Origin of the sequence: Undibacterium sp. Ji83W, assembly GCF_049340385.1 — a bacterium.
GTDB lineage: Bacteria > Pseudomonadota > Gammaproteobacteria > Burkholderiales > Burkholderiaceae_D > Undibacterium.
The window spans coordinates 245,360-297,322 of record NZ_JBMPOZ010000005.1 but is presented as its reverse complement, the minus strand read 5'-3'; the positions used below and the strand labels follow the sequence as shown (position 1 = coordinate 297,322).

Below are 51,963 nucleotides of genomic sequence, written 5' to 3'. Positions count from 1 at the left end.
AGATTCCGCAACCGGAGTTGCATATCCGGGGTGATCAGAATACCCGCTACGAGTTTATTGGCAAAAGTATCCTGACGGCACAACGTGCCGGTATCGCCAAGGTCGGCTTCGTGATTGAACCGCCTCCGCGGAACTAAGACAGTAGGGTGCGCCGCGCGCACCTCAAAGCAAGACCTCTCAACACAGAGACACGGAGACACAGAGAAAGGCAAGAGGAAAGTCTTGTTGCTGAAACTGATCACAGATCATTTCATTTGGTCATTACAAGCAGCATGTATTAAAAAGTTTTCTCTGTGGTTTTTCTCTGTGACTCTGTGTCTCTGTGGTGAAGATTTTTGGTCTTGAAGTTTGATTTTTTATTTACATTCCGCATCATTCGTTATGTGAATAAGTAATTCATAAAGGAAGCATTATGGGTATGCAAATGGGTTCCGGCGGTGGTTCAGCCGATCCGGAAGTGATGATAGAAATGAACATGACGCCGCTGATTGACGTCATGCTGGTATTGATCATCATGTTGATTATTACCATTCCTATTCAGAATCATGCAGTGAATCTGAATTTGCCGACAGGTCCAACGCCACCACCACTGGTCGATCCAGTCGTGATCAATGTGGATGTGGATTTTGATGGTACCGTGTCCTGGAATGGGACTGCAGTAGATCCCAAGCAACTGGAAGCAAAACTGGCGGAAGCCGCTTCAGTGGCAAACCAGCCTGAGATCCATCTGCGTCCGGTCGCTGTTGTGCCTTACAAGTCTGTGGCTGCGGTCATGGCGGCGGCACAGCGTCTGGGTGTGACCAAGATTGGTATGGTTGGGAACGAGCAGTTCTTGAAGTAATTCAGGGTATGTCAAAAAAACCGGGGAATCTTCATTCCCCGGTTTTTTTTCGACTCATACTTTTCGCATGCTACCTGGCAAATCTATCGAGGCAGAGCTTCATACAACTCCAGGGGCAAGCCATCAGGATCAGCAAAAAAGACAAAGCGCCGCCCTGTCAATTCGTCCAGCCTGATATCTTCCACTTCCAGCCCCTTTGCCTCCAGCATCGCTTTGCAGACTGACACATCATCGACCTCAAATGCCAGGTGACGCAAACCCTGCGCCTCAGGCCGGGATACCCTGAGTGGCGCATCAGGGAAGGAAAACAATTCTATTTGTGAACCGTCTGGCAAGGCCAGATCAAGCTTGTATGAAGCTCTCTCTGACCTATAGGTTTCAGCAATAACGCTTAAGCCCAGAATCCGGGTATAGAAATCCTTGGACACCTGATAATCAGCGCAAATGATGGCTACATGATGTATGCGCTTCAGCATCGATCTGTCGTTCAGTCTAAGTCAGGGTCCAAATCAGGTATTTTGCATGAATTGCAAATACAGATCACGGGCACGCGTCGCCACTGCACCTATAGGCAATTCGCGATTTTCATATTTGGTGCAAGGCGTGACCTTGGCAAAATTTCCTGTATTGAAAATCTCTTTGGCCGCCAGCAATTCTTCTGGCTTTACAGTGCGTTCAGACACTTGCTTGCCATCTTCCTTGAGCAAACCAATGACACGTGCACGCGTAATGCCGGACAAGAAACTGCCGTTTGCCACAGGCGTGACGATCTCATCCTCTGCAGTTACAAAGAAGAGATTGGCAGTGGCAAATTCAGCCACGTTGCCATGCACGTCACGGACCACGCCATTGTCAAAACCTCTTTCCTTGGCTTCGCGCAAAGCCCTGGTGGTATTTGGATACAGGCAGGAAGCCTTGGCATCAGTCGGTGCCATGGAAGGATCGGGACGACGCAGGCTGGACAGGCAGGCAGAGAAGCCGGTAAATGCTGGCATGGGCGCATCAAACAAAGTCAGCGCAAAGCCAGTAGTTGATGGTTCAGGGATTAGCAAACCGTCAGTGCCAAACACCAGCGGGCGTATATACAACTCAGCATCCGCCGGGAACAGGGCAATGCCCTCACGGCACAAGGCTTCCAACTCATCGACATTGTAAGGGCATTGCAAACCCAGGCGCTGTGCCGACTGTATGACGCGGGCCAGATGCAGGCGCAGATCCGGTGTCAGGCCACGTATGGAACGCGCACCATCAAACACTGAGGAACCTAGCCAGACAGCATTATCCATGGCGCCAAACAGTGGCGTATTGCCTTCACTCCATTGTCCCTTGAAGTAGCTACGGTACATAATATTCCTCACTCATTGATAGTAAATTGGCGACGCATCGCGAATGGTAATTTCTAATGTATCACATTCAACATTTGACCTGACGAAGCGACATCAAAGCTGAGCCTTGCCGGGTTGCACTAGTTGCGCCTGATTGACACTATGTTTGCTAGTCCTGACAACCACATATTGCTTGCGGAACTCCAGCCCGCGCTGTGGCCATTTTTCTGCATATTGTTTCAGGTGTTCAATTGCCGGAAAAAAATCTTCGCCATTGACACGGCAATCCGCAGCCAACTTGCCATCATTATCACGCGAGGCAAACAGGCGTATGCCGAGAAAATCACTGGTCTGTAATAAATCATGAAAAGCGGGCATGCTTTCTGTGAACAGGCAGCATGGGCAAAATGGATGCGCTTCTTTTTTCTTGTGTTCAGGCTGGCTGGCGAGGTGGGCGACTGGACCCAGTATCACCTGGCGAAAACTGCTGCTTTCTGCCGCCTCAGCGCTGGTATTCATTTCTATGACAGTGCAATTCAGTGGCTGCTCACGGGTAGCATCCAGCAAAGCCAATAAGTCCATCTTCACCCAGGTGCGCAAACCCTCCAGCATGGCTTCTGACTCAGTGGCCCCCATGGCATGCTGGTATTCGCTCAGGCCTTGCGGGAAGTACTCTGCATGGCTGGCATAGATGCGTGTACAGGTACGACATTTATCTTCGGCAAGCGCAACGGTTTCCACACGTTCCACAGCCAGTAACAAGCCTTCGTCCAGAGCGAGGTAATTATCTTGCCATTTCAGCTTGATTGTTTCTGCAGTCAAGACTTCAAACAAGGCCAGCGTTAATTCTGCATCAATATTCAGATGGGTAAATACCGTACTTGCAGGCTGGCTGACAGAGCCGGATACAAACTTGTCCCTGAAGTTCTTGAAAACATTACCTATGGATGTAGTGACTGACATGGAAACTGAGTGTGAAGATGAAGACAGACCTGCATTGTAGCAAGAAGACCGGCAGACCAAGCTATTTGCATGCTGCGCAAAAGTTTCAAGCCTTGATGGCATTGATCAGTTCACGTGCATAAGTTGGCAATTCATCATATTGCCGCACACAGATCAGCAGATTCCTGACGGCCCAGGTATCTGTCAGATACAGCCTGTGTATCTTCATAAGTTGCTCATAACGTAGCGCTGCTGTCTCTGGGATGATGGCGATGCCAGCCCCACTTTCCACCATGCGACAGATGCCATCAAAGCTGCGCAGGCGCAGGCGGTAATGCAAACGCTGCCCTAGCCGCGCCGCATGTTCATTCAGGTATTGTTGCAGGGCGCTGTCACCTGCCAGACCGACAAAATCATAGGTCAGGGCATCCGCAAAGGACAGGCTGCCATTGATAGTTGCCGTGATTTGCAAAGGATGCTGTGCGGCAGTCACCAGCACCAGTTGATCCTGGCGGAATGAAAACGTCTGCAAGTCTGCACTGTCTACGGTATCGGCAATGATGCCTATATCTGCCTGCTCGGCGATGATGGCTTGCACGATGTCATTGCTGAGCCTTTCTTCGACTTCAATATTGATATGTGGATGTGCCTGCATGTAAATGGCCAGCGCCTGCGGCAAAAATTCAGTCAGCGCCGAGGTATTGCACAACATGCGTATATGCCCCTTGAGACCTTTTGCATAATCACCCAGGTCACCACGCATTCTTTCCATTTGCTGCATCAACATGCGCGCATGATGCAGCAGAGTGCGGCCAGCATCAGTGACTTCAACACCGCGCCTTTGCCGCAGCAACAGGGGCACGCCCAGCAAATCTTCCATGCCGCGCAGACGTGCACTGGCCGACGCTAGCGCCAGATGGGAACGCTCAGCCCCTGCGGTGATGCTGCCCGCCTCCACTACGTGGACAAATAACTGCAAATCGACCAGGTCAAAGCGCATTAGAATAATATTTTCAAATTCTAGACTACGTAAAATACGAAGCCTGCCTGAGTATATTCCACATTTTCAGTTCTTGCTGGTAATGGCAAACTGTCTATATGGAATCCTTCATTGCGCTATTTACCCCTCATGGCAACAGCACGCAGTGGCTGGCCGTAAGCTTTATTTTTCTCCTGGCAGGCATGGTCAAGGGAGTCATAGGCCTGGGCTTGCCCACGGTGGCAATCGCCTTGTTGAGTTTGTCGATGACGACCATGCAAGCCGCTGCCTTATTGTTTTTACCTTCGCTTTTAACGAATATCTGGCAACTCACCAGCGGTGCCAGGTTACTGCCCTTATTACGCCGCCTGAGCCCTATGCTATTGGGCATCTGTCTGGGTACTTTTGTTTCGGGACTCTTATTCAGCAAGCTCAGTCCAGTCTGGTCAGGGGCGGGACTGGGCGTGGCATTGCTGCTATATGGCGTCATGGGCTTGGCGTCGGTACATTGGCAAGTGCCAGGTCATGCAGAACACAGACTCGCCCCTGTCATCGGCATTGCGACAGGCATGGTCACCGCGTCTACCGGCGTATTTGTCTTGCCGTCTGTCCCTTACCTGCAAGCACTGAATCTTGACAAGGACAAACTGGTGCAAGCCATGGGCTTGTCTTTCACGGTATCCACGCTGGCCTTGGGTATCAATCTGTATGGCAACGGTACTTTGCAATGGAATATTGCCGGTGATTCCATGCTGGCCCTGCTACCCGCGTTGGCAGGCATGCAATTGGGGCAAGTCATACGCGACAAAATGCAGCCAGCGCTGTTCAGGCGTTGTTTTTTCATAGGCCTGCTGGCTTTGGGCGTCCACTACTTATGGGGAGCAGTGAAATCATGACTGAGATCACTTCTGGCGAAGCTGTGAAAACGGCACTGCGCATCTGCAAACAAGATGAACAAAGCAACTGCACACATTTGTTGCTGTCTGCATTCCTGGATCAGCAGCATGTGGGCGCGCTGGATTGCAGCATACTTGCCGGGCAAGTATGCGTCCATGTCCTGTATGTGAAACCCAGTTACCGTGAGCTTGGTATTGCCAAGGCCCTGCTGGCGCAATTGCATGCAGAATGCCCGGGGCTTGAGGTGATTTGCGAAAAAGGGAACGAGCAGGGAATGAAGCATTAAAAAATCACTGCTTCCACCGCCATAAAGTATCGCAATAACACGCAAATAAGCAGGCAAATCATCTATGATCATGTGCATCACTTCATAAGGTGCGCACATGAATATCGAAGTACTCTTCCCTACCCTGGTTGGCATCTCCAAGGCCGATGACGACACCATTTATGCAATCAATGACGAAGTCTTGCGCCGCAAGGAAGACTTGAACCGCTTGCTGAGCCATTCATGGGGTGACAATGTGCTCAGCTCATTCGGCAATGAGAAAAATATCTTTGCGCTTGCAGGCTTACACCATTTAAGAAAATTCATAGAAGATAGTGTCTTGCTGTTTGTTCACATGACCAGGCGCGACAAGGACTGGAAAATAGATCACCAGTACACGCAAAGCTGGATCAATGTCACCAAGAAATTTGGTTACCAGGAAAGACATAATCACGACAGGAATGTTGAAGGCGTGCCTATCAGCGGCGTCTATTATTTCAGCACCAACCAGCATGATGGCGAGCTCGCCATCTTCCCTTGCGACATGCAATACAAGCAGTTTGAAAACTATGTCATCGAACCTGAAGTCGGCAAGCTGGTCTTGTTCAGGTCCGATGTATTCCATAGAGTAGGTCCCAACCTCACGGATACCGACAGGGTGTCTTTCAGCTTCAATTACCTGCTCAATAAATAAAGCATTTCTAATGTAATAAATGCTTCTCAAAGAATGCGGTAATTTTCTTGTCCACCGCAGACATTTGCGCACGGTCAAAACCGGGTGGATCGTTGAGCATGTCGCCAATCAGCCCAGTCAGGTTTGGTGGCAATGGCGACAGCAATGAACCATGACCAGCCTCGGGCAGGTCTGCAATATGCTCACAAGTCTGGCAGGCGGCCAATACCCTGCTGCTATGAAAACGCGGCACCAGCCAGCGGTCTTGCCCGGCAGTCACCAGGCCCAGTGGCACAGGTGGATTTTGCAGTGATGTCATATCAAAGTCAGCAGCGGCTGGCACGCCAGCTACAACCGCAGCAACGCGGGGGTCATGGTGCTCGCGCATGGTGGTATCACTGAAGCGGCTGCGGATGATCATCAGGGCCAGCCATTTCCTCAGACCATCAAAGAACCCGTCAGTGAGCCTGGTATTCAGGCCCACGCAGGATTGAAAGTCATTGACGAGGTCTTCTTCACAATGCTGTTTGAAACCAGCCGGTGACCAGCGCCCACCTGCCATGCTGAGCGCGGTGTGGCCGCCTGCCGACATGCCATACATGCCTACCTTGTCCAGCGTCAGCAAGGGCGCAAAGCGCGAGTCACGGCCAACAGCATCTATGGCGCGCGATACTTCAGCTGGCCGTAAAGTCCAGCTATCGGGGCCGGGATGGCTATCGTCCTTGTAGTTGTCGGCATGATGTTCAGGCATGGCAACAACAAAACCTGCCTCAACCAAGCTGCGCGCCAGGTCTGCATATACCCAGGGCGAGCCGCCGGAACCATGGGAAATAATAATCAGATGACCATTGCCACGTACAGGCTCTGACTGTTCAGCCAGCTTGAATTGAAAACGGCCACGGTGCACTTGTTGTTCGGGCGCATTGCTGGGGTAATACAGGGTGATAGTGCCGTCTGTAGCGCTTGGGGCTATCGTTGTCAGGCCAACAGATGCCTTTGCCATGCCACTGCTAAAAAACAGCAGGCATAGCAGCGCATATGTGAAACAGTTGAATAGTCGTCTAACAAGAAGTAGATACTTCGCTTTCATCATTCAGGCTCCAATCGGTTGAGTGCCGGAGGCTAGACCCCGGATGAACGGACTATGCGCAGGAAAGTGAATGATGTCTTGCCGCAGACTGCAAATTGCAGATTTCGGCTAACCGATTTCAAGAATCGGCCATATTTTCTTTGCGGTACTCAGTAGGTGTGAGCCCGGTGGCCGCCTTGAAGGCACGGTTGAATGGCCCTATGGACTGAAAGCCGGAAGTCAGCGCAATCGTCAGGACAGGCAAATCACGCTGCGCCGGGTCAGACAAAGCAGCACGTGCTTCGTCCAGACGAAAGGCATTGATGTAGGCATTGAAATTGCGGTAGCCAAGCTGCTGGTTGATAAGCTTGCGCAAACGGTATTCAGGAATTTGCATCTTGCCAGCCAGGCTGGCCAGCGTCAGGTCTTCGCTGCGGTAATGGCGCTCATCCTGCATGAGCTTTTGTAAAGCAATCACCAGTTTGTCTTCACCCGTATCAGGCGCAATGACAGGTAAAGGATGAGCTGGTAGGACGGCTTGTTCTTTTGGTGAAACCGCAGGCAGCGGGAACAAGTCCAGATGTCCCAGTTTTAACATCCTGAATGTCACAACAGCGATGATGAGCAACAACACAAGCACGTCAGCCATCGCGGTACCACCTGCGAGTCTCCCCTGTGGCGAGCTTAAACGGGCAATCAATAATAAAACGGTATAAATACTGCCAGCAATGACAATAAAAGCGCGCAGGCGGCGGCGTTGCTCAACCAGGTCGGTACGCCAGTTCTTCGCCGCAGCCAAAGCAGCCAGGATAGCAAACATCAAGGGTATTGCGCGTTGTACACCCACAGTCAGCGGCGCAATGACGGTGGCACTACCAGCCACAACAGCACAGTTCAGTGCACTCAGGGCAGCAACGGCAAACCAGACCAGCACCTGCCAGGGTCGCAATATATAATCATCATCAAACAGCGCTTGCACAAATACCCAGAACAGCACGGCATTTGCAACAGAAATGGCGACCAGAGGTGCTTGCCACAAACGCGGCACCATGGTTTCAAACCAGGGAGTAGCGCTGATCACCTGTACCGCAAGTCCAAGGCAAAGTGCAATGCCGGAACGCACCACCAGCAATTGCGGACGGTCACGGCCCAGTATGGCGGACAGCAGCAAAAGCAAAGCCAGTAGTGTGCCGCGCAAAGCTGCATCGAGCAAGACCAAGGGATCAAGAGCTGACATGCCTGTCCATCAAAGAGGAAAGGCAAAACAATAACAGCAGCCAGACGGCTTAGGCAAGCAGTGCTGCTGTCATAGCGCTTACCACCAAATTGTAATCAACTGTCCAGATGAGAAATCAGCAAGTTACTGAAGCGCGATAACTCCTTGCGCTTGACGTCGCCATGCCCTTCGGCTCCAGGTGCATCGACTGACAAACCTACTGCAATAATATCGATCAGCAATAATTGCAGGATGCGTGAAATCATGGACAAAAAGGTGGCATTATCTTCGGTATGATTCACAGCCAGACAGACTGTCGCTTTTTTGGCCAGTGGTGACTGATTGGGCGTAATCGCAATCACATCTGCCCCGGCCAGGCGGGCAGCGTCAACCGCTTTCAGCAACTCTGGCAGTTTGCCAGAGTTCGAGACAACGATGACGACATCACCGGGATTCAGCAATTCTGCCGCCATGGAAAATAAATGCGCATCACCATAGGACGCAGTAGGAATGCGGAAACGGAAGAATTTATGCTGGCCATCCAGCGCCACGGCACGTGAATTGCCCATGGCATAAAACTCGACCTTGTTCGCCTTGCGCAACAGGGCGATCGCCTGGTCTAGCGAACGTACGTCCAGCTGGTCACGGAAATTCAAGATCGCCGAGACTGTATTATCGATAACCTTGGCACTCAGGTCATGCGTGCTGTCGCTCATGCGCACCTGGCTATGGCGTACAGGTATCGTGCCGGTGAGACTGCTGGCAAACTTGAGTTTGAAATCAGCCAGGCCAAGGAAGCCCAGCGAACGGCAGAAGCGGATGACGGTAGGCTGGCTGACATCAGCCAGACGGGCAATCTCTGCGATTGCCTCATTCAATACTGTACGCGGGTTTTCCAGCACCAGGGTCGCGACACGGCGCTCTGCCGGTGTCAGCTCTGCCTGGATTTGCTGTATGCGGTCCATCAATGAACTATCGCCACTGCGGCCACGCAAGTGCTCAGACAAAATTGCCGACACGCCATAAAACGCCGGGTTGGGTGTTGTAATCACAAAGGTGGGGATCTGTGCCAGATAGCTGGTGAAACGCCCTTTGGCTTCAAAGCGTGTGCGGAAGGCAGAAGTGGCGAAATAATCGCCCATCAGCGGGACGATGCCACCACCTATATAGATACCGCCAAAAGCCCCCAGGGTCACTGCCAGATTGGCACTAAAACTGCCGAGCATGCCGCAAAAGCATTCCAGGGTTTCCAGGCAAAGTGCGTCAGCATCAGTCAGTGCACCGCGCATGATGTCTTGCGCTGGCAGGCCTTTGACCTTTTTGTTATTCCTGTCTGCCAAAGCGCGGTAAATCAATTCCAGGCCAGGGCCAGAAATCAGACGCTCGGTAGAAACATGCGACCATTCTTTCCAGGCAAATTGCAGAATGGCATATTCACGCTCATCCACCGGCGCGAAATTGACGTGGCCGCCCTCACTGCCCAGTGTGACGAAACCATCAGAAGTAGGAATCAGGCCAGACACACCCAGACCCGTACCTGGTCCCAAAACACCAATAACGGATTTAGCCACCGGCGTACCACCGCCAACCTGCATCAGGTCTTTAGCCTGTAAACCCGGCAAGGACATGGCCAGGGCGGTAAAGTCATTGACGATGAGCAGGGTGTATAAACCGAATTCACGCCGTACATCTTCTATGGAAAATGCCCAGTCGCGGTTGGTCATCCTGACCTGGTCACCGTCGATAGGGTTGGCCAGTGCAAACGCAGCATGATGTACTTTGCTGGCGGGCACAGTGGATAAATAGGCGCGCAGCAAGGCGATGATGTCGGTGTATTCGTCACACTTCAAGACCTTGACGGATTCAAACACACCTGGTGAAGACTCAAGTGTAAAGCGCGCATGGGTTGCGCCTATATCTGCCAACAAGCGCGGGCCACTGGAAAAGCCCGCCGCGTTACCATGTTCTACAAGTGCGTGTTCTGTCGTCATGCTGTCTTCATATATACGGTTTGCTGCCTATTTTCTTAGAACCTGCTTGCGATCTTACTGCGCGGGCGTGATAGTAATTAATGCGGGACTCAAGTGCTGCTCAAAATGCTCATGTACTAGAGTACATTCCGCTTTTTTGTGCTGCGTTTTTGTTACCCTCGACCCCGCTGACACCCGCTCGCTACAGATCGTAAACAGGTTCCTACAGAGAATACAATTCCGCAATTTACCACAAACACCCTGAAAATCATGCCCAAAATCAGTGATTGCCGTAGCAAGCTACCTGCATCTGGCTCTAAACGGGCATGACAATATCATTTACTTAACTTTATTGATAGTTCTGCCTTGCTGTTTTTTAGCCAGTGCACATCGATATGTAACTGTTTTTTTGCTTCATCCCAGTTGAACGGTGTCGCTTTTCCTTGCAGGCTTACTGATGCTGGTTTGCTGGCAAAATTGTGTATATGCAGTGCGATATCCCTGTCCGCAGCCTCAGCATGTACGCCTGTCTGCGCTCGCAGACTGATTTTCAACTGCGCAACATTTGCCTGGCTACTGAAGTGCATGAGGGTGTAAGCCCCCTTCTCATAAGCATTCGCGGTTTCGCCATCATCGTCATACAACTTGCCTGCCGACTTCTTGACGGCAGCATCATGGTAATAATGCAGCTCCAGTTTTTTTGCTGAATAATCGCGGGTATTCTGGACCAGCGGACTCATGGGAACAAAAGCGCCAGCACACACAAACACCGGGATATGGTCTTGCTCCACGCTTACCATGCCACTAGCACCACCTTGATATTGCTGACCAGTATAAAAATCAAACCAGGTGCTGCCTGCCGGGAAGTAGACGCTGGCTTCTTTTTCACCTGCCTTCATGACAGGATGCACGAGAAAGCTATCTCCCCATAGATAAGTGTCAGCCACGGTTTGCAGTTTCTGGTTCTGTGGTTCCGCAAAAAATAACGGGCGCATGAAAGGCAGGCCGTGCTGGTTATTCTCAAATGCCAGGGTATAGTTATACGGCAGCATGCGATAACGCAATTCTATTGCTGCTTTGGCCAGCGCCCTGGTCTTCGCTTCACGCAAGACGGGTTCGGATGCCACTTCTTCTTGCGCATGCGGGCGGAACACGGGCTGGAACACGCCATACTGCAACCAGCGCGTATACAACTCGTCATCCAGATTGGCACCAGCAAAACCACCAAGGTCAGAATGCATATAAGCCATACCCTGCATACCCATCTGCAAGGCTATCTCAGGTTGTGAACGCAATCCGCCCCAGGTGCGATTGACATCACCAGACCACGGTATCATGCCCAGCCTTTGCGAACCTGAATAACCAGAGCGCATGAGGATGAAAGGTCGCTGATTTGAGTAATCTTTCTTGTAGCCATCAGCAATCAGTTTGGCCCAGTTATGACCATAGATATTGTGTAATTCATCGGCACTGCCAGTTTTATGCTGTAAGGCCGATGGATGGACTTCCGGTTCGCCCAGATCACCCCACCAGCCAGCTACTCCCATATTCTTCAGATCTTTATAGATAGCCCAGAACCAGTCTTGCGCGGGCGGGTTGAAGATATCGATGAGGCCAGTATTTCCAAAATAAAAATCATAGGTAAATGGCTTGCCCTGCTTATCAGTTGCCAGAATATTTTTATCGACAGCCTCTTGCCATTTTTTTGAGGTCGTCAAAATGAAAGGCTCGGTAATCAGGATAGTCTTGATATCTTGCTGGGCAAAGTCAGCAATCATGCCTTTGGGATTGGGGAAGCTGTCTTTATCAAATTCCAGATTACCCATGGTGCCCTTGACGTCTTTACCGAACCAGAAAAGATCAAAGATGATGGCATCGACAGGAATTTTTTCAGTGCGGAATTTATCCAGTATGTTGCGCGCTTCTGCTTCATTATGATAACCAAAGCGGCTGGCGAAATTACCAAAGGTCCAGCGCGGCGGCAAAGGCTGACGCCCAGTCAGACTGGTATAGTTACTGACGATGTCTGCCCAACTGTCACCAGCGATGACCTGGTAAGTCTTGCGACCACTGATGGTTTCATAAGCCAGCACATTGTTTTTCTTGCTGTCCAGGTCAAGCTGGCCTATTGCCGCATTATCAAAATGCAGGCCATACATCTTCGATGAAAACACCAACGGCATGGCAAAGTTCATTTGTTCTGAACGTTCTTCATAACCATAGTGCGCCTTGTTGTACAAAGGCAGGCGATTGCCGCGACGGTTCATGCCAAGTGCACGGGCACCGCCACCGTACAAGGCTTCACTGGCATCCAGATTAAAATCCAGTACTTCTGCCTCTGCCGTTTTGCTATAGCCATTTTTTTCAGACAGCAAGGGCTTGCCTTTATAAGCATAGGCAATTTGCAGCGGTGATTTGGTGATGCTGACACTGATGTCACCCGCAATGTACTGAATGCTGTTTGCTGTTTCTTTGAAACTGGCCTTGACGCGGGCCGGTGACAAAACAACTGCATGCGAAGCCGGATTGAATTTCTCAGCAACAGGAATAAAACTGGTTTCCATGATCTTGTCGCTATATGGCTTCAAGACATAGAGGCCATCATTGGTTTTGATTTCCAGGTGGCCAGCCTGCTTGCTGACTGACACGATAGTGCGCGCAGAATTTTGTGCCTGGACTGTACTCACCAATGCAAAGACTGCCGCCGCGAAGATATTCAGTTTGACTATGCTTGTTTTTTTCATGCTGTCTCTAATTATTTTTTTGCCTGTGATACTAAGGCGCGATCAATACCGTGCTCAAGCCACTATTGAATTGCACCTTGCCATTGACGACTGTCGCTGTCTTGCCTGAGTAATAGTCACGCAGTTTTTGTCCGTCGGCAAACACGCCGCTGACGCCGATGGCAGGATTGCTGTTAGCCGGGATATCCAGTGCAATCACCACTTTATCGCTGATGCCGTTCTTGTCATAAGTACGCTTGAAGGTATAAGGCTGATCCGCCAGTTTTTCATGCTCACCCACACCTATGGCAGGGTGGGCACGCCGGAACAAACCCAGGCGGCTCCAGTGTTGCCGGACATCGGCAATACGATAGCCATCACGGCTGGCATTCTTTGCCAGCTCATCCCAGTTCATGAAAGAACGCAAAGTCGCATCACCTTGTGCACCAGCGACATTCAGCGAGCGTGCAGTTTCATCACCATAATAAATTTGCGCAGCGCCAGGGCTGAGCAAGAGTTTATTGGCAGATTCAAACGGTTTCTGGCGCAAGAGATCAAATGGCCCGCCATCATCATGCGAGCTGATGTAATTGAGTACAGAGTAAGCAGCCAATGGCCCATGCAGACGCGCGGCATAATCACTGAACAAGGCTTCATAAGTCTTATTGGCGTCCGACTTGAAACCAAAATTGATGAGGCTGTCAAAACCATTCTGGTAAAAATTGACCTTCTTACCGCCACCCATATCAAAGTCCTGACCGTGGGCCAACACGTAGTTATAGACTTCGCCTGTCATGAAGAAAGCCTGCTTGCCCAGTTTCTTTTTAGGGTTGGCTTGCTTCCAGTCTTCATACGCTGCGCTAGCGAGTCCATGCAATTCTTTCCAGACCTCTGGTTCGGTATGTTTGGCGGTATCAGCACGGAAACCATCGACACCGTATTTCTTTACCCAGTCCACATGCCATTTCATGAGGTAGTAGCGCGGGGCGCGGGCCAGGCCCGTGCGCTGGAAAAAATCATCCAGCTCCTTGACTTCTTTGTCGTAACGCCCTTCTGCCTTCCATTTCGCTACCACCACTGGCGGCAAGGTGACTGTGGCTTTGCTGTCTGTGCGTATGTCCGGCAGGTTTTTCACCAAGGTGCAACTGACAGTGGTTTCAGTATCCTTGTAAGTACAGGTGGGCGAGGTCCTGACCCATTCTTCTGGCCAGACCGGGTCTTGTTCCGTCACCGGCCCCAGGTGGTTCATGACTACATCCAGCAAGACCCGCATGCCATGTGCATGCGCGGTATCAACAAACTCACGCATGTCAGCTTCAGTACCCAGGTTGGCATCGACGCGGGTGAAGTCCTTAGCCCAGTAACCGTGAAAGCCATAAGACTTGCCCGTCCCCTCATCGGTACCGGCATGGATTTGCTCGACCGGCGGCGTGAACCAGATGACATCGACACCCAGGTCTTTGAAATAACCAGACTTGATCTTCGCCGTAATGCCAGCCAGATCGCCACCAGCATAGCCGCGCAAAGGCGCTGCGTCATTTTTACGGCCATAAGCGAGATCATTTTTATGATTGGCATTATGAAAGCGATCTGTCAGTAAAAAATAGACAGTGGCGTTTTCCCATAAAAATGGCTGGGCTGTTTTTAGCTTGGGTGCAGCCAGCGACGTGGAACTACAAGACGCAGCCAGCAGTGCTGCCAGCCCCAGTCTGATTGCTTTTGCTTGCATGATGAGACTCCGGCTGATGCTGATTGCTTAAACGGTAGCAGCATTAGCTGCCGTCTTGTCCATGCCAGATGCAACCAAGGCTCCCTCAGCAGCTTCATCCTTGACCAGCAAAGTCAGCAAGCCCGCCAATATCATGCAAGCACCACCCAGCATCAGCACCTTGACGGACTGGTTATCAAAGAAATACTTCAATATCGCACCGAGCACGACACCGGCAATGATCTGCGGTATCACCACAAAGAAATTGAACAAGCCCATGTAATAACCCATGCGGTTCGCTGGCAATGCACCCGCCAGAATTGCATATGGCATGGTCAGCACACTGGCCCATGCTATGCCCACGCCCACCATGGGCAAGAGCAGCATTTGCTTCGATGAGATCAGGAAGATACTCATGAGGCTGGCACCACCTATCACCAGGCAAAGCATGTGCACAAATTTGCGGCTGGTCATCTTCGCCAGCACAGGCAACAAGAAAGCCGCAAGTGCCGACACACCACCATACACAGCGAACATGATACCCACCCAGTTACCGCCTTCCTGGAAGGCTGCTGACTGTGCATCGCTGCTATGGAAAACAGTTTGCGCAATCGAGGGCGTGGTGTACACCCACATCGCAAACAAGGCGACCCAGGTAAAGAATTGCACCAGCGCCAGTTGCGCCATGGTCTTGGGCATTTTGGTGAAACCGCCAAGAATTTCTGATACGGCCTTGCCTATGCCCTGGTTATTCTTGCGTTCCTGCTTGAATTTTTCCAGGTCTGCCGGAGGAATTTCCTTGCTGGTGAAAACTGTCCACATGACAGACAAGGCAAATATGGCACCGCCAAAATAAAAGGAATAACGCACAGTATCAGGGATCGCACCATTCACAGGTACATTGCTGACACCCAAGTAATCAGTGAATATGGTCGGCAACAAAGAGGCAATCACGCCACCGCAACCAATAAAGAAAGTCTGCATGGCAAAGCCCGCAGTTTGTTGCGAGACATCAAGCTTGTCACCAACAAAAGCGCGGAAAGGTTCCATGGAAATATTGATGGCACTGTCCATCATCCACAACACCGCTATCGCCATCCACAAGACGCTGGAATTGGGCATGAGGAACATGGCAATCGACGCCAGTATCGCACCAATGAAAAAGAAAGGACGACGACGTCCCCAGAAAGGGTGCCAGGTATTGTCGCTCAGGTAGCCAATGACAGGCTGTACCAGCAAGCCTGTAATCGGCGCAGCCAGCCAGAACAGGGCCAGCTCATCCGGGTTCGCACCCAGGGTAGAAAATATGCGGCTGGTATTGGTATTTTGCAGTGCAAAACCAAACTGTATGCCAAAGAAACCGAAACTCATATTCCACAACTGCCAGAACGACAGCCGTGGTTTGTATGCAGATACTTGCATGGTGCTTTGTCCCCAAATTTATTATGAACTACTGTTGCAGTATTGCTTGCTGGCTGAAAACGACTTCCCAACAAAGTCACCATAGTAAGCACATCTGCATTTTGAAATACTACCACAGCAAAATGTAATCAAACTACATAAATTTTCAAGAGCAACTACAAACACCAATCATGTATGATAAAAAAGGGAATATCGTTTAAAACCTCAGCTTGAAAATAGCAATCTGTAGCAATACTACCCATCACTTCCCGCGCTTTTCCAGATTTATTCTGGCACATCTGGATGTACCAAACACTTAGAGAAAAATGCCCGCCACTTTCACAAAAGCAGCGGGCATTTTCTCTATATAAAACGGGGATTCAAAACCTCACTTGCTCCTGAAAATCAGTTCCTTCATCTTCTGCAATTTCGGATACACCACAGGCACGGTCAGCATGGTGCTGGCGATGGCCATCAATAACAAGGCAGTAAAGGTTTCGCTGGTGATGATGTTTTTATCCAGCAAAATATTGACGAAGATAATCATGATCAAAGCCTTGGTTTGCAACAGCCAGCCTATGATGGATGCCTCGCCTTTTTCCCATTTCAGTATCTTGCCAGCCACCTGTATGCCTATCAGCTTGCCAGTGACAGAGGCAACCAGCAGTACGGCAGCGGCGATGAATACCGCAGCGCCACCCACGGCCCAGTTGGTACGCAAACCCGTACTCAGGAAAAACACTGGCATGATGGCCAGCAAGACATGGTGGCGCATGAGGTCCATTTTTTCCTGGTTGAACCAGTGGGCATCCATCACAGCACCCGCCAGGAAAGCTCCCACCATATAATGCAGGCCAGCCCAGTCAGCCGCAAAAGCACAGGCTGCCAGCCAGATCAGGCCGACATACCAGCGGTCACGCTCTTCCAGCCAGACCATGAGTTTGCGGAACAACAAGGTAGCAACCGCAAACACCACTAAAAAACCGACTTGTCGCCCAACCCTGGTCCAATCCAGCAAGATCACCGCCAGCACGCCCCAGATGGCAATGTCGTCAAGACTGGCATAACGCAGTATGCGCTGGCCTATGGGCTGGCGCAGGATATCGAGTTTTTCCATCAACAAGATCAGGATGGGCAAGGCAGTTACTGCGCAAGACATACCCACACCGAGCACGAATTGCCAGCTCATGGCCTTGGTGCCCATCCAGCCATCCATACTCAGCAGACCCATACCAGCTACGCAACCAAACAATAAAGGCATGCCCAATGCCAGGCCCGCCGTGATGGTACTTTCGCGTCTGTATTCCCAGGCCTTCTTCAAGTCCAGTTCTATTCCGGCAATCATGACAAAAATCATGACGGCCCACCAGGCAATGCCGTTCAATGACTGTATCACCTGGGGATTAAAGACAAACTTGTAGTAGTCAGGATAAATCGCACCAAGGACGCCAGGCCCCAACAAAATACCAGTGATAATCTGGACTACTACCAGTGGTGCATAATAGTCTGTTTTACCTACCCGCCAGATCAGATAAGGCAGCGTGAAAATCACAAACATCGCGATCAAAAAAATCTCGGTGGTGCTCATACCAGTATGCATAATTTATATTTTTTGAGTTTGTTTTTCTATGCACCAATTCTTGCGAGTGGTGCCTCCCCCACTCAGTATTGACTCAGCTTCTGGCCTTGCAATGCTGGGCAATATAGGCAGCATGTCCTGGCATGATGGCCACGCATTTCTGCACTACCTCACGCACACTATCGAGATATTCCATGGTGTCCGTTTCGGTCTGCAAATTTACCAGAGGATTGAGGCTTTCAGGAATTAAATTTTGACCTTCAAAAACCTGCAGCCAGCCGACCTCGGCAAACAATTCATTATCAACGCGCAGCAAGCGCCCGCTGGCACGGAACAAGTCGATTTTATGTTGCAGACTATCGGGCACAGGCATGTCAGCACAGGCTTTCCAGAAGGCTGAATCATCACGCTGATTGAGTTTGTAATGCAGGATCACAAAGTCACGGATGCGCTCATATTCAAAGCGCGACTGACGATTGTATTCGGCGATATCGACAGCATTGAAACCCTGATCGGGAAAGAAATCGATCAGGCGCGCAATAGCGGATTGTATAAGGTGGATACTGGTTGATTCCAACGGCTCCAGAAAGCCGCTGGACAGACCTATCGCCACGACATTCTTGTTCCATGTCTTGTTGCGCATGCCGGTCTTGAATTTGATAACGCGTGGATCAGCCAGTGGCTTGCCATCGAGATTGGATAACAATACAGCAGCAGCTTCATCATCACTGACGTATTGACTGCAATACACATGACCATTGCCTATGCGATGTTGCAGAGGAATGCGCCATTGCCAGCCAGCGCGGTGTGCAGTGGCTCGCGTATAGGGCAAGAGTTCAGGCGCTGACTCACAAGGCACGGCTTGCGCCCGGTCGCATGGCAACCAGTGTGACCAGTCTTCATAACCCGTTTGCAAGGTTTGCTCTATCAACAAACCACGGAAGCCGGAGCAGTCGATGAATAAATCACCCGTGATGCGTTCACCATTTTCCAGAACAATGGCATCGACAAAACCATCAGCTTCGCGCTGGCTGACTGAGACTATCTTGCCTTCGGTACGCACGACGCCACGTGATTCGGCGATCTTGCGCAGGTAGCGTGCATACAGGCTGGCATCAAAATGATAGGCGTGGGCAATCTGGTTCAGCGGTGAATTAGGCACGTCGTGGCGGGCCGGCATGAATTTGTTTGCCTTACCCATCATGCGGGTAATTGAATAAGCCGCCAGTTCGTCGGCCTTGCCCAGCTTGCGCATTTTTTGCCAGTACTGGTCAAAGCGCACACTGCCAAGATCCTGGCCTATGGTGCCAAAGCCATGCATGTAACGATCGCCCTGCTTGCCCCAGTTAACAAATTCTATCGCCAGCTTGAAGGTACCTTGCGTCTCGCGCAGGAATTCATTTTCATCGATGCCGACGACCTGGTTAAATCTTTGTATCATCGGTATGGTGGCTTCACCGACACCAACAATACCAATTTCATCCGACTCCACTACACGGATCTGATATTGCCCCTGCAGCACGGTCGCCAGCGCAGTTGCCGTCATCCAGCCTGCAGTACCACCGCCAACGATCACTACATTTTTTATAGTTGTATTTTGCATGTTGTCTCCACCAAAAAAACAAGCCCCCGTGAGCTCGCGCTGACAGGGGCTATTTGCAGTTCAGCTCAGAACCTGTTTACGATCTTAGAACTTGTAGTTCAGGCCGAATAGATAAGTCCTGCCATACACAGTCTTGTCCGTGATCTTGTTTGGATCAGTATCATATTGCTGGAACGGTGCATTGTTCCAGTTATTCGCTTGCGCCAGCAATGATAAACCTTTCAGGTAACCAGTCTGGAATTCATACGACACCTGGAAATCAACGATAGTTTCACCCTTGATGAAAGTCAATTGCTGATTATCCTGGAAGTCACTGATCTGGCCCAGGAAGTCAGAACGTTTGCGTCCCGCTATCGCTATCTGGAAACCATTCTTTTCGTAGTACAAACGCAGATTGCTGACGCGTTTGGACAAACCTGGCAACGGGATGTTTGCAGCACTGATATTTTGTGTACCAAAACCAAATGCAGGCAAAGTAATCTGACTTGAAGTATCAGAGTGATTCACCATGACACCAAAGCCATCCAGCACTGGAGTGATCATGGAGAATGGAATATTCAGGGCAACTTCAAAGCCATGAATATTACCGCCTTCACCATTTTGTGGCGTCGTCAGCAAGCCAACAGTAGAACCTTGATATGGGCCACTCAGAGGCAAAGGTGTCGTTGCACTGACAAAGGGCTTAAAGTCGAAAGTACGTGGCGCACGGTAGATATAAGTATCGAGCTGTTTATAGAAACCGGCAACGCTGAAATAACCCTTCTTGCCAAAATATTTTTCATAGGACAAATCGAAAGCCTTGGCACTGAAAGGCTTGAGTTCGGCATTGCCACCGCTGCCAGTGAGGATAGGGAAAGCGCCGCCAGTCTTGACACCAAATTCCTGGCTGGCACGCAAATCATCCATGTTCGCACGTGACAAAACTTTTGCCAGACCTACACGCAAGAACTGTTCTTTACCCAGATCAAAAGAGACGTTCAGGCTAGGCAGGAAATCAGAATAAGACTTGCCACCAGAGGTAGTCTTGAATGGGCAGGTATCCACAGTGATGCCCGTGCACTTGGCCAGATCAACCTGATTACCAGTCGAGCGCTGGTTAGTATGGATGAATTGACCACCAAAGTTACCACGGTAATTCAAACCCATTACCTGACCATCCAGATCACCCATCGCGTAGGCGGTCGTTACTTTTTCATTGACGGACCAGTCTTTTGCCAGTACAGATGCATCAACCCAGCGCGCCAGTTCATAAATCGTCCCCAGAGAACCATCGGGATCAAACGACACGACTGGCAAACCAACTGTGCCCGCAGTTGCCACTGCGCTACCAGGCACAGCTGCAGATGCGTAACCGCCATTACCCTTGACAACCAGGCGCCCTTCCTGACCAGTACGGGCTTTGTCACGCTCAGTGTAGTTAAGACCAAACTGGGCAGCGACGACAGGACCAAAACTCAGGTCACGTTTGGCGGTTAAACGTATGCTATTGACCTTGTCGTTAATATCTGGCAAAGCTACGTATCCAGCTTGCGGCGTATTCGGTCCACCACCCCAGCCGTCAACGTCAGTCAACCTGGAGACATTGCGGTCGGAATAGTTCAGGCTGGTGGAGTACTTTACATCTGCAAAATTACCGCCATTAAAACCGGTATAAGAAATCGAACCCAGTGGCGATGCATCACCCGGCTGACCAGCTGTGGTTTCATAGCGTTTGCTATGCTTGACAGCTTTTGAATAAGACAGATCGGCTACTGCCGTCCACTCATCAAGTTTCATTTCATTATTCCAGCCTATAGACGTCAGCTTGTCGTCAGCGCTTTCCTTGTGATTGCGAACTACGCCTTTATAGTTACTGAAAGTACCCGCAGTCGCAACACCATTGACGATGGTTGCATTGCTGAGTACGCCATCTGGATCATAACCACCGGCTGAACCGGCAATTGCACCTTCCAGACCGGTTTTCTTCAGGCTGTTAGAACCAGCGGAATAAAATACGTCTACAGAAGATTTGAAGTTTTTATTTGGCTTGTATTGCAAAGTCAAAGAAGCGCCGTCGCGGTTACTCTTGCTGACTTCAGTGTCAGACTTGAATCCGCCCGGTGCAACAACTTTGGCGCCGTTATAATCGACTGTTGGCGCAAAGCCACCCCAGGAATCGAACTTTTGCTGGCCGCCGCCGTCTTCCTTGAACTTGGTCAAGCCCAGCGAAACACCAATAGTACGGTTGGCAAACTGGTCTACATAAGAGAAAGATGCGCGGTCGCCTGTGCCCTCTTCGGAGCCTGATTGTACGCCTGTGCGTTGTTTGCGATAACTGGCAGCCAGTACGCGCTTGCCAAAATCCAGCGGCTTGAGTGTATTCAGATCAATAGTTGCTGCCAGGCCCTGGCCCACCAGAGCGGCGTCTGGCGTTTTGTAGATCAATACAGAGCCCATGAGTTCAGCCGGGAACAGATCAAACTCCGGGCTGCGGGCATTACCTGTGGAAGCCTGTTCGCGACCATTGAGCAAAGAGCCATTGAAACTTGGCGACAAGCCACGCACGCTGACGTCTGCTGCCTTGCCTGACGAACGGCTACGTTGCGCTGTAACACCAGGCAAACGGGCGATCGATTCTGCCACGCTGGCATCGGGCAGTTTGCCGATGTCTTCAGCAGAAATTGCCTCGACGATGGAATTGGAATTTCTCTTGATCGAGATGGCTTCTTCTATACCCTTGCGGATGCCTGTCACGACCACAGTATTGTTTGCTGCTTCTTGCGCAGTAGCGATGTCGGTCATACTAAAGATCAATACCGCACATCCAGCCGCAACCGGGCTCAACTTAAAAGAAAAACGGTGCAGAGCTTCGCCCTGCCGACGCTTTTGCGTAGCTTGTTTCATGTAATGTCCCCTCACACTTTTATTTGACTTGCACTCTTTGAGTCACCAGGCAGGAACCCAACATCCCAGCCTGGCAATCAGAACCCAACGTTCCGAGATGAATTTTGTACTAAAACTAGATTCAATGTCAAACGAAGACTACAAAAAACTACAAAGAAAATACATGCACCACATAAGACCTCTATAGCAAAGGTTCCTCTATGCACTGAAATGTGTTGTGTATGCCCCACAAGCGGGCAAGAGAACAATGTAGTTAGACTACTTTATGTAATCGAACTACTTATTAAATTCAAAAGATTTAGTATGTGAAATCAGGCAAAATTGACAAAGGCTCAGGTCTGGAAGACAGGCTTAAGGCCATGCAGGATTTGTCAGGGTAACCACTGGTACCGCGTTAAAAAACGGCAGGCATGCGGCTGTTGCCGCATAGTGTGGGCGAATTTTGTGCTGATGCGGAGACAGAGATGCCTATGCCGAAGCTGTAAGCCTCAGCTTTTTACATCATTCCAGTACACCGGCTTTATACGTAAAGCTCGCCCTGGGCAACCAGGCAAACTTGTCCATGTACCAAGACAGTTTCATCTTCAGCGCTCAAGTTCACATGTAATTCGCTGGGCCTGTGTACATAAGCCCCTTGAGCGAAAATTTGCGTATCACCAGCCTGGGCGCGCTGATGTCTGACCATGTATGCGCCAGCAGGTCCTACTGCGCTGCCAGTGGCGATATCTTCAACCCTGCCTTCGTTGTCCCAGGTGCGCCCTTCACGGCGCTGCACATCAAGCACGTAGACAAATTTTGCACCCACGCTGGCCAGCAGGGCTTCAAATTTCTCATGGCAAATACGCGCCTTGTCCAGATGTTGCTGTATCGGCACGATCAGATAAGGCAGGCCCGTTGATACTACTTGCAAAGGCAAATCTGTTACCTGGTCATGGGTGTGGAGGTTCAGGGCTTTCAAGAAATTTTCAGCAATGCTTGTGCTCAAGGGTTCGCCAAAGCTGGCCTTGCCCTGATTCATTTCAGCAAAAAAATTGCCATTCTCTTGCCTGCTGCTGGCAAATACACTGCGTTCATTCAAGACAAACTCAAATTCTGCAGTCTTGCTTTCAGCTTGATAACGCTGATGCAGGCAGGCTGCTGCACCGATGATGGGGTGACCTGCGAAACCCAGTTCTTCTTCCATGGTGAAAATGTGGGTGCGCCATCTGTTTTGCCCTTCCAGCCTCTGCAGGAAGATACTTTCGAACTGGCGCATTTCCCGCGTCATGGCCTGCATCATATAGGCCGACAAGGTTTGCTCCAGCACAAAGATACTCAGGCCATTGCCCGCCAGAGTTTGTCTGGCAAAGACATCTACCATGGTAAATGGGAAAACTTGTTTTTTCATTTTTTGCTCCCTGTATGGTTTCAGCCCCGGCCAGTTTTCAGTATAGGTAAAAAACTTCTGTGCCAAGCAAAATCTCAGGCAGCTTTCTGTTGTTGGCGACGCCAGTGCCTGCCGTAAAGATGCAGACCTGCCATGGGCAACAAGAACCAGAAGATGCCATTGGCGACCACACTGGCCTGGGTAAAATTGAAATGATAGTGATAACCGGTGCCATCAACATACACCGCTACATATGGGAAACCGGCAAACCAGCCCTCGCCAGCAATATTGGGATAGGGCAGCAACATCCAGAAAGTGCCCAGCCATGACGCCAGCCCCAACACCAATCCTGCCAGCAGGCTGCCATAGCAGAGTTTTTTCCAGTTTTTGGGACCCTTGCCAGACAGCGACAGAAACAGGCTGCTGAACAGGCTATAAACTCCGGCCAGCATCAGCAAGCTGGCTGCCACAAAAATAGTGATGAGCATGATCTGTCAAACCATAAAAAAGAAAACCAAATAAGCATGATAGCACCTGCATTTTGCTTTATTTTCTCCTTTTTCAGGATTTCATGCGTCCGTTGTAAAACGGCTTTGTTTTCGGCAATTTAGTTGCCTATTAGCTGCTTATCAGTTGATTATTAGCTGCTTATCAGTTGATTATTAGTTGCCTGTGGCTTGATAGTCTGGTGTGGCTGGATTAAGCTGAACCGGATGCACTTTAGAATATAAAAAGAAAACTATGTCATCTCTGTCATCCCTGCGTTCCTTATGTTCCTTGTTGCGCCTGCCCCTGATTTCTGTTCTTCCCTTATTTTTACTAAGCCATTCTGCCATGGCAGCAGATTCCAATGAGGAAGAAGACCTGGCCCTGGTATACGGTGACAAATCCATGATCAGCATCGCCACCGGCAAGCCACAAAGCCTGCGCCGGGCACCTGCAGTGGCTTCGGTCATTACGGCAGAGGATATACGCACACAGGGGTTCACCGACATCGATCAGGTGCTGGAAACCATACCCGGCATGCATGTCAGCCGTGCTGCCATCCTGTATTTCCCTGCCTATATCATGCGCGGCATAGGTGGCGGGGGCGTGACCAACCCGCATATGCTGGTCTTGCAAAACGGCATACCCATGACCACCTCTTACACTGGTGACAAGGGGCAGGCACTGTGGCATGCCATTTCAGTAGAAAATATCTCCCGCATTGAAGTCATACGCGGTCCTGGTTCTGCCTTGTATGGTGCTGATGCCTATTCCGGCGTCATCAATATCATCACCAAGACAGCCGATGAAATATCCGGCACTTTTGCGGGAGCTGGCCTGGGTTCTTTCCGCACCCGTGATGCCTGGGTATTACATGGCGGTCAGTGGGGGCCATTCAAGCTCGCCGCTTATCTGCGCGCCGGCGCTACCGACGGCCAGAAAGAACTCTTGACGGCTGATGCCCAGTCCAGGAATGACAAACTGTTTGGCACCCATGCCAGCCTGGCACCAGGCAGCGTGCATACCGGCCTCAATCCTGTAGATGCGAATCTGGATGTCAGCGTGGGTAACTGGCGCTGGCGTTCCAGTTTATTGAGCAGAACGAATATGCAGACTGGCGCAGGCGTGTCTTCAGCGCTTGATTTTGGTGGTGATGCGGCGTCGACAGAAAGACTGACTTCTGACCTGTCGTGGACAGATCCGGCTTTTGCACAAGACTGGGCACTGGGCAGTACGCTGAGCTTCATGCATTACACCGAAAAAAGCAGTCTGCAACTCTTGCCACCAGGGGCCAGGTTACCCACAGGTGTTTTCCCGGATGGCATGATAGGCGGCCCTTCACGCTGGGAGAGGCAATTCCGCCTGTCAGCCTTTGCCAGCTATACAGGCTGGACCGATCATCAGTGGCGTTTGGGCCTTGGACACGATGATGTCAATTTGTACCGCACACAAACGATTAAAAATTTCCTGCTAAGCCCTGCTGGCATCCCGATACCGACCGGGGCAGTCATGGACTACAGCCAGATACAGCCCCATATCCTGCCAGCACGCAGGCAAAATGATTACCTGTATCTGCAGGATGAGTGGAATCTGGCCAAGGACTGGACCATTACAGCTGGCCTGCGCCATGATCATTATTCCGATTTTGGTGGCACCACCAATCCTCGCCTGGCCATCGTCTGGGATGCGCGGCATGATCTGACCGCCAAATTTTTATATGGTCGTGCCTTTCGCGCTCCTGCGTTTAATGAATCATATGGACTCAATCCTGTCGCCAATGGCAATCCAAACCTGAAACCTGAGAGCATAGCCACCACCGAGCTGGTCCTGTCCTGGCAAGCCAGCAAAGATGTCTTGCTGAACCTGAACGTTTTCCGCTACAACATGCAAGACATCATCCGTGCCGTTGCCAACCCCACACCCGGGACAGGGTCGACCTTCTTCAATACCGGCAATCAAAATGGCAAAGGCCTGGAAGCAGAACTGCGCTGGGATGTAAATAAAGATTTGAAATTGCTGGCCAATTATTCTTATCAACATTCTGTCGATGAAAGCACGCAAACCGATGCAGGCTACGCTCCGCATCATCATTTGTATGCACGGGCAGACTGGCAAATCAGTTCTGGCTGGGCCGTCAGCCCGCAGGTGAACTGGGTAGCAGACCGCCGCCGTGCCGCTGGTGACCTGCGTCCGGCTATCGCAGACTACGCCAGTCTTGATCTTAGCCTGCGGTCACTGCGTGGGCGTGGCAAATGGGAATGGGTGGCAACCGTCAGGAATCTTTTCAATGCCGACATACGTGAACCCAGCATCACCCCCGGCCTGGCAATTCCAAATGACCTGCCGATGGCACCAAGAGCCATCTACCTGCAAGTCATGTATAAAATGTGATTCTACAAAGACAAGCACAATCCAGGATGCGGCATTCCCGCCACACTACACGGCAGGAGACTTGTAAAGCATTGATACTTTCAGCGCTTGCCTGCAGAAATCGGTGACAGTCCTTCCCGGCAGATTTATGATGAATGCATTAAAGCAATGACTGCCCTCGGGAGGAATGATGTACTTGCCACCACATACAGCCATGCTGACAGCCATACTCCTGTCATTTTCACTGGCAGCCCATGCCAGCGCAGACAACAACGAAGAAGACGATGACCTCAAGGCCATCTATGGCGATAAACTGACCGTCAGTATTGCCACCGGCAGCCAGAAATCCTTGCGGCTGGCTCCGGCCGTCACCAGTGTCATCACCGCTGCCGACATACGCGCCATGGGAGCTACCGATCTGGATCAGGTATTGGAAACGGTGGCGGGTATGCATGTGGAGAAAATAGGTGCCAACTATTTTTCTGCCTATGTATTGCGTGGCATTATCAATGAACTCAATTCACAAATCCTGGTATTGCAAAATGGTGTACCAATGACCGTGCTGCTGACTGGCAACAGATCACGGCTCTGGGGTGGCTACCCTTTGCAACATATCTCGCGCATAGAAATCATACGCGGGCCGGGTTCAGCATTATATGGGGCCGATGCCTATAGTGGCGTGATCAATATCATCACCAAAAATTCTACAGAAATAAAGGGCACAGAATTTGGTGTCACCGCTGGCTCATTTTCTACCCGCGATGTCTGGATACAGCATGGTGGCAAATTGGGCAGCGTAGACTTTGCTGCCTATTTGCGCACAGGTAAAACCGCAGGCAGTGCCAATATCATAGAAGCCGATGCGCAGACCGGACTGGACCGCGTATTTGGTACGCATGCCAGCCTGGCTCCCGGCCCGATGAATAACGGCCATGATGCCATTGATGCAAATATTGACTTGAGCTATGAAAAATGGCGCTGGCGCAGCAATTTCATCTTGCGCGATAACATAGGTACGGGTACGGGTGTTTCTTCCTCCCTGGACCCGGTTGGCAAATTGAAAAGCCAGCGCCTGACTTCAGACATATCCTGGAGTGACAATCATGCAGGGCAAGACTGGGGTATGGGTTTCAATCTCAGTTATGTGCAGTACTTGCAGCGTCTGCCTACGCCGCTGGTTTTGTATCCGGCGGGTGTGACCTTTCCCACGGGCAGTTTTCCAGATGGCATCATAGGATCGCCAAATACCTCTGAACGGCAAATACGTGCTTCGGCCTACGCCATGTATTCAGGCTGGCGGGACCATCAGCTACGCATAGGTGTCGGGCATGATGATCTGAACATGTACGATACCTATGAATTCAAGAATTTCCTGGTGACCCCGGCAGGGCTGCCACAGCCAGCGGGTGCGGTGCAAACCTATACCGGTACGCTGGCATTTCTGCAACCACACCGCCGCACGATTGACTATGTGTATCTCCAGGATGAATGGCAATTCGCACCAGACTGGAACCTTACCGCAGGGCTCAGGCATGACAGTTACTCTGATGTCGGCAGCACCACCAACCCACGCCTGGCTCTGGTGTGGGATGCAGCCTATAACCTGACCGCCAAACTCATGTATGGCGAAGCTTTCCGCGCGCCGTCTTTTGCCGAACTGTACAGCATCAATAATCCAGCCCAGCGTGGCAACCCGTCGATATTACCTGAGAGTGTCAAGACGCTGGAAGCGGCCCTGATCTGGCAAGCGCGCAGTGACTTGCAGGCAAAATTCAATATCTTCCAGTTCAGGATGAAAAACCTGATACGCACTGTGCCCAATGCGCTCAAAGGTACCGGCAGCTCATATGCCAATACCAATAGCCAGGAAGGGCATGGCATGGAAACCGAATTGAACTGGCAAGCCAGCCGTCAACTGCGATTGAGCGGCAACTACAGCTATCAAATCAATACCGATCAGGTCACCAACCAGGATGCTGGTTATGCGCCACACCATCATGTCTTTGCCCGCGCCGACTGGCAGTTTGCGCAAGACTGGTTATTGAGCCCGCAATTCAACTGGGTGGCAGGACGCAAGCGCACCGTTGGCGACTTGCGCCCGCCTGTGGCGGATTACAAGATGATAGATCTCAGTCTGCGTACCAATGCCGGTGCATGGGAAGTGTCGGGCAGCATACGCAACCTGATGAATGTCGATGCGCGTGAGCCCAGTTTTGCACCAGGCAGTATCCCCAACGATATACCGCTGGCGAAACGCAGCTTTTATTTACAGCTCACGTATAAAATGTGATCGCGACACTGACACTGGCACTCATTTCACGATCAGGAATGGAATGAGTTCTGGTCGTCAACTCTTGCATGAAATCACAAGTAGCCAGAAACTTTGGGTAAAATAACGTCTGACTCTGCGACATGGTGACTCACCGGACTACCTTGCATACACCTATCAATTATCAGGTTTTTCCTTCTCATCCCAAGTTATCCCCATTAGTCATGCATGTCATGGTGGTAGAACTGGATGCTTGCGAAGCATTTTTACCTGCCAGCTTAAGTCCTGCCATCATGCTGTTTGCCCATGGCGGCGGAGTAGTGATACAGACGGATCAATCCGAGATAGTCGCCGAGCGCTTCTTTTTACGCGGACCTGTGATGGAGCCTACGCACGTCCGTTATGAACCCAAATCCCTGGCATTGTCAGTATGTTTTCGCCCCGGCATGTTGCAACAAGCCATGGGCATCAATGTTGCCAGCATTGCTGGCAATGCCCTGCCCTTTCATGAACTGGTGAGTGCAGAGCGTGTCCATGCCTTCTTGCGAGCGCTGGATGATTTGCAGGATGTCGGTGCCATTGTGGCCTTATTTCAGGATTTCTTGCTCGATGTACTGGATCACAGACCCAGGAGCAGCATGGGTGCGGCATTTCTGGCAGCCCACAAAAAAATCTTTTTCCCCTTACTGGAATTGTCTGAATATTTTGGCATAGGGCAAAGACAGCTGGAGCGGCGGGTGCGCGAAAATTTTGGCGTCACCCTGCGCGATGTCAGGCGCATAGTCAGATTTGGTTTTTCCCTGCCCCACATCATCAAGCCCGATGTTGCCTGGGGTGACCTGACTCAAATTGCCCAGGATGGTGGTTATTACGATCAAGCCCACATGCATCGCGAATATCTGGAACTGGCAGGCATACCACCGGCACAACTTAGACAAAAGATCAGTGCCCGTGATCCTGCTTACTGGATTTATCTGATATCCGATGCAGACTTCAATAATCTTTTTTTGATGATAGATTGACGGGTCGGTACAAATTTGACGCTTTGGTACAAGTAAGAATCAGACTAATTATTTAGACTGTTTTTCATTGCAAACATGAGAAGCGTGATGAATATGAGCCAGCAAAAAGATGGCAGTCGCAAACCAAACAGCGTTCGAAAACCGCTGCAAGTGCGTCAATTAAAAATCGATTTATCCCAAGGATTTTCACGTCACTGGCTCGGGGGTGATGCCTTCCGTACACATTTGTTCAATGCCCAGTCCTTCAGTTTTCCACTCGGTGAGCAATATTTCATCGACAGCGTCAAGGCAGCCCTGCCCTTGCTTGAAGATGAGCAACTGAAAGAAGAGATCAAAGGTTTCATAGGCCAGGAAGCCAGCCACCGTCATATCCATGCGCAATATAATCAGCACTTGAATACGCAGGGTCTCAGTTATTTTATCGAGCCATTCGTCAAGTGGCGCATACGCAGTGCCGCCAGTCTCAGCGTCAAAAGCAATCTCGCCGTCACCATCGCGTATGAGCATTTCACCGCCATTTTCGCCGATGGTGCATTGAGTGAGCCATGCTGGATAGCTGATGCAGAAGAACCACTAAAAACACTGTGGACCTGGCACTCCATAGAAGAGACCGAACACAAATCCGTGATCTTTGACACCTATCATGCGATAGGTGGTGGCTATCTGCGGCGCATAGCCTGGTTTTTGTATGTGACCATGTTGTTCAGTTTTGATACCACGGTGCAAACCATGCATTGCCTGTATCGCGATGGTCAATTATTCAAACCCAGGACCTGGTGGCAGGCGCTCAAATATTGTCTGCGCCCGCGTGGATTGCTGTGGTTTTCGTTGCCGCATTACCTGGCTTATTTCAAGCCCGGCTTCCAGCCCTGGGAGCGCGAGAATCTGTATCTGACCGAGCAATGGCTGACAGAACAAAAGCCTAGTTACCGTGAAATCGGCAAACCCGTTGAAACCTGAAAAACATGTACCCAAAGAAAAAGCTCGCTGACAGCGAGCTTTTTCTTTGATAGTCAAGTTCAGGAACACAGTCCTGATCTTGCCTGATCCTGATTCTGATCCTAGTAATCAGCTCAGCTTAGTGCTGGAGCAAAGTATTCACTTCTGCCAGATCGTCTTCCTTCAAGGTACCGGCAGCAGATTTCAGACGCAGGCCGTTCAGGATAGTGTCATAACGTGCTTTTGCCAGAGTCTGACGTGTGGTGTACAACTGTTGCTGTGCATTCAGTACGTCGATATTGATACGCACACCAACCTGATAACCAAGCTTGTTGGAATCGAGTGCGGATTGGCTGGAAATTTCAGCAGCTTCATAAGCCTTGACCTGTGCCAGGCCAGAAGTCACACCGACAAAAGACTGGCGTGCCCCTTGCGCGGCTGCACGGCGGGTAGTATCGAAATCGCTACGCGCCTTTTCTTGCAAGGCGACTGCTTCTTTCACACGACTATCGACAGCAAAGCCTGAAAAAATAGGGATATTCCATTGCACACCAATCTGCGTAGTTTTCGCCACACCCGTCAGATTAGGATTGGTGGCACCGGCATTGGATGTACGACCAGTGCTGGCGACCAGATCAACGGTAGGATAATGGCCAGCACGGTTTCTTTCGATTTCGCGCTTGGCAACTTCAACTGCCACCTGTGAAGCCACGACGCTGAAATTTTGTTTTTCAGCAGAAGCAACCCAGTCATCAATCACCGCAGGCTGCGGTTCGCTGAGTTTGACACCAGGTCTCAGTTGAGCCAGTTCGCCCGCCTCCTTGGCGATGATTTGTTGCAAGGCAGCGCGCTTGACTTGCAAATCACTTTGGCCTGCATATTCCTGTGCAGTCACCAGATCGTAACGGGCTTGTGCTTCGTGCGTATCAGTGATGGTCGATGTACCGACTTCAAAATTACGCTTGGCAGAAGCCAGTTGTTCAGAAATCGCACTCTTTTGCGCGCGCAGGGTTTCCAGGGTATCTTGCGCAGCCAGCACATCGAAATATGCCTGGGCTACCCGGATAACCAGATCTTGTTTTGCCTGCTCAAATTGTGCCTGGCTGATCAGCAGCGACAATTTACTTTGTTCATAGACCTGCCAGTTACCCCAGTTGAACAAGGGTTGCGACAATCCGAGTGTCCAGGTATTGGTGACGCCAGTAAATGAGCGGCTGCCACTGACGATGTCATTTTCTGCTTCTGTCCGTGCTTTACCATCACTGCCTTTCAGAGCGATACCGGGCAATAGACCTGCACGGCCTTGCACAGGTTTTTCCTGCGCTGCAGTCAGGCTGGCGCGGGCACTTGCATACTGCGCATCATTTGCCAAAGCATCCTTGTATATTTGCAGCAAATCAGTCGCATTTGCATTCATAGTCAAGAAAGCAGAGGCCAGCAGTGTGGCAAGAATAGGATTACGCATGTAAGGCTCCGAAAAAAAGTAAATTAATAAGTGGGCATACCCGTATCAACTTGTTGTGCCCATGCATGCACACCACCAGTTAAATTAATTGTTTGGGTATAGCCCTGACGTTCTAAAAAATTTGCTACCTGCATACTGCGCCCGCCGTGATGGCAAATACAGACAATCACGTCATCCGGTTCCAGTTCATGAAAGCGAACTGGTACTGTCTGCATGGGCATCAATTGCACACCCGGGATATGACAAGTCTCATGCTCCCAAGGTTCCCGTACATCGAGTAAAACCGGGGCTTTTCTACTACTATCGTTCAACCATTGCGCCAGCTCTGTTGCAGTAATGTTTTCCATGACATGCCTCCCGTTTTCTTTTTCAGGATTACAGGCTGAAATGTGAAACTGGCTTGGCACCTGCAGCAGGCTCCACCACCGTTTCAAACAAGTTTTTCTTGCTCACTGCAGAGGCAGAAGTGCGCGTGAATAACTGTGCTGTCAATGCTGGCAGTTGCCCTACGAAAGCCAGCAAACGGCCACCAACATTCAATTGCTGTTGCAGATGTTCAGGCAATTCTTCCAGACCGCCAGCGATGACGATGGCATCATAACTACCAGTATTTTTATCGCTGAAGGCATCAGCCAAAACTACGTCAACATTACTGACATGATTGCGGTGCAAATTACCGGTCGCCAGTTCATGCAAGACTTTGGAGGATTCCAGCACAGTCACGTGACGGGCAGAGTAAGCCAGCAATGCCGCCAGATAACCTGTGCCGGCACCTACCAGCAAGACGTTTTCCTGCTTCTTCAACACCAGCTCTTGCAAAATGCGCGCTTCCAGCTTGGGCGTCATGGCCTTGCTGCCATCAGGCAAAGGCAACTCGGTATCAAAAAACGCCAGGCTTTTTTGTTCTGCCGGGAAATACTCTTCGCGTTTAACCACAATCAGCATATCCAGTACTTCCTGGCTCAACACGTCCCAGGGGCGGATTTGTTGCTCTATCATATTGAAGCGTGCTTTTTCGATATTCATTTCTATACTCGATTGCAAAATTGATGGAAACGGCATTTTATCAAAGCGCTTGGACAGTTTGACGATTACCGCGCCATTTTTGCGTAATCCACAGCCCTAAATCATCCAGATAGGTATAAATCACCGGCACCACCACCAAAGTCAGCAATGAAGACGTGATAATCCCGCCTATCACAGCCTGTCCCATGGGTGCGCGCTGCTCAGAACCCTCAGACAGGGCAAATGCCAGTGGCACCATGCCAAATACCATCGCCAGCGTCGTCATCAGGATGGGGCGCAGGCGTACATGAGCAGCTTCCAGCAGCGCTTCCATGCGGTCCATACCTTCTTTCCTTGCCTGATTAGCAAAATCTACCAGTAAAATGGCATTTTTGGTAACTAATCCCATCAACATGATGAAACCGATGATGGAAAACATATTCAGCGTAGAGCGGAAGAACATCAAGGCCAGGAAAACACCGATCAAAGTCATGGGGAGGGCGGACATGATGGCGACAGGCTGCAAGAAGCTGGCAAATTGCGACGCCAAAATCATGTAAATGAAAATCACCGCCAAAGCAAGGGCCGACAAGGCATAGCCAAAAGATTCCGTCATGTTCTTGGTGGCACCACCCATTTTGTAGCGGTAGCCGGGTTGCCATTGCATGCCTTCCAGCACTTTTTTGACTTCTGCACTGACTTCACCAGCAGAACGGCCAACCACATTGGCTGACAATTCGACTTCACGGTTCAGGTCACGGCGGTTGATCTGATTCGCTCCTGTTGATGGCTTGATGTCTGCCACCTGTCGCAAGGGCACCATTTTTGGTGAACCGTCAGCATTGGTCTGCGTGCTGCTGAGCATCAGGCGCGACAGGTCTTCAGGATTATTCCTGTCATTTGGCGACAGGCGCACAGTGACATCGTAGTTTTCATCATCCGGTGCACGCCAGGTCGTGGCAATCTCGCCTGCCAGCAAAGGCCGCAAGGCACCACCTATTTGAGCCACGCCTACGCCAAGGTCTGCCGCAATATCGCGGCGCGGTTGCACCGAGATGGTTGGTTTTTGCGCCTTCAGGCTGGAATCCAGATCAACCAGGCCATGTATGGCGCGCAATTTTTCCTGCACCTGCTCAGACAATTTAGCCAACTCACCCAGATCACTGCCTTGCAGGCTAAAACGCAGATTCTTGTTATCACCACCGACGCCATCCAATGCACCTATATGCGTGACCGTGATACCGGCTATCTGGCTCAGGCGGGTACGCAGTGGCACTGACATCTGGCTGGTAGTCCTGGCCCTGTCCTTGCGAGGAACAAGACGGATAAAGGTGGTCACATAATTCTTGCCCTGTGCCGAGCCGGTATTCACTGTGCTATAGGTATCCAGCACTTCAGGGAATTCCTTTACCACGGCCTCGACCTGATGCACCTTGGTCTCGGTCAGCTCCAGCGACGAACCTACCGGCGTGTAGTAATTGACACCTGTTTCAGAATAATCAGCCTGCGGTACAAATTCTGAACCTATCAAGCCTGTACCCGGAATTGCCAGACCAAGAAAGAAGGTCAGCGCTGCAATCAACAAGGTCTTGATGCGATGTTTGAGTGACCAGCGTAACATCACCTGATAGCCACGCGAAAACCATTGCACCCCGCGTTCAAACTGTTCCAGCACGCGGCCTATGCTATTCGCATACCAGCCTTTGCGAATCGACTTGCCGTTTTCATCTACGGTCGGATGACCATGTGCATCAGGGTCTGGCCAGATGGATGACAGCATCGGATCCAGCGTGAAAGACACAAACATGGAAATCAATACGGCGGCGGTGACGGTAATACCAAACTGGTGGAAGAAGCGACCGATAATCCCGCCCATGAAGCCCACAGGCAAAAACACCGCTACGATGGAGAACGTCGTCGCCAAAACTGCCAGGCCTATCTCTGCCGTGCCTTCGAGGGCTGCCGTATGGTGATCTTTGAACTTGCCATTCACCTTCATGCCAGCATGACGCACGATATTTTCACGCACCACGATCGCATCATCAATCAGCAAACCCACGCACAGCGACAAGGCCATCAGGGTAATCATATTGATGGTGAAGCCAAACATATCCATGAACAGGAATGTACCTATCAATGCCACTGGCAAAGTCAGTCCGGTGATGACGGTAGAGCGCCATGAATTGAGGAACAGGAAAACAATCAATATGGTCAGTGCTGCACCTTCTATCAGGGTACGGCGCACGTTTTCTACACCTACGCGTATCTGGCGTGAACCGTCCTTGATGACTTGCACTTTGACACCTGGAAACTGCGCCTGCAATTGCGGTTCCAGTGCCTTCAAGGCGGCAGTCAGGCCATCTGCCACTTCTATGGTGTTTTGCCCCTGCGCCTTCAGAATATCCAGTGCCACAGTGCGCTGGCCGTTATACAGTGCCAGGCTCTCTTGCTCTTCCTGACCATCCACCACACTGGCGACTTGCGACAACAATACCGGCTGGCCACCACGGCGGGCCACGATGATGCGGGCAAAGTCTTGCGGATTCTTGATGCGCCCCTGTATCTGCACGACTTTTTCATTATCCAATGCACGGATGGCACCGGTAGGCAATTCCTGGTTTTCATTGCGCAAGGCATTGATGACCTGATCTACACCCAGGCCCAGCGATTCCATTTCACCCGGCTTCAGGTAAATCTTGATCTCGCGCTTGACACCACCGACCAGGGTCACCGAGCCTACGCCGCGTACGTTTTCCAGACGCTTCTTCACCAGTTGATCACCGATGGTCGTCAGTTCGCGGAAATCACGCTTCTTGATCTTGTCGTCATTCGTCACCGAGACCGAGAAAATGGGCTTGTCGGATGGGTCATAACGGGTCACCCTTGGTTCTTTGACTTCCTTGCGAAAGCCCGCCTTGATCAGGGCCACTTTTTCACGCACGTCCTGTGCTGCCTGCGCCGGATCAACGGTCAGGTCAAATTCCAGGATAACGACAGACGTGCCCTCATAAGAACGTGAAGTCAGCGCGCTGATACCGTTGATGGTATTGACGGTTTCTTCAACCTTGCGGGTGATGTCGGACTCTATGGTCTCAGGTGCAGCACCGGGATAATCAGTCTGGATCACTACCACAGGAAAAGTAATATCGGGGAACTGGTCTACCCGCAAGCGCTTGTAAGAGAACAAACCCAATACCACAAAGGCCACCATCATCATGGTCGCCAGCACTGGATTGCCTATGCTGATACGTGTGAACCACATGATTACACCTTGCCTGTCGTGGTTGTAGTGGCAATCAGCTTCACAGCCACGCCTGCACGCAGGCGGCCCAGATTTGCTTTGACTATCTTTGCTTGCGGTGCCAGGCCAGAAACCACCTCAACCACAGGCTTGCCCTGGCTTTCACCACGCAGGCCCAGCTTGACCGGCTTTTGTTGCAAGACATTGTTTTCTATCGCATACACGAAAGCCTGTTCGGCTTCGTACTGTATGGCAGTGTCAGGCACGGTCAATACTTCAGATTTTTTATCGACCACCAGTTGTGCTTCACCAAACATGCCTGCGCGCAAAATGGTATCGGGATTGGCAACTTGCACATAGGCCATGATGGAGCGTGAACCCGCCGTCGTGGCCGGGTTGATGCGCACGACCTTGCCATCGACTGCCGCTGGCACACCTTCTATTTTCAGCTGTACGGCCTGGCCAATTTTGATGCTGGCGATATCTTGCGTTGGTACTGGTGCTTCCATTTCCAGCATGCGCAAATCAACAACATCCAGCAAGCGGTTATCTGGCGAAATTTTTTCGCCGGGTTGCACCATGCGATTGCTGATCATGCCTGAGATGGGTGCACGTATGACAGTATCCGCCAGCGCTTTTTGCGCCACATTCAACGCAGCTTTGGCGCTGTCTACATTGGCCAGTGCGATGGCATATTGGCTGTTGGTATTGTCATAGGCATTTTTGGAAATAAAACTTTTTTCCAGCAAGGCTTTGTTGTTGTCGCGTGCCAGACGGGCGATTTCCATTTGCCCCTGAGCAGCGGACAAAGCGCCTTTGGCTTGCTCCTGCCTGGCCAGATAATCACTGCTATCCATCTTGATCAGGACTTGGCCAGCTTGTACGGCTTCGCCTTCACGCACCAGGACTTCGGTAATATCTCCTGCCACCCTGGCTTTGACGGCAGCCTGATTAATGGCGCGCAAAGCACCTGACAAGGCCAGGAGTTTTTTGACTTCGGTGCTGCCAACCTCCACGATGTCTGCAGGTAAAAATTCCAGCACTGCAGGAGTTGATTGGCCAGGCACCGCTACCGAACTGGCCGATGCAGTGGCTGATGCCTGCACTACATTGCCCTGAGATTTTTTCTTCATGACTATCATGCCTGCAGCCAATAGCAGCACTACAGCAATGATCCAGAAAGTCTTGCGCTTTAACATGATTGTTTTCCAAAAGTAATTGTTTCAGGACCTGGGGGCTAAGACGGTCAATAAACTGTCCAGGTCGTAAGAAACCCTGACTTTAAAGCCTGACACAAGGTGAGGGTCAAGCAGCGCATACTCTCCAATAAGTAATAACCTGCCTACGATCTTACTGCGCGAGCGTGATCGGGGCTCATGCACTGCTCAAAATGCTCATGTACTAGAAGTACATTCCGCTTTTTGCGCGGCTCTTCACCCCGCTGACGCCCGCTCGCTACAGATCGTAAGCATGTTCTAAGAAATCTATTTTTTTAACAAACTATGCAGGGCCATATCTATATAGTGCTCAATATAGGTATCGAGCTGATCTGGATCTACTTTGCAAACTCCTTGCGAGTGCTTCCAGATCATCATCATGATCATGGGCGCAATCAAGAGCCGGGAGTCGATTTCAAGATTCACGTCCCGTATTTCTCCACGAGCCATGCCGCGCTTCAACATCTTCGCAACCATGTTTTCACCACGGTCTATGACTTCTTCCTGATAAAACCTGGCCAGTTCAGGGAAATTACCGGCTTCTGCCATCATCAGCTTGGGCAGGCCAGACAATTTGTTATTGCCTACACTTCCCCACCAGGTAGTCATGATCAGGCGGAATAATTCTTCACTAGTCCCCTCAAACTGATCAATGACACCCTCAGCCTCACCTATCAGAGGAACGATGTTTTCCCTGACCACGGCCTTGAATAACTCTTCCTTACTGCAAAAATACAGGTACAAAGTCCCCTTGGAGACACCGGCAGCGCGCGCCACATCATCCAGACGTGTTGCCGCGAAACCACGCTCAACAAATAAATCGAGGGCAGCAGCGAGTAATTCTTGCGGGCGGGCATCCTTGCGGCGCTCCCACTTGGGCTTAAAAGGGCATGACATATTAGCAACAACTCAATTAACTTACTTTTGAGTCAGTAATATAGTCCGGCCCCAGATCAGCGTCAAGATAAACACTTGTTACGTCCGAATAAAGTCTTGAACGAAACAATAAATTCTTAAATATCAAGCAATAGTCGAACAATAGAACCTTAAACAATCGCTAGTCCGCGGTTGAAAGCATTCAGAGATGCATATTAAGCAACCTTAATAAGCAACCATAAATTAGAAGCCATTGCACATATAACGCAAATGAGCGGGCTTTGAAATTTTGCTATATCTGAATTCCCTGAATCTATAGCTACTTTGCCAAGCTGCTTCGATTATTACAATCGCCATGCGACAGAATGCAAAATTGAGTAGATCAAACATAAGAATTTTGGAACAGGCTGCAGATATATAACAGCCGACCTTTAGAAAATACAAAGATAGCCCGTCAATTTGCGAGAAATTTTATTAACCAAAACTTCTGAAAGCAGTCAATTATTTTTAGGACTTATTTTGCATTAGTGGCAGCACAGCCTATGTTGCGGATTTGTTTACACCATTAGTCGCTTCTTCGAACTACTCAATAAGCTTGTCGCCATCATTGATTTTTGCCTCAAATCGGCAACTAATGCGGAAAGTCGTCGAAAGGACTCTGTTCAAAATAAATCGCGAATTCAAATTTCATCCGCCTGGTTTTGCAAACAGACAGTTGAACTCTTTATATTTCGGATACGCCCATTGCTATGGTTTTTACGAAATTTTTAGAGCTCATTGATACATTTGATTAGCGCCGCACAGTGTTGCAAGATATACCCTTCGTCTGGTGATCTCCTGTCATGGAACTCACTAAAAAATTACTAAAAAGAGCATCGACTCTGAAAGAGCAGTTTCCTGAATATTGCTATCACCGCTCTTAGTGGGAGCAAGACGTTGTGTTCAAAAAACGATCTGTTTATTTTTTTGCTGTTCACTGTGTCGCGTGATTTCGTTCACAAATCGTGGTCGGCACCTGAAAACATTCCATTCAATTATGCAATCAGCCATTAGCCATTAGCCATTAGCCAGAATTATGGAACCCCTGATTAAGTCCGGTTCACTATTCGCAAGTTATTGATTTTCGAGAATTAATTTTACGAAATTGGACTTAATCAGAGATGCCTTATGTTTGCTACCGAACATACGACTTGATGAAGCTCGCTTATCCTTGCCGACAAAAAAAACAAGCATATCGAATGGTTAACTTAACCACGCGATGTGCTACCAACTCGCAACTTGACAGTTAAAGCACTTATGCCCACTCACCTCAAAAAAATAATATTACCTCTGTTCATACTTTCGCCTGCGTTATTTAGCCAGGCACAGGCTAGCGAGATGGAACAACAGATGCTGCGTTGTTCCGTGCTCGGCGATGCGAGTGTTCGTCTTAGTTGCTTTGACGCCCTCGCCAAGGCCTCTACCCCAGTCGAGGCTGACAAACCAATTGCCAAGGCAGAAGCTCTGCAAGATTTGAAAGAGACCGTGGCACCTGAAAAGCCACCAGAAGCAGCACCCGAAATGTCGCGCATGGTGCAACGCTGGGAACTCGATGAAGCGTCCAAGCGCGGCAAATTCGTGTTTAGGCCTCATCATGATAATTATCTGCTAGTAGCAAATTACAGCAATGCCTCGAACGATGAACCGTTCAAGAACTTCACACCTTCCGGCGTCAAATCCAAGCATGTGGAATTGACTTATCAACTGAGCATGAAAATGAAACTGGCTGAAGAAGTGGGTAGCTCGCCTGTTGATGTGTGGGTGGCCTACACCCAGCAAAGTTTTTGGCAGGCGTATAACCGCAGTGCATCCAGCCCTTTTCGCGAGACCAATTACCAGCCAGAAGCCATGGCAATGATCCCTGTCAATAAAAGCATAGGTGATTTCAATATCCGATACCTTAATTTTGGTCTGGTACATCAGTCGAATGGTCAGACCTCGACTTTATCACGCAGTTGGAACCGCATCTATGCTGAGCTGGGCGTTGAACACGGCAATTTCTCAATCAGCACCAGAGTCTGGCGTCGTCTCGATAATGCCAGGTCAGATAACGACAATATCGATATCGTTGATTACTTGGGGCATGGCGACATACATGCCACATATCGCGAAAAAGGCGGGCGCGAATTTTCCCTGACCGCACGCCGCAATTTCAATACCGGCCATGGTGCATTGCAAGCCAGCCTCGCTATGCCTATTACTACAAATCTAAAGGCTTATTTCCAAATGTTCTCGGGATATGGTCAGAGTCTGATTGACTATAATTATTCGCAAAAATCAATAGGTGCGGGATTCATGGTTGATTTCTGATTGCTTTGATTGCGGTCTATTGTCCCTGCATGGCTGTACATTCTTTACATATGTGCAGACATGCTGGCATATCTTTTACATGTTTTACAGGTGCAAAGATATGCCAGCGCCCCGTCCTTAACGTATCCGTCTGGTGGTTTCTCTGGCGATCAATTCCAGACCCGGCAAAGTCGTATCGACTTCATTACCAGCTATCAGACCTAGCAGGGTCTTGGTAGCAAGCAAGCCCATGTCATACAGGGGTTGGTGTATGGTCGTCAGCGGCGGCGTGGTGTACAGAGAACTGGGCAAGTCATCGAAGCCTATCAGGGAGATATCTTCAGGCACACGTATGCCCTTGCGGTACAAACCCAGCCTGACGCCATAGGCAGAAAGATCATTTGCAGCAAACACGGCGCTGAATTGTTGCTGGGTTTCCAGCAAACGGTTAATTGCCAGCAAACCACTGGCTTCATGGAAGTTGCCTTCAGCCACCAGGCTTTTCTCAAATGGGATATTGGCTTCACGCAAGGATTTTTGATAACCCTCTTGCCGTTCAACCGCATCAGTATTGTTTGCAGGGCCGGTGACAAAGGCAATGCGCCTGTGACCCAGTTCTATCAAATGCCGGGTTGCCAGGTAAGCGCCATGGACGTTATCAAGCTTAAAACCAACTGCAGTCTTGCTGTTCAAGCTGCGGCCAGTGGCCACTATGGGTTTGTCGAGGGCGAATTCCAGCACTTTTTTGTCAGCGATACGGCCGGACAGCAAGATGATGCCATCCACTTTGCGCGCCAGCAAAAGCTTGATGCGCGCCGCCTCTTCATCGGCATTCCAGTGCCCGCTGACGATCACCGATGCATAGCCAGTACCTTTCAGCCCATCATCAACCCCATGCAGGGTTTCATCAAAGAAGGGGCTGGAAATATCCTGCACGACGATGCCTATGGTCATCGATCGACCACTTTTGAGCCCTTGCGCCAACTGGTTGGGCTCGAACTTCATTTCTGCAATGGCAGTTTCTACTGCCTTGCGTTTGTCATCAGAGACCTTGGCCGTGCCATTCAGGATGCGCGATACCGTGCTGGGCGATACCCCAGCCTCACGCGCAACATCCAATAAGGTGACCGGCTCATTTTTTCTTTTCGTTCTGTCAACCACGCAATGCCTTCCCAAGCTGGGTAATTATTTATTTTAGTATTTACAATTCAGTGAAAAGCTTTTCACAATTAGCATAACATGGTTTTTTAGGCGTGCGCAGTGGGTCTGCCCTCTATCCATCAGGTCTGCACACAAACATACACAATTGCAGCAGTTTTGTATTGGCTCTCATGATCGCCCTTCAAGCCTGCCTTGCCAGCGCAGAAGGAAATGGAGACGCAGCCTTGCATAAGTGCTCAACCAGCTTTCTATGGTCGGGCAAATCAGCCAGGGCGCGCTGGGCCATCTGGGCAATCATCTGGAATTCCTGTGCAGCTTCCTGATTTTGTGGATACACAAATTTATTATTCGCCATATCGGTCTGGAATTCCATCCCATACAAAACGAACTGCCAGCTCGATGGCGGATACATTTCCAGGTCTGCAATAAAATCCATGCGGTGCGGTGGGCGGCAGCTCCACATCTTCAGCTTTTCTTGCAGGCTCTCTGGTATAGAGGCAGCATTCCTGTTATCACGCCAGAATGCTGAATCGCTTCTTTGGCTCAGACTGAAATGCATTTTGACAAAATCAACAACCCGCTCATAGCGCGCTTTCATATGCTGATTGAATTGGGTTGCCACGGCATCAAACTCACCGTTGAAAGGAAACAGGTAGGTCAGCAAATACGCCGCTGTTTCTATCAGGCCTATGCCCGATGATTCCAGCGGTTCGATAAAACCACCCGACAGACCAATGGCTACACAGTTCTTGATCCACTGGGTTTCACGGTAACCGACATTGAGTTTCAATAACCTCGGCGTCATACCGTCAGCAGCCGGACCTATGTATTTACGCAAGACTTGTTCTGCCCTCGCTTCGTCAGTATGACGGCTGGAAAACACATAACCTGTGCCACGTCTTTCCTGCAGACCTATGTCCCATATCCAGCCTGCTTCCTGCGCACTGGAAATGGTATACGAAGGGATAGGTGTGTCTGGCTTTGCATAAGGCACTTGCAAAGCCAGGGCGCGATCTACAAACAGGACATCATTCAAAGACTTGAATGGCGATCCCAGGGTTTTGCCTATCAGGCCTGCACTAAAACCTGTGCAATCGATAAACAAATCTGCCGCCAGAACCTGGCCATCTTGCGTGTGCACGGCCGCAATCGCACCCTCTTCGTCCAGTTGTACATGCTCTACCGTTCCCAGTATCCGCTTTACTCCTAGTGATTGCCCATGCTCAGACAATAATCCGGCGAGGCGGCCAGCATCGAAGTGGTAGGCATAATTCATCGGCCCCAAAAAGTCTTTATCGGCAAATCTCTTGGGGCCGCGTGACGCATCTGCTATGCATTTTTGCATGGTCACTGCATCCGCAAAAGCTGGTTGTTGGCCCTCGCGCGCAGCCAGCCCTTTCAGCCAGTAGGGCAATAATTCCGGCCCTCGCTGGCTGGGATGACTGAAGGGATGAAAGTAATGATCCGTGCCTGCGCTACTCGCTGGCCTGACCCAGTGATCAAAACGTATACCCTGTTTGAAGGTCCCATGACATTCTTTGATGAAGCGCGCCTCATCTATACCTATCGCTGCCAGGGTGCCACGTATGGAAGGAAAACTGCCCTCACCAACACCAATAATGCCTATGTCTGTTGACTCCACCAGGCGTATCTGTATACCCTCCCCCTCTTTGGAGGATGACAAATGCCTGGCCATAAAACATGCAGTCAGCCAGCCAGCTGTTCCACCACCTACGATCAATACACTTTTTACGGCTTTCATTTGAGCAAGCTCCTCTGATTTCACAACAGTCAACGAGTACATAGCATGGTATTGAGTACGTCTTTTCAGCAACTGCCAATGCTGGTTACGGCACCATCCTCATAGTGCAATAGTCGGTGGAAGTTTCACGGACAAACGATGAAAGCAGCCTGACTTGCCAGCAATAATTCCGAACTGATTGCAAACTGATTACGAACGAATTGCCAAGCCATTTCTAACTAATGCCGAATCAATCTCGAACCATTCTCGAATTTTGACGCCGCTTTGCATCGCAGTTTTCAGCAGAATTTCACTTATATTACAACATTTTGAAAACGTTATCATTTTCTGTTTGACACAGAATTCAAGTTTTATGTATTATGAAAACGGTTTCAAAAGTAAATCAAAGAAACGCCAATAAGAAAACGTTTTCAAAAACGTCATGGTTTAATCAGAGCAAAAAAACCAACCCAACCTGTAACAGGAGACATATGAAAATCCGCAATCTTGCGACCCGGAAAGTCGCGACCACACCTATACAACTGGCGATCCTTACCCTGATCACCAGTATGGGCGCAGCCCAGGCGCAAACTCAAGCGCCGGCCCCGGCACCAACGACCGCCAGCCAAACCAAGGCAAATAACGAAAGCACGACTATTTCTGAAGTGATCGTCACGGGTACCAAACGTGCCACTTCACTGCAAAAAACCCCGGTTGCCATCACAGCCATCAATGCTGCGGCCCTGGAAGATGCCCACGTGCAAAACGTACAGGACGTGGTCAACCTGGTGCCAGGCTTTCAAGCTACAGGCCAGGGTGATCATGGCGTCATCACCATGACCATGCGCGGCATTGGTAACGACAGTGCCAAAACTGAATACGCTGATCCTGAAGTTGCCTTGTTCATTGACGGTATATATGCCCCTCGTCCTGAAGGTGCAACTTCTCTGCTGTTTGATCTGGAAGGCATAGAAGTATTACGCGGCCCGCAAGGTACCTTGTGGGGTCGTAATGCCACTGTTGGCGCGGTCAACATGCAAACCGCCAAACCAAAGATAGGCGAAAGTTCTGGCTCTGTAGAAGGTGGCCTGGGCAGTTACAAACGCTTTGGCAGCCGCGGCGCATTCAATATCCCGGTCAGCAATGAATTGGCGCTGCGCTTTGCCTATGCACATGAGAAACATGACGGTTATGTCGATTATCAGGCACCCACCATGCTATCCCTTGATAGCCAGAAAGCTGCGTTTGCCACTTACCTCAAGAACGGTGGCACAGTAGTCCCCTTCCAGCCTATCAACTACGCCTTGTTTGTGCAGGATGGCCCCAAGTATGGCGCGCAAGACCAGACTGCTGCACGTATCAGCATGCTGTGGAAGCCTAACGCTGCCACCAAGATTGATCTGTCATATGAGAAATTCATAGACCGTGGCACACCATCAATGAACTTGCTGCAAACGCCACGTGCCGGACAAAGTCACTGGTCAGCGCTGATCGATACAGCCCCCTTCACGGAGCGCGATAGTGATGCTATCCGGGGCCGCATAGAATATGCCGTAAACAAGGATATGCAACTGACTTACATCGGTGGTTATTCCAAGTTCAGTGGTTCTTCCCGCTTTGACCAGGACGGTGGTGCCAATGCACCAACCAGCTTTACCTCTGGTGGCAGCATGCAGGCAAACAATACCGTTTCATCCAACTATAAAAACTTTAGCCATGAAGTAGAACTGCAATCCGTGGGCACGCGTGATGTAGATTGGCAACTGGGTTTGTACTATGGTTCAGAAACCAATGATATCCGTTTTGATATTCCTATCCTGAATGGTACTTACCAGGGCACAGTAGGCTGGCAGGGCTCCTTTATCCAGCCTAAAGAAACCGTAGAAACAGCAGCAGCTTTTGGTCAGGCAACCTGGAACGCCAGCAATGACACGCATATCACAGGTGGCTTGCGCTACACCCAGGACAAACGCACGAATGTGGATGGTCGTGGTTATGGTTTTTCGGGTAAGCCTGAACTCAGCCAATTACCTATCACACCGAATGTCAATCCTGCCTCTGCCAACTCGAATTTCTCTGCCTATTCTTTCAATGATGGCAGCTATAGCGGCAACAAGGTGACAGGCTTGCTGCGCATCTCGCACGACATCGACAAAGATAATATGGTGTACGGCAGCATTTCCACCGGCTATAAATCTGGTGGCCTGCAAGATGGCGGCAAAACCTACGGACCTGAGACCCTGACCAATTTTGAACTCGGTACCAAGAGCACATTGCTGGGCGGCACAGTCAGATGGAACAACGCCCTGTACTATGGCAAGTTCAAGGACTTCCAGTTCAGTGCGCCAGTTACTGCGCCAGACGGCACCCGTGGTTTGCAGACATCCAATGCTGACGGCGCAAAAGTGTATGGTTTTGAATCCGAGCTGGCAGCAAAACTCAGCAAGGACGACAAGTTGCAAGTCACCATTGCCATCGCCAAGGCTACGCTTGGCAACTTGATAGGCGGCTCGAATGACTATGCGCTGCCTGCATGTAAAGTGCCCGGCATCAGCAATTGCCTGGATGTATCTGGCAATACCATGCCGCATACGCCCAAGTTTTCTGCTCAAGTCTTGTATCAGCACACCTTCCATTTGAATGAAGGCACATTGACACCACGCATCAGCCTGCATTACGAGACTGAAACCTGGCTCAGCGTCTTCAACTATGGTGACGGTGACAAGCAGGAAGCCTATAGCCGTGCTGATCTTGGCATGCGCTATCAAGCCACAGGCAAATCCAGCTGGTATGCAGACTTCTTTGTCCGCAATGTCGGTGACAACAAGGTCAAAACCAGCGCCATGAATGCGAATGGCCCATGGCAAGCACAGTATCTGCCGCCACGTACCTTTGGCGTCAACGTTGGTATTGATTTCTAAATACCAATACTGGCCGCAAGCTAAACGCTCAAGCCTGTAAATCGCCCCGGCCCACGCAAGTGGCCGGGGTTTTTCTTTATCGGTCTTAAAAACAGACGTTTTAGCATTGTTTAACACAAGTGCAAATTACAAACATTGCATTATGTAAATTCACCATTAGAATGAATTCTGGCCAAGTACCATAAAGCTTCCCCCTTGCCATGTGTTTTAAATAACAGGAGATAAAAATGCGAAGAATATTTATCAAATCCTTGCTTGCAGTTGCCGGGTTTTCCATGTTGGCACTGGGTCAAGTTTCTGTCGCCGCTGACAAGGGCTCTGCAGATGAAGCCATCGCTCTGGTGAAGCGCGCCGCGACCTACCTGAAAGAAAACGGCAAAGACAAAGCCTATGCCGAATTTAATAACCCCACCGGGCAATTTGTCGTCAAAGACTTATATGTATTTGTCTACAACACCAACGGTGACGGCATCAACCGCGCCCATGGCGCGAATGCCAAGATGGTAGGCAAGAACTTACTGGAATTAAAAGATGCTGATGGCATGCCCATCGTCAAAAGTTTTCTGGATGTCGCCAACAGCAAAACCGGACATGGCTGGGTAGACTATAAATGGCCAAACCCTACTACCAAGATGATGGAACCCAAATCGACCTACATTGAACGTGTGGGTGATGTGTTGATAGGTTGCGGGATTTATAAATAGCTGTTTCTGTCTGAGGCGCAAGCACAAATGCGCCTCAGCAATCTCATCGCCACTCGCCATCTTTAACTATCTCAGGCTGTTGAAATTTCACGTATCAGTAAAAAGCTGGCGCCGCCTTCGCGAGGACTGCGGTAAATACCTCTGGCATTGAGTACGTGCGCTGCAACTGCAGCCATCTCCCAGGCATTCACTTCTTCTGCTGTCCATTTCGGTGTAGTCAGGCATGGATAGTCATGCACCTCACCAAAGTCACGCACGGCCTGCACACGAGCTCTTACATTTTCAAGCAAATGGAAATTTGCCCAGGCCCATAACCATGTGTCTGTTCTGGATGAATAGGAACCTATGAAGTCTATCCTGGCAACGACAGCTGCTACGCCATCATTGGAAAAGACCAGCTCCCCTTTTACCTGATCCCAGTCATATCGCTGATGAGAACCCAGGTCAAATTCTTGATTCAACTGCTCAGTTTTCTTTTGCAAGTCTTCATAACAGGTATCAAGAAAATTGCTCCAGGCATCAGATGCAGCCCCATCAATCCTATCCAGACTGGCAGAGCGCGCATCTTCATAGCAGCCATGACAGAGCAATTTGATGGGCACAAGGTCTTCATTACGCTCATTCCATTCACCCTCGGTCTGATAATGTGCGTCACATATTGCACACCATGCATCCGGCCAGGGATTATCCGCATCAGGGTAATCGCAATGCCAATTTTGCACGGGATGGGCTATCAGGTGTTCACATACATAAGTTGCATGTGCCTTGCCATGCTGAGCGCATTCCAGCTCATCTGATTCTTCCAGTTCTTCATCCATATTAATTTCAGTTTTTCGTTTTTTTGAAAACCTGAAATTAACAGGAAAAACCAGATCTGGCTATTCACTTTTTACCGGAGAAATACTCAAGATTTCATTTGTCCTGCAACTGCGCACTGACAAAGTCACGGTACCAATATGCACTGTCTTTCAAAGTACGCTGTTGTGTCGCATAATCCAGATACACTAGGCCAAAGCGCTTGGCATAGCCTGAATTCCATTCGAAATTATCCAGCAGGCTCCAGTAGAAATAGCCTTGCACATCGACGCCACCAGCTATCGCGTCGTGCATGGCTTGCAAATGCAATTGCAGGTATTTGATGCGCTGCTCATCATGGACTTTACCGTCTTCCAGTTTGTCTGCAACCGCCATGCCATTTTCAGTAATATAAATCGGTGGCAATGCAGGGTATTCGGCATGCAGCTTCAACAATAAATCAGTCAGGCCGGAAGGATAAATTTCCCATCCCATGTCGCTAAAGCCCAGCTTGCCTTCCGGCTGCTTGGGTGGATTATCGGTACTGACATAAGCGCGGAAATAATAATTCACGCCTAAAAAATCCAGAGGCTGGCGGATGATATCCATGTCTTCTGCATGCACATGAAACTTGCTCATGTCCATGCGCTGCAGCGCTTTTTGCGGATAAGAGCCTTTGAATATGGGATCCATGAACCATAGTACAGAACGCGCATATTCCCACTCAGCCTGGGCAATATCTGCAGGTGAATCCGTAGCGGGCATGGCTGGCCACTGGTTCAAAACTATACCTAGTTTGGCCGGACAATTGATCGCACGCATGGCTTGCAGCGCCAGACCATGCGAGAGCAAAAGATGATGCGATACCTGTATTGCCAGCGCAGTATCAGCCACACCCGGCGCAAACTGGGCATTGCCATAACCAAGATTGGCAGTGCACCAGGGTTCATTATGAGTGGCGATACTGGCAACGCGGTGGCCAAAGCGGCGCGCTATCTCTGCTGCATATTCAGCAAAGCGCAAGCAGGTATCGCGATTCAGCCAGCCATCCAAATCCTGCAAGCCCTGGGGTAAATCCCAGTGATACAAAGTCAGATGGGCAGCGATGCCGTGCTCTTCCAGTTTATCCAGCAAGTTAGAATAAAATTCAAAGCCTTTTTCATTCCAGTCACCATAACCCAGTGGCTGCACACGCGACCAGGATACCGAAAAACGATAAGCCTTTAATCCCAGGCCAGCGATGATACCCAAATCCTCTGCATAGCGATGGTAATGATCGCAAGCCACATCACCGGTACTGCCATCAATGATGGTGCCAGGTGTATGGGTAAAGGTATCCCAGATAGAAGGCCCACGACCATCGACATCTGTCGCCCCTTCTATCTGATAGGCACTGGTGGCAACGCCCCAGGTAAAAGCAGGTGAAAACGCAGGCATCGTTGATGGATTAGTCATGGTCTAGTTTTGGATAGGTTCGCTTTAAGCATTCATGCTCTTTTTATATATCGCTATGCCTCATGGCAGAGGAGCTGACCTGCTGGTCACCTCCTCTTCTTTTGCAGCAGCTTGAGCCAGGCTCAGATGCGCATTTTTAACGAAGCATGCGTTTAAATTGAAATCGTTTTCAAATATAGTCAAAAAATGACTGTTTGATCATCAATCTTAGTAAAAATCGACATTCCTGCCCGATCACCAAAGTAATCAAAATAAAGATTTTTTCATCAATCCAATGAAAACGTTTTCACAAACCGGAATTTATCACCGGATATTTAACCTGTCAACGTCTTGCTTTTTCAATTTATATCTTTCTCTATGAAAAAATCTTGGATTCGTATGAAAATTAAAATTCCCCAGATGTTATTTTCATTGTTTTTTCATAAATTATCCTGAAATCAGTTTCATCCGATTTCACAAACTGGGCTCAAGATACGCTCTGGCTTTGACTCGCTTACAACATGATTTCAAATCAAAAATCTTAAACTGCATGCCTGAGAAAAGCCTTAAAACACTGCTATTTGACAGGCATTAACTACTAAAGCCATGGGCGAATCTTTTTCGTACTTATAAAATTTTTTTGTTAATGCAGCGTGCCACATTAAAATTTCATGCTATTCTGCGCTTGAAAAGGTTTTCATGAATAAAAGTGAATACTGAATCAAATTAAAAATCAATTACAAAATTAACGAGACAGCCTGCAAACTCCTTTGTCAGGAAGACTTAGCCAGATCATCAGCAAAGATGATTTTGCATAAGCAGACCTGCAAGTGAGCGTCATAAACTATGCATCGCATACATTGAGACGATGTAATAATGAAGACCTGCAGGCATGCCGCCTACTTGAAAAGAAGCGTGCAGCCCATGATTACTGAAACAGAAATCACTATTCCCCCGGCAAATCCGGTCAGGAAATCCCCTTTGCTCTGGGTGCCGACCACCTACTTTACGATGGCACTGGCGTATATGATGCTGACCAATGTCAGCGCCATCATGTTCAAGAACATGGGCATGGACAATGGCAAGGCCGCTGAATATGCCAGTTACCTGATCCTGGCCTATACCATCAAGCCCTTGTTTGCCTCTTTTGTAGAAATGTACAAGACCAAGAAATTCTTTGTCATCTGCACGCAACTGATCATTGCCGTCGGTTTTGTCGGCGTTACCCTGGTCATGTCCTTGCCCAACTACATGCTGATACTGATGAGCGTGTTCTGGATCATTTCATTCCTCGGCGCTACGCAAGACATTGCAGCAGACGGTGTGTATGTCACCTCGCTGGACAGCAAAGCACAGTCACTGTATTGCGGCATCCAGAGCCTGAGCTGGAATATCGGCCCCATCGTTGCAGCAGGTGGACTGGTTTATTTAAGTGGCAAACTGCATACCGATTTCTTTCATCATGACCCCAAGGTATTCGGTGCAGACTGGATGGATGCCTGGCGCGTCATCTTCCTGATCGTGGCAGGTATCATCGCCCTCATGGCAGCCTGGCATTTACGTACCATGCCGGATGGTGCGAAGGCAGAAAATACACCTACCAATGTCAGCGAAGCCCTGTTCATTCTGCGCGATTCTTTCGTTACTTTTTTCCAGAAACGTGATGTCTGGCTGATGATAGGTTTTGCCTTCCTGTTCCGTCTCAGCATAGGTTTCCTGGAAAAAATCGGCCCCTTCTTCATGGTTGATCCTGTCAGCAAAGGTGGACTGGGTTTATCCAATGAAATGCTGGGTCTGACCTACGGCACTTACGGACTCATTGCCGTGCTACTGGGCTCTTTATTGGGCGGCTGGTTTGTCGCCAAGCGTGGCTTGCAACCTACCCTGTTCATCCTTTGCTGCGCCGTGAATATACCGAATGCCAGCTTCCTGGTGATGAGCATCTTCCAGCCAGAAAGCCTGTGGCTGATCACTGCAGGTGTCGCCGTCGAGAAATTCTTTTTCGGCTTTGGTTCAGTCGGCTTCATGATCTACCTGATGCAGCAACTCGCGCCTGGAAAATACACGACCACCCACTACGCCTTCGGTACCGGCCTCATGGGCCTGTGCATGATGGTGACTGGCGTCATCAGCGGCCACTTGCAGCAATTGCTGGGCTATACAAATTATTTCATCTTCGTCATGCTGGCTACTATCCCCTCTTTTGCGGTATGCTGGTTTGCGCCTTTCCATCAAAAGGAAGGGCTGGCAGAAAACTGAAATTATTCGCAGCACACAATAAAATAAAGGCGGCTCGTCCCAACCGTTCACGCTTTAACGTAACAAGTCCCCCCACTTTCAATGCCGCCTCGTGCGGCATTTATTTTTGCGGGTTGTGGATAGAGCGAATTGGTTTCTCAATAAATGTGTCGGGTAATTTTACTTCTAAGGAAATAGTTGATCAATTACGAGCCAAACAACATCAATAGCGTCCGTGTTGACGTTGCATTTGATCTTGCGGTTGCCTTTGACCTTGTAGTTGCCTTTGACCTTGTAGTTGCCTTTGACCT

Annotated in this window: 38 protein-coding genes; 13 read left to right on the top strand and 25 right to left on the bottom strand. The window is 50.0% G+C overall.

Annotated features, from left to right (window positions below; all coding sequences use genetic code 11):
* Positions 1-137, top strand: a 137-nt coding sequence (locus ACO0LD_RS11940; protein WP_423006970.1) for an ExbD/TolR family protein, incomplete at its 5' end; no start/stop codon positions are given.
* A gap of 275 nt (positions 138-412) precedes the next feature.
* Positions 413-841, top strand: a complete 429-nt coding sequence (locus tag ACO0LD_RS11935) for an ExbD/TolR family protein (protein ID WP_423006952.1) — start codon at positions 413-415, stop codon at positions 839-841.
* Between the two features lie 83 nt (positions 842-924).
* Here the strand turns inward: ACO0LD_RS11935 and ACO0LD_RS11930 are convergent, their stop codons facing one another.
* The 4 genes from ACO0LD_RS11930 to ACO0LD_RS11915 all read right to left on the bottom strand — a co-directional run bounded on the left by ACO0LD_RS11930 (position 925) and on the right by ACO0LD_RS11915 (position 4,108).
* Positions 925-1,317 (bottom strand): VOC family protein, encoded by a 393-nt coding sequence (locus ACO0LD_RS11930; protein WP_423006950.1) that lies wholly within the window; start codon positions 1,315-1,317, stop codon positions 925-927.
* A gap of 33 nt (positions 1,318-1,350) precedes the next feature.
* Positions 1,351-2,187: a branched-chain amino acid aminotransferase gene (locus tag ACO0LD_RS11925; RefSeq protein WP_423006948.1), complete on the bottom strand. Its 837-nt coding sequence runs from the start codon at positions 2,185-2,187 to the stop codon at positions 1,351-1,353.
* Between the two features lie 93 nt (positions 2,188-2,280).
* The gene (locus ACO0LD_RS11920; RefSeq protein ID WP_423006946.1) at positions 2,281-3,129 is read right to left on the bottom strand and encodes a DUF6348 family protein; all 849 of its coding nucleotides are present in this window, start codon (positions 3,127-3,129) and stop codon (positions 2,281-2,283) included.
* Between the two features lie 85 nt (positions 3,130-3,214).
* Complete coding sequence (locus tag ACO0LD_RS11915) at positions 3,215-4,108, bottom strand: LysR substrate-binding domain-containing protein (protein WP_423006944.1); 894 nt, start codon at positions 4,106-4,108, stop codon at positions 3,215-3,217.
* 98 nt (positions 4,109-4,206) lie between these two features.
* Between ACO0LD_RS11915 and ACO0LD_RS11910 the strand changes: the two genes are divergently transcribed.
* From ACO0LD_RS11910 to ACO0LD_RS11900, 3 genes are all read left to right on the top strand, one after another.
* A complete protein-coding gene (locus ACO0LD_RS11910; RefSeq protein WP_423006942.1) occupies positions 4,207-4,983 on the top strand; it encodes a sulfite exporter TauE/SafE family protein in 777 nt (258 codons plus the stop codon).
* Positions 4,980-5,270 (top strand): GNAT family N-acetyltransferase, encoded by a 291-nt coding sequence (locus ACO0LD_RS11905; protein WP_423006940.1) that lies wholly within the window; start codon positions 4,980-4,982, stop codon positions 5,268-5,270. The genes ACO0LD_RS11910 and ACO0LD_RS11905 overlap by 4 nt, the downstream gene beginning before the upstream one ends.
* A 97-nt stretch (positions 5,271-5,367) precedes the next feature.
* Positions 5,368-5,943, top strand: a complete 576-nt coding sequence (locus ACO0LD_RS11900; protein WP_423006938.1) for a putative 2OG-Fe(II) oxygenase — start codon at positions 5,368-5,370, stop codon at positions 5,941-5,943.
* Between the two features lie 7 nt (positions 5,944-5,950).
* Here the strand turns inward: ACO0LD_RS11900 and ACO0LD_RS11895 are convergent, their stop codons facing one another.
* The 11 genes from ACO0LD_RS11895 to ACO0LD_RS11845 all read right to left on the bottom strand — a co-directional run bounded on the left by ACO0LD_RS11895 (position 5,951) and on the right by ACO0LD_RS11845 (position 23,928).
* Positions 5,951-6,925 (bottom strand): alpha/beta hydrolase family protein, encoded by a 975-nt coding sequence (locus tag ACO0LD_RS11895; protein ID WP_423006936.1) that lies wholly within the window; start codon positions 6,923-6,925, stop codon positions 5,951-5,953.
* Between the two features lie 205 nt (positions 6,926-7,130).
* Complete coding sequence (locus tag ACO0LD_RS11890; RefSeq protein ID WP_423006934.1) at positions 7,131-8,228, bottom strand: helix-turn-helix domain-containing protein; 1,098 nt, start codon at positions 8,226-8,228, stop codon at positions 7,131-7,133.
* A gap of 95 nt (positions 8,229-8,323) precedes the next feature.
* On the bottom strand, positions 8,324-10,198 hold the full coding sequence (locus ACO0LD_RS11885) for a glucokinase (RefSeq protein WP_423006932.1): 1,875 nt from the start codon (positions 10,196-10,198) through the stop codon (positions 8,324-8,326).
* Between the two features lie 314 nt (positions 10,199-10,512).
* Positions 10,513-12,921: a TIM-barrel domain-containing protein gene (locus tag ACO0LD_RS11880; protein ID WP_423006930.1), complete on the bottom strand. Its 2,409-nt coding sequence runs from the start codon at positions 12,919-12,921 to the stop codon at positions 10,513-10,515.
* Between the two features lie 31 nt (positions 12,922-12,952).
* On the bottom strand, positions 12,953-14,629 hold the full coding sequence (locus tag ACO0LD_RS11875) for an alpha-amylase family glycosyl hydrolase (protein WP_423006928.1): 1,677 nt from the start codon (positions 14,627-14,629) through the stop codon (positions 12,953-12,955).
* 27 nt (positions 14,630-14,656) lie between these two features.
* Positions 14,657-16,030: an MFS transporter gene (locus ACO0LD_RS11870; protein WP_423006926.1), complete on the bottom strand. Its 1,374-nt coding sequence runs from the start codon at positions 16,028-16,030 to the stop codon at positions 14,657-14,659.
* A 367-nt stretch (positions 16,031-16,397) separates the two neighbouring features.
* The gene (locus ACO0LD_RS11865) at positions 16,398-17,597 is read right to left on the bottom strand and encodes a cation:proton antiporter (RefSeq protein ID WP_423006924.1); all 1,200 of its coding nucleotides are present in this window, start codon (positions 17,595-17,597) and stop codon (positions 16,398-16,400) included.
* A gap of 85 nt (positions 17,598-17,682) precedes the next feature.
* Complete coding sequence (locus tag ACO0LD_RS11860) at positions 17,683-19,191, bottom strand: tryptophan halogenase family protein (RefSeq protein ID WP_423006922.1); 1,509 nt, start codon at positions 19,189-19,191, stop codon at positions 17,683-17,685.
* 84 nt (positions 19,192-19,275) lie between these two features.
* On the bottom strand, positions 19,276-22,074 hold the full coding sequence (locus ACO0LD_RS11855) for a TonB-dependent receptor (RefSeq protein WP_423006920.1): 2,799 nt from the start codon (positions 22,072-22,074) through the stop codon (positions 19,276-19,278).
* 520 nt (positions 22,075-22,594) lie between these two features.
* Entirely contained in the window at positions 22,595-23,461 is an 867-nt protein-coding gene (locus tag ACO0LD_RS11850) for a PhzF family phenazine biosynthesis protein (RefSeq protein ID WP_423006918.1), read from the bottom strand.
* Positions 23,462-23,535: 74 nt separating this feature from the next.
* A complete protein-coding gene (locus ACO0LD_RS11845) occupies positions 23,536-23,928 on the bottom strand; it encodes a hypothetical protein (RefSeq protein WP_423006916.1) in 393 nt (130 codons plus the stop codon).
* A 253-nt stretch (positions 23,929-24,181) separates the two neighbouring features.
* Here ACO0LD_RS11845 and ACO0LD_RS11840 point away from each other — a divergent pair, with 253 nt between their 5' ends.
* The 4 genes from ACO0LD_RS11840 to ACO0LD_RS11825 all read left to right on the top strand — a co-directional run bounded on the left by ACO0LD_RS11840 (position 24,182) and on the right by ACO0LD_RS11825 (position 30,547).
* Positions 24,182-26,317 carry a TonB-dependent receptor plug domain-containing protein gene (locus ACO0LD_RS11840; protein ID WP_423006914.1) on the top strand — a complete coding sequence of 712 codons (2,136 nt, stop codon included), beginning with the start codon at positions 24,182-24,184 and terminating at the stop codon, positions 26,315-26,317.
* 169 nt (positions 26,318-26,486) lie between these two features.
* On the top strand, positions 26,487-28,586 hold the full coding sequence (locus ACO0LD_RS11835; protein WP_423006968.1) for a TonB-dependent receptor plug domain-containing protein: 2,100 nt from the start codon (positions 26,487-26,489) through the stop codon (positions 28,584-28,586).
* A 122-nt stretch (positions 28,587-28,708) separates the two neighbouring features.
* A complete protein-coding gene (locus ACO0LD_RS11830; protein ID WP_423006912.1) occupies positions 28,709-29,587 on the top strand; it encodes a helix-turn-helix domain-containing protein in 879 nt (292 codons plus the stop codon).
* An 87-nt stretch (positions 29,588-29,674) separates the two neighbouring features.
* A complete protein-coding gene (locus ACO0LD_RS11825) occupies positions 29,675-30,547 on the top strand; it encodes a metal-dependent hydrolase (RefSeq protein WP_423006910.1) in 873 nt (290 codons plus the stop codon).
* 118 nt (positions 30,548-30,665) lie between these two features.
* Here ACO0LD_RS11825 and ACO0LD_RS11820 read toward each other — a convergent pair whose 3' ends face one another.
* The 6 genes from ACO0LD_RS11820 to ACO0LD_RS11795 all read right to left on the bottom strand — a co-directional run bounded on the left by ACO0LD_RS11820 (position 30,666) and on the right by ACO0LD_RS11795 (position 38,351).
* A complete protein-coding gene (locus ACO0LD_RS11820) occupies positions 30,666-31,991 on the bottom strand; it encodes a TolC family outer membrane protein (RefSeq protein WP_423006908.1) in 1,326 nt (441 codons plus the stop codon).
* Positions 31,992-32,014: 23 nt separating this feature from the next.
* Entirely contained in the window at positions 32,015-32,338 is a 324-nt protein-coding gene (locus tag ACO0LD_RS11815) for a rhodanese-like domain-containing protein (protein WP_423006906.1), read from the bottom strand.
* 28 nt (positions 32,339-32,366) lie between these two features.
* Positions 32,367-33,017: a protein-L-isoaspartate O-methyltransferase family protein gene (locus ACO0LD_RS11810; protein ID WP_423006904.1), complete on the bottom strand. Its 651-nt coding sequence runs from the start codon at positions 33,015-33,017 to the stop codon at positions 32,367-32,369.
* Positions 33,018-33,057: 40 nt separating this feature from the next.
* Positions 33,058-36,258 (bottom strand): efflux RND transporter permease subunit, encoded by a 3,201-nt coding sequence (locus ACO0LD_RS11805; RefSeq protein ID WP_423006902.1) that lies wholly within the window; start codon positions 36,256-36,258, stop codon positions 33,058-33,060.
* Positions 36,259-36,260: 2 nt separating this feature from the next.
* Positions 36,261-37,436 (bottom strand): efflux RND transporter periplasmic adaptor subunit, encoded by a 1,176-nt coding sequence (locus tag ACO0LD_RS11800; protein ID WP_423006900.1) that lies wholly within the window; start codon positions 37,434-37,436, stop codon positions 36,261-36,263.
* A 285-nt stretch (positions 37,437-37,721) separates the two neighbouring features.
* On the bottom strand, positions 37,722-38,351 hold the full coding sequence (locus ACO0LD_RS11795; protein WP_423006898.1) for a TetR/AcrR family transcriptional regulator: 630 nt from the start codon (positions 38,349-38,351) through the stop codon (positions 37,722-37,724).
* A 1,356-nt stretch (positions 38,352-39,707) separates the two neighbouring features.
* On the opposite strand from ACO0LD_RS11795, the gene ACO0LD_RS11790 reads away from it, so the two are divergent.
* Complete coding sequence (locus tag ACO0LD_RS11790; RefSeq protein ID WP_423006896.1) at positions 39,708-40,679, top strand: phospholipase A; 972 nt, start codon at positions 39,708-39,710, stop codon at positions 40,677-40,679.
* A 117-nt stretch (positions 40,680-40,796) separates the two neighbouring features.
* Here the strand turns inward: ACO0LD_RS11790 and ACO0LD_RS11785 are convergent, their stop codons facing one another.
* Together ACO0LD_RS11785 and ACO0LD_RS11780 are read right to left on the bottom strand one after the other, a co-directional pair.
* Positions 40,797-41,819 (bottom strand): LacI family DNA-binding transcriptional regulator, encoded by a 1,023-nt coding sequence (locus ACO0LD_RS11785; protein ID WP_423006894.1) that lies wholly within the window; start codon positions 41,817-41,819, stop codon positions 40,797-40,799.
* A 181-nt stretch (positions 41,820-42,000) separates the two neighbouring features.
* The gene (locus tag ACO0LD_RS11780) at positions 42,001-43,581 is read right to left on the bottom strand and encodes a tryptophan halogenase family protein (RefSeq protein WP_423006892.1); all 1,581 of its coding nucleotides are present in this window, start codon (positions 43,579-43,581) and stop codon (positions 42,001-42,003) included.
* Between the two features lie 470 nt (positions 43,582-44,051).
* Here ACO0LD_RS11780 and ACO0LD_RS11775 point away from each other — a divergent pair, with 470 nt between their 5' ends.
* Positions 44,052-46,481 (top strand): TonB-dependent receptor, encoded by a 2,430-nt coding sequence (locus tag ACO0LD_RS11775; RefSeq protein ID WP_423006890.1) that lies wholly within the window; start codon positions 44,052-44,054, stop codon positions 46,479-46,481.
* Between the two features lie 227 nt (positions 46,482-46,708).
* Entirely contained in the window at positions 46,709-47,185 is a 477-nt protein-coding gene (locus ACO0LD_RS11770; RefSeq protein ID WP_423006888.1) for a cache domain-containing protein, read from the top strand.
* A 71-nt stretch (positions 47,186-47,256) separates the two neighbouring features.
* Here ACO0LD_RS11770 and ACO0LD_RS11765 read toward each other — a convergent pair whose 3' ends face one another.
* Complete coding sequence (locus ACO0LD_RS11765) at positions 47,257-48,003, bottom strand: DUF6882 domain-containing protein (protein WP_423006886.1); 747 nt, start codon at positions 48,001-48,003, stop codon at positions 47,257-47,259.
* Positions 48,004-48,097: 94 nt separating this feature from the next.
* Entirely contained in the window at positions 48,098-49,435 is a 1,338-nt protein-coding gene (locus ACO0LD_RS11760; RefSeq protein ID WP_423006884.1) for a GH1 family beta-glucosidase, read from the bottom strand.
* A 903-nt stretch (positions 49,436-50,338) separates the two neighbouring features.
* On the opposite strand from ACO0LD_RS11760, the gene ACO0LD_RS11755 reads away from it, so the two are divergent.
* Entirely contained in the window at positions 50,339-51,673 is a 1,335-nt protein-coding gene (locus ACO0LD_RS11755; RefSeq protein ID WP_423006882.1) for an MFS transporter, read from the top strand.
* The last annotated feature ends 290 nt before the right edge of the window (positions 51,674-51,963 follow it).

Excerpts from the sequence above, each read along its gene's own strand:
- ACO0LD_RS11935 (WP_423006952.1), top strand. The coding sequence starts at position 413 with ATGGGTATGCAAATGGGTTCCGGCGGTGGTTCAGCCGATCCGGAAGTG.
- ACO0LD_RS11930 (WP_423006950.1), bottom strand. The coding sequence starts at position 1,317 with ATGCTGAAGCGCATACATCATGTAGCCATCATTTGCGCTGATTATCAG.
- ACO0LD_RS11925 (WP_423006948.1), bottom strand. The coding sequence starts at position 2,187 with ATGTACCGTAGCTACTTCAAGGGACAATGGAGTGAAGGCAATACGCCA.
- ACO0LD_RS11920 (WP_423006946.1), bottom strand. The coding sequence starts at position 3,129 with ATGTCAGTCACTACATCCATAGGTAATGTTTTCAAGAACTTCAGGGAC.
- ACO0LD_RS11915 (WP_423006944.1), bottom strand. The coding sequence starts at position 4,108 with ATGCGCTTTGACCTGGTCGATTTGCAGTTATTTGTCCACGTAGTGGAG.
- ACO0LD_RS11910 (WP_423006942.1), top strand. The coding sequence starts at position 4,207 with ATGGAATCCTTCATTGCGCTATTTACCCCTCATGGCAACAGCACGCAG.
- ACO0LD_RS11905 (WP_423006940.1), top strand. The coding sequence starts at position 4,980 with ATGACTGAGATCACTTCTGGCGAAGCTGTGAAAACGGCACTGCGCATC.
- ACO0LD_RS11900 (WP_423006938.1), top strand. The coding sequence starts at position 5,368 with ATGAATATCGAAGTACTCTTCCCTACCCTGGTTGGCATCTCCAAGGCC.
- ACO0LD_RS11895 (WP_423006936.1), bottom strand. The coding sequence starts at position 6,925 with ATGGCAAAGGCATCTGTTGGCCTGACAACGATAGCCCCAAGCGCTACA.
- ACO0LD_RS11890 (WP_423006934.1), bottom strand. The coding sequence starts at position 8,228 with ATGTCAGCTCTTGATCCCTTGGTCTTGCTCGATGCAGCTTTGCGCGGC.
- ACO0LD_RS11885 (WP_423006932.1), bottom strand. The coding sequence starts at position 10,198 with ATGACGACAGAACACGCACTTGTAGAACATGGTAACGCGGCGGGCTTT.
- ACO0LD_RS11880 (WP_423006930.1), bottom strand. The coding sequence starts at position 12,921 with ATGAAAAAAACAAGCATAGTCAAACTGAATATCTTCGCGGCGGCAGTC.
- ACO0LD_RS11875 (WP_423006928.1), bottom strand. The coding sequence starts at position 14,629 with ATGCAAGCAAAAGCAATCAGACTGGGGCTGGCAGCACTGCTGGCTGCG.
- ACO0LD_RS11870 (WP_423006926.1), bottom strand. The coding sequence starts at position 16,030 with ATGCAAGTATCTGCATACAAACCACGGCTGTCGTTCTGGCAGTTGTGG.
- ACO0LD_RS11865 (WP_423006924.1), bottom strand. The coding sequence starts at position 17,597 with ATGAGCACCACCGAGATTTTTTTGATCGCGATGTTTGTGATTTTCACG.
- ACO0LD_RS11860 (WP_423006922.1), bottom strand. The coding sequence starts at position 19,191 with ATGCAAAATACAACTATAAAAAATGTAGTGATCGTTGGCGGTGGTACT.
- ACO0LD_RS11855 (WP_423006920.1), bottom strand. The coding sequence starts at position 22,074 with ATGAAACAAGCTACGCAAAAGCGTCGGCAGGGCGAAGCTCTGCACCGT.
- ACO0LD_RS11850 (WP_423006918.1), bottom strand. The coding sequence starts at position 23,461 with ATGAAAAAACAAGTTTTCCCATTTACCATGGTAGATGTCTTTGCCAGA.
- ACO0LD_RS11845 (WP_423006916.1), bottom strand. The coding sequence starts at position 23,928 with ATGCTCATCACTATTTTTGTGGCAGCCAGCTTGCTGATGCTGGCCGGA.
- ACO0LD_RS11840 (WP_423006914.1), top strand. The coding sequence starts at position 24,182 with ATGTCATCTCTGTCATCCCTGCGTTCCTTATGTTCCTTGTTGCGCCTG.
- ACO0LD_RS11835 (WP_423006968.1), top strand. The coding sequence starts at position 26,487 with ATGTACTTGCCACCACATACAGCCATGCTGACAGCCATACTCCTGTCA.
- ACO0LD_RS11830 (WP_423006912.1), top strand. The coding sequence starts at position 28,709 with ATGGTGACTCACCGGACTACCTTGCATACACCTATCAATTATCAGGTT.
- ACO0LD_RS11825 (WP_423006910.1), top strand. The coding sequence starts at position 29,675 with ATGAATATGAGCCAGCAAAAAGATGGCAGTCGCAAACCAAACAGCGTT.
- ACO0LD_RS11820 (WP_423006908.1), bottom strand. The coding sequence starts at position 31,991 with ATGCGTAATCCTATTCTTGCCACACTGCTGGCCTCTGCTTTCTTGACT.
- ACO0LD_RS11815 (WP_423006906.1), bottom strand. The coding sequence starts at position 32,338 with ATGGAAAACATTACTGCAACAGAGCTGGCGCAATGGTTGAACGATAGT.
- ACO0LD_RS11810 (WP_423006904.1), bottom strand. The coding sequence starts at position 33,017 with ATGAATATCGAAAAAGCACGCTTCAATATGATAGAGCAACAAATCCGC.
- ACO0LD_RS11805 (WP_423006902.1), bottom strand. The coding sequence starts at position 36,258 with ATGTGGTTCACACGTATCAGCATAGGCAATCCAGTGCTGGCGACCATG.
- ACO0LD_RS11800 (WP_423006900.1), bottom strand. The coding sequence starts at position 37,436 with ATGTTAAAGCGCAAGACTTTCTGGATCATTGCTGTAGTGCTGCTATTG.
- ACO0LD_RS11795 (WP_423006898.1), bottom strand. The coding sequence starts at position 38,351 with ATGTCATGCCCTTTTAAGCCCAAGTGGGAGCGCCGCAAGGATGCCCGC.
- ACO0LD_RS11790 (WP_423006896.1), top strand. The coding sequence starts at position 39,708 with ATGGAACAACAGATGCTGCGTTGTTCCGTGCTCGGCGATGCGAGTGTT.
- ACO0LD_RS11780 (WP_423006892.1), bottom strand. The coding sequence starts at position 43,581 with ATGAAAGCCGTAAAAAGTGTATTGATCGTAGGTGGTGGAACAGCTGGC.
- ACO0LD_RS11775 (WP_423006890.1), top strand. The coding sequence starts at position 44,052 with ATGAAAATCCGCAATCTTGCGACCCGGAAAGTCGCGACCACACCTATA.
- ACO0LD_RS11770 (WP_423006888.1), top strand. The coding sequence starts at position 46,709 with ATGCGAAGAATATTTATCAAATCCTTGCTTGCAGTTGCCGGGTTTTCC.
- ACO0LD_RS11765 (WP_423006886.1), bottom strand. The coding sequence starts at position 48,003 with ATGGATGAAGAACTGGAAGAATCAGATGAGCTGGAATGCGCTCAGCAT.
- ACO0LD_RS11760 (WP_423006884.1), bottom strand. The coding sequence starts at position 49,435 with ATGACTAATCCATCAACGATGCCTGCGTTTTCACCTGCTTTTACCTGG.
- ACO0LD_RS11755 (WP_423006882.1), top strand. The coding sequence starts at position 50,339 with ATGATTACTGAAACAGAAATCACTATTCCCCCGGCAAATCCGGTCAGG.